This is a genomic window from Shinella sp. 20P9.1.1 (assembly GCF_057798995.1).
This window is the reverse complement of record NZ_JBYOLC010000004.1, coordinates 169,535-225,531: the sequence shown is the minus strand read 5'-3', so window position 1 is coordinate 225,531 and position 55,997 is coordinate 169,535. Positions and strand designations below refer to the sequence as shown.

Genomic DNA, 55,997 nt, shown 5'->3' with positions numbered 1-55,997 from the left:
CGTCACGGTAATGCGCGCCGTCCAGCCGGTCCGCGAGATCGCTTTCCGTGTCCTGCAGGTCGGACAGCATCTCCTCGGGCGGAAGCGGCTGGTGTTTGGCGCGCTTGCGCACCTGATCGATGCCGCTGTTGCGGCCGACGAAGATAAGCCATGCTGCCGGATCGCGTGGCGGGCCCTTTTCGGGCCAGGTCTTCAGCGCGCGAAGACAGGCCTCCTGAAAGGCCTCCTCCGCCAGGTCGAGGTTACGGAAGTAGCGCAAAAGCGCCCCCATGGCCTGCGGCCGTGCCGATGTCAGCGCCAGATCGATCCAGGCAAGCTCCGTCATGTTATGGGCACTCCCGGATTGAAGAACTGCAACGGCCGGATTTCATAGGTGCCGTTGGCAGGATTGGCGGCGGAAAGCTCGCGCGCGAAGGTGATCGCCTCGTCCAGCGTGGCCGCCTCCAACACGAAGAAGCCGAGGAACTGCTCCTTCGTTTCCGCAAAGGGTCCATCCATGATGATGTCGTCCGTCGCACCCTTGCGCACCGTGACGGCCGCCGTCGTCGGCATCAGCCGCGCTACGGGACCGAGCTTGCCGGCCTCGGCATAACGCTGATTGACGGCGCCAAGATCGGCCATGACCTTGTCGTCCAGCTCCTTCGACCAGGCGCTGACTTCGCTTTCGGAATCGTAACAAAGAACGGCATACAGCATGGTGAACTCCCGTTGACTGAAAGACGTAGGAGTAGCGTCTCGGCCGACAGGGCGCACCGGATTATTTTTGATTTTTTTTGACAGAAGATCGCGGGGCTCAGATCTTGAACACGTCGTCCTGCCAGAACACGATGACATAGCCACCCTCGGGCTCGGCCTCATCCGCCCAGGCCCGCAATTGCGCATGATACGGCTCGCGCCGCCAGATGTCGGGATGGCCGGGATCGACAAGAACCGTGATCTGCGGCCCCTGCCGATAGATCATCATATGGGAACGGCACGGTTCCCACGCTTCCCCGAGCGCCTCGTCGGTCATCCACAGACAGAGAAAATCCCGGCAGACCGAGGGCCGGTCCGCATAGATCGAACAGCCCTTGCCTTCGATGCAATGCCGGCACCAGGCATTGGCCGGCTTGTCGAACAGATCGATATCCGGCAGCCGGCAACAGAGCGTGCAGGTGCCGCAGGATCGGCCGGGAACGATGGTCGGGGATGGGTGCATGGGCGACGCATAGCATCCGCCTGCAACGCCTTGAAGGGGGAGCGGAACGTTACCCCGCGCTCAGTGTCCGCCGCACCGCATCCTTCCAGCCCTTGATCTTCACCGCGCGGGTCTTCTCGTCCATCTTCGGCTCAAAGCGCGTGTCGCGGGCCCAGGATTTCGCAAAGCCCTTGCGGTCCGGCCAGACACCGGCGCGCTGGCCGGCGAGCCAGGCGGCGCCGAGCGCCGTCGTCTCCAGAATGGTCGGGCGGTCGACGGGGGCGTCAAGGATGTCGGAGAGGCGCTGCATGGTCCAGTCGGAGGCGACCATGCCGCCATCGACGCGCAGCACGGTTTCCTTGCCGTTGGCCTTCCAGTCCTTGTGCATGGCGTCGAGCAGGTCGCGCGTCTGGTAGCAGACGGCCTCCAGCGCAGCGCGGGCGAATTCCGCCGGCCCCGTATTGCGCGTCATGCCGTAGATCGCGGCGCGGGCTTCCGGATCCCAATGCGGCGCGCCGAGGCCGGTGAAGGCCGGCACGAGATAGACGTTCTGCGTCGGATCGGCCTTGGCAGCGAGATCGCCCGCATCGGGTGCTGCCTTGATGACTTTCAGCCCGTCGCGCAGCCATTGCACGGCGGCCCCGGCGATGAAGATGGAGCCTTCGAGCGCATAGGTCGTTTCGCCGTCGAGCCGGTAGGCGATGGTGGTGAGCAGGCGATTCTTCGAGCGCACCATGTCGGCGCCGGTATTGAGCAGTGCGAAGCAACCGGTGCCGTAGGTGGATTTCATCATGCCCGGCTCGAAGCAGGCCTGGCCGATGGTCGCCGCCTGCTGGTCGCCGGCAACGCCGAGGATCGGAATTTCCGCGCCGAACAGGCTGTTTTCCGTGATGCCGAAATCGGCGGCGCAGTCCAAAACCTCGGGCAGCATGGCCTTCGGCACGCGCAGGATGTCCAGGAGTTCGTTGTCCCAGTCATTCGCCGCGATGTTGTACATCAGTGTGCGGCTGGCATTGGTGGCATCCGTCACATGCGACTTGCCGCCCGTCAGCCGCCAGATCAGGAATGTATCGATCGTGCCGAAGCACAGATCGCCCTTGGCGCCCCGCGCCCGCGCGCCCTTCACATTGGAGAGCATCCAGGAGAGTTTCGTGCCGGAAAAATAGGGGTCGAGCAGCAGGCCGGTCTTCTTGGTGAAGGTCTTTTCGAGGTCCTGCTTCTTCAGCTTGTCGCAATAGGAGGCGGTGCGGCGGTCCTGCCAGACGATGGCATTGTGGATAGGCTTGCCGCTCTCGCGTTCCCAGACGACGACCGTCTCGCGCTGGTTGGTGATGCCGATGGCGGAAATATCGGAGGCCTTGACGTCGGCTTTCTTCAGGGCCGCCTTGACCGACCAGACGACGCTCTCCCAGATCTCTTCGGGATCGTGTTCGACCCAGCCGGACTGCGGGAAAATCTGCGTGAATTCCTTCTGGCCGGAACCGACGACTTTCTGATTGCCGTCGAAAACGATCGCCCGGCTCGATGTCGTGCCCTGATCGATCGCGAGAACATATCCGCTCATGCAGCCCTCCCCTTGAAGGATCTCTCCCAGACCCTTCGGAATCTTCAATACGAGACTAAAACGAATGTCAAAGGAAAATAAAACGCAAGCCCCGCTTCGCTCTCAGCGGGACTGTACCGCGCGGAAAACGCAATTGTCATCGCTTGAGTTTTAGGCGTAGGCTACCGCGACGCAGCATGAACTGGAGAGTACAAGCATGAAAAGTGTCGTCGTCACCGGCTCCACCAGCGGCATTGGCCTCGCCATCGCCAGCGCGTTTGCGGAAAACGACGCAAACGTCGTCATCAACGGCTTCGGCAACGCCGATGAAATCGAGGCTATAAGGGCAAAACTCGACGGCCTCGGCAAGGGCCGCGTGCTCTACCATCCCGCCGACATGACGAAGCCGCATGAAATCTCGGACCTCATCCAGACGGCCGTGGAAGAATTCGACGGGGTCGATATCCTCGTCAACAATGCCGGCATCCAGCATGTCGAGAAGATCGAGGACTTTCCGGTTGAGAAATGGGACCAGATCATCGCGATCAATCTCTCCAGCTCCTTCCACACCATCCGCAATGCCGTTCCGCATATGAAGCGCAAGGGCTGGGGCCGCATCATCAATATCGCCTCCGCGCACGGCCTCGTCGCCTCGCCCTTCAAGGCGGCCTATGTGGCGGCAAAACACGGCGTCCTGGGCCTGACGAAAACAGTTGCGCTTGAGGTCGCGGAAAATCGTATCACCGCCAACAGCATCTGCCCCGGCTATGTGCTGACACCGCTAGTCGAAAAACAGATCCCCGACACGGCCAAGGCCCGCGGCATCAGCGAGGCGCAGGTGAAGTCCGATGTCATGCTGAAGTTCCAGCCGACCAAGGAGTTCGTCGGTACCGACGAAGTGGCGGCGATCGCGCTTTTCCTCGCTTCCGATGCTGCAAAATCGATCAACGGCACCCATATCTCCGTCGATGGCGGCTGGACCGCCCAATAAAATATGCGCCCTATAAAATAGGCACGTGGTCGCGGCGGGTTTCCGGCCGCGTCCCAAGCCAAGCGGGCTTCAGGCGCGAAGAAGGACGAAATGAATTTTCTGCAAGATAGTCTCGCGGGCTTTCTCGCCCGCGAACACCGCATCGTCATCGTCGATATCACCGCCACCAAAGGCTCGGCACCGCGCGATGAAGGCACCTTCATGCTGGTCGCGCCGACGGACATCTACGGCACGATCGGCGGCGGACAGCTGGAATATGCTGCCATCGAGAATGCGCGCAAGCTGCTGGCGGATGCCGGCGGCGCGGCGACGCTCCAAATCCCGCTCGGGCCGGAAAACGGCGAATGTTGCGGCGGCCGCGTGGACCTGCGCTTCACCTTCGCCGACGAAGAGGCCCGCCGGGCGCTCGACCGTCGCCTTGCGGAAGAGGAGAGGCAGAAACCGCAGGTCTGGATTTTCGGCGCGGGCCATGTCGGCCGAGCGCTCGCCGACGCGCTGACCCTGCTGCCCCTCAACGTCTTCGTGGTGGAGGCGCGCGAGACCGCGCTCGACCAACTGACGTCGGAAGTGCACCACCGCTTCGCCGCCTTGCCGGAGGTGCTGGTCGCGGATATTCCCGCCGGCTCTGCCGTCGTCATCGTGACGCATGATCATGCGCTCGATTTCCGCATCGGCAGACAGGCACTTGAGCGCAAAGACCTTGCCTATATCGGCATGGTCGGCTCGCAGTCGAAGCGCGGCACGTTCCTGCACCATCTCGACGAACAGGACATAGCGCGCAGCGAGGCCGACCGGCTGGTTCTGCCGATCGGCGACAGTGCGGTGGATGACAAGCGCCCCGAGGTCATCGCCGCGATGACGGCGTCCGAGGTGCTGCTCGCCTTCGCCGCATGGCGACGCAACGCCGCCTAACCGCGGCCATCCAGAAAACCGAGGTCACGTTTCAGGTGATCAGACAGCTCGTCCGGCCGCAGGCGCGGCATGTTGTTACGCTTACGGAAGGCAAAGGCGAGAGAGAGCTTATGCCAGAAGCCGGCAAGCGGCCCCCGCTTATGCCTTACAGGCATTGTTTCGACGATGCATGTCATGGTAAAACCTCGCAAATTCCATTCATTGCGTGCAGGATGCGCTCGTAAGGGATGGAACTCCAATCGAACCTTCGTCTACATGCATGAAGAAAACTTGGCCATGAAGATGTCGCGCAACTTTCCGCTGAACGCGCTTCGCGTCTTCGAAGCGGCGGCGCGGCATGCGAGTTTCACCCGCGCCGGCGATGAACTCGGCATGACGCAGACGGCTGTCAGCTATCAGATCAAGCTTCTGGAGGAGACGCTCGGCGAAACCCTGTTCCTGCGCCAGCCGCGCCAGGTGCTGCTGAGCGAGGCCGGCGAACGCCTGGCGCCGAAGGTGGGCGAAGGCTTGGCAAAACTCGCCGAGGCCGTGGCCGACCTGAAGGGCGCGACGGAGCACAAGCTGCACATCCACTCGACGCCGACCTTCGCCACGCAATGGCTGAGCCGCACGCTCGGCGATTTCCAGCTGAAGCACCCGAACATCGCCGTCCGGCTATCCACCTCACAGGATCTGATCGATTTTTCCCGAGAGGAAGCCGATGTCTCGATCCGCTGGGGCAAGGGCGACTGGCCGGGTCTCGAGTGCCACCGCATCATGCGCATGGATTTCGCGCCCCTCTTGAACCCGGCGCTGGCGGAAACGATCGGCGGCGTGCATGAGCCAGCCGACCTGCTAAAGCTGCCGATCATCAGCGCCCCCCCGGATATCTGGTGGCGCACCTGGTTTTCCGCCGCTGGCATCGACAATCCGGGGCTTGAGCGCTATCCGCCGAACGAACTCGGCATCCAGACCATCGACGCGCAGGTCGCGATGGCCGGCCAGGGTGTCGCGATCCTCAATCCCGGCCATTTCCGCATGGAGATTGCCGCCGGCCTGCTCTACCAGCCCTTCGATCTCACCTGTAATGACGGACGCGACTATTGGCTCGCCTATCCGGAAAACCGGCGCAACATTTTGAAAATCCGCGCGTTTCGCGATTGGATTCTGGCGACGATGCCGCAGGAAGCGTAAAGTGCCTGGAAACAACAGGGAGTCTTGATCTTGAGCGTCGCCTTCATGAAGGAAGAAAGTGCCGAAACCGCAGCGGAAACCCTGCTGCCCGAACGGCCAATTTCTCCTCACCCCAACCTCGTCACCGAGACGGGCCTGAAGGCGCTCGAGATGCAGCTTTCAGACGCGCGCGCGGCCTTCGAGGCGGCCAATGCGATCGAGGACATCAACGAAAAGCGCCGACAGCTCGCTGGCCCCGCGCGCGATATCCGCTACCTCGTCGAGCGGCTGCGCACCGCGCAGGTCATGGCCGATCCGACATCATCCGAGACCGTCGCCTTCGGCAACACGGTAAAATTCAGCCGCGATGACGGGCGGGTTCAGACCTACCGGATCGTCGGCGAGGACGAGGCAGATCCCAAGGCCGGCACGATCTCCTATGTCTCGCCGGTCGCACGCCTGCTGATGGGCAAGGGCGTCGGCGATCTCGTGACCCTGAACGGCCAGGAGTTGGAAATCGTCACGATTTCCTGAGACGGATCGCGCCAGGGGACTACGGCCTGCCGTCCAGCTCGGGATAGTGGCGGAACAGATCGCTCTCGTTGCCGGGAAGGCGGCGCTTGCTCGCAAGATAGGCGCTGATCTTCGGATGCTCCGCGACGGAGACGCACAACGCCCTTATCTTGGGATACCGCGCATCGAGGCCGCTCATCAGCTTCGGAAAGGCATAAGTCAGGCCGTCCATGACCTGAAACAGCGACAGGTCCGCATAGCTCAGCCGGTCGCCCACGAGATGGGCCGGGCCTTCAGGATTGCGCGTAAGAATGCCTTCAAACCAGTCGAGGAATTTTGGAACGCGCTCCTCGCGGAATTCGCGGGCGCGGCGTAGCGATTCGGGTTTCTGGTTTTCGTAATATTCACCGGCGCCGATCGGGTGGTGCACATCATGGCCTTCAAGAACGAAGTCGGCGATGGTGAGCTGGATCTGATGGGTCCAGAGCCGCAGGTGCTGCTCCTTCGGCGCGAGATCGAGCTTGTCGCCGAGATAGAGCAGGATGGCGGCGACCTGACCGACCACCACGTCGCCGTCCCTGAGAAAAGGCGGCGCGAAGGACGGTGTCGCCACCTCTTTGCTGACCCGGGCGATGACACCATCGCCCTCCTCGCGCGCGACATCGCGGTAGGGCACGCCGGCCGCTTCGAGAACGAGACGGACATATTCGCCGCGACCTTGAATGCCGGTCCAGTAATAGAGTTCGTAAGCCATGTCCCAGAATACACCCGGCGGGACTTCGGTTCCACCGGGCAATTGCCCTGCCCGCGCATGCGCTCTATCTGGAAGGACGAACCGCAGCAGAAGGACACGTGACCGCCATGACAAAAACCCTCATCCGCGGACGCCTGCTCTCCTTCCTGCGCCGCCCCGAAGCGATCGACGATGCGGCAAGCTATCGCTACGAGGAGGATGGTGGCCTGCTGGTCGAGGATGGCAGGATCGCCGCCGTCGGCGCCTATGCCACGGTGCGCGCGGAGGCACCCGAGGACGTAGAGGAGATCGACCACCGGCCGCACCTCATCCTGCCGGGCTTGATCGACACGCACCTGCATTTCCCGCAGATGCAGGTGATCGGCTCCTACGCCGCAAACCTGCTCGAATGGCTGAACACCTATACCTTCCCGGAGGAATGCCGCTTCGTCGAAAGCGAGCATGCCGCCCGCATCGCCCGGCATTTCTACGACGAGATGATCCGCCAGGGCACGACGACCGCCGTCGCCTATTGCTCGGTGCACAAGGCTTCGGCCGACGCCTATTTCGCCGAGGCGCTGAAGCGCGGCATGCGCATGATCGGCGGCAAGGTGATGATGGACCGCAATGCCCCGCAGGGCCTGCTCGACACGCCCGAGATGGGCTATGACGAGACCCGCGCGGTGATCGCGCAATGGCACGGCAAGGGCCGCAACCATGTCGCCATCACCCCGCGCTTCGCCATCACCTCGACGCCCGCGCAGATGGAGATGACGGCGGCGCTGGCCCGCGAGTTTCCCGACCTGCACATCCAGACGCATCTTTCGGAAAACCACGACGAGATCCGCTTCACCAGCGAACTCTATCCCGAGGCGATCGACTATACGGATGTCTATGCGAAATACGGCCTTCTCGGCCGCAAGAGCCTGTTCGGCCACTGCATCCATCTCTCGGAGCGCGAGGCGGACGCGATGAGCGAGGCGGGTGCGGTCGCGGTGCACTGCCCCACCTCCAACCTCTTCCTCGGCTCGGGCCTCTTCCCGCTGAAGGCACTGTCACGGCGAAGCAAACCCGTGCGCATCGGCGTCGCCACCGATATCGGCGGCGGCACCAGCTATTCCATGCTCAAGACGATGGATGAGGCCTACAAGATCCAGCAACTGCTCGGCGAGCGGCTGAACCCGTTCGAGAGTTTCTATCACATGACGCTCGGCAATGCCGAGGCGCTGTCGCTGCAAGACCACATTGGCACGCTGGAAGCCGGCACGGATGCCGACTTCGTGGTACTCGACGCGGCCGCAACGCCCGCTATGGCGCTGAAGATGGAAGTGGTGCGCTCGCTGACGGACGAACTCTTCCTGCTCCAGACGCTGGGCGACGACCGCGCGGTGCGCGAGACCTATGTGGCGGGCAAGCCGATGAAGGCCACACTTTAGCTCCCGCGATAGGTCGAGTAGCTGTAGGCCGAGAGCAGCAGCGGCACGTGGTAATGGCTCGCCGGATCGGCGACGCCGAAGCGCAGCGGGATGCGGTCGAGGAAGGCGGGTTCGGTGACGGCGGCACCGGAGGCGCGCAGATAATCGCCGGCGTGGAACAGCAGTTCGTAGGTGCCGGCGGTAAAGCCGGCACCGTCCAGAAGGGGAGCATCGACGCGGCCGTCGTCATTCGTGACAGCGCTCGTCACGGGCTGGCGCTCCTCGTTCACGATCCGGAAGAGATCGATCTTCAGGCCCGCGGCGGGCTTGCCGAGCGCGGTATCGAGAACGTGGGTGGTCAGGCGGCCGGTCTTGCTCATAAGTCCTCTCAGGGGGCTTCTATGACGAAGGGTTCCTCAAGGAAGAACTCCTCCAGATTGACGCCGCCGCCCAGACGGTCGACGACGAGGAAATCGCTGACGGCGCCGACCGCGATCAGCGGGTGGTGCCAGACATTGCGACGGTAGTTCACCCCCTGCCGTCCGCCGGCGCGAAACACCTTCGGCTTGCCGGGCTTGCCGCCCTCGTCTTCCGCTACCACCACCAGCCAGGGCCGGTCGTCGAGCGGCGAAAAGCTCTGGCTGCCGAACGGATGGCGCTCCATCATGTCGATAGCGTAGGGAAACGCGCGCGGTGTTCCGCGGAAGAGGTTGATGATGACCCTGGCATCCTCGCCCACCGCCTCGGCCTCGGCGAGCGCGTGGTAGCGCTCGGTCGTGCCGCCGTTGATGTGGCGCATCGAAGCGGGATCGGCTTCGATGACGGTGCCGAAGGGCGCAAAGGCCTCTTGCGTCAGGGGTTGTATCTTAAGCTTTTCAGCCATCGGACAGCCCTCCCGGGGAGAGGAAGGGCAGTCTTCGGTCATCGGGCATCGTCAATCTCCGGGGAGCAGAGCATTCAACCGGAGGAGCGCGATGCGCTCCACCTGGCTTTTCGCGGTTTCGAATTCTTCATCGGCCGTATTGCCGATCCGCTTTTCGAAGGCGGCTAGGATGTCGTCCTTGTCAAGGCCTTTGACGGCGATGATGAAGGGGAAGCCGAATTTTTCGACATAGCCGGTGTTGAGTTCGGTGAAGCGGGCGTGTTCGGTAGCGCTCAACCGGTCGAGACCGGCGCCGGCCTGTTCCTTGCGGCTGTCCTCCGTCAGCCCGCCGGCAATCGCCAGCTTGCCGGCAAGATCCGGGTGGGCGACGAGCACGCCGAGCTGTTCGGCATGGCTCGCCTTGCGGAAGGCATCGGTAAGGGCGTCATGCACGCCGCCGGCCGTCAGCGGCTCGGCAACGGCATTCGCGTTGAGCGCCCGCTCGGCGATGAACGGCGAGTGCTCGAAGACGCCGCCGAAGCGGGCGAGGAAATCGGCCCGGTCGATCATGCGCCCTTCACCTTCGACGGATGGTGGTTCTCGATCCAGTGGCGTGCGATATCGATGCGGCGCGGGATCCAGACCTTTTCGTGGCCGAGCACGTAATCGACGAAGCGGGCAAGTGCTGCCGCACGGCCCGGACGGCCGACGAGGCGGCAATGCAGGCCGATGTTCAACATCTTCGGGCTGCCTTCCGCACCTTCCTGATAGAGCACGTCGAAGGCGTCCTTCAAATAGGTGAAGAACTGATCGCCCGTGTTGAAGCCCTGCGGCGTGGCAAAGCGCATGTCGTTGGTTTCAAGGGTATAGGGAATGATCAGGAAGGGCTCGCCATCGAGGCCCGGCACCCAGAACGGCAGGTCGTCGGCGTAGGAATCGGAGGAATAGACGAAGCCGCCCTCTTCCATGACGAGACGCAGCGTGTTGTCCGAGGGCTTGCCTTGGTACATGCCGAGCGGGTGCGACCCGGTCAGCTCCTTGTGCAGGCGCACGGCCTCGCGGATGTGCTCGCGTTCCTTCTCCTCGGAAAAATCCTTGTATTCCAGCCAGCGGTAGCCGTGGCTGGCGATTTCCCAGCCGGCTTCCTTCATGGCGGCGACGGCTTCCGGGTTGCGCGCCATGGCGAGCGTCACGCCATAGACGGTGGTGGTGACGTTGCGGCTGGTGAACAGGCGGTGCAGGCGCCAGAAACCGGCGCGCGAACCGTATTCGTAGATCGATTCCATGTTGAGGTTGCGCTGGCCCGGCCAGGCCGCGGCACCGACGATTTCCGACAGAAGGTTTTCCGAATTCGGATCGCCGTCGAGAATGCAGCTCTCGCCGCCCTCCTCATAGTTCACGACGAACTGGACGGCGATGTTGGCATCGCCGGGCCAGCGCACTTGCGGCGGGTTGCGGCCGTAGCCGATCAGGTCGCGCGAATAGGTTTTCTCTGTCATTGGGTCACCTTCGGAAGGGAGACGGTCGCATTTGAATCGGGGCGATCGCCCTTGAAGAGGAACCAATACCGCTTTGCGCCGTTTTCTGTCCATTCCATGCAAGGAGAAACACTTATGGTCATGCAGGATGCAAACATTCGCGAAACCCAGGATCTCATCGCCAGCGACAAGGTCGAGGGGACGAGCGTCTACGGTGCCGATGGCAAGCATATCGGCTCGGTCGAGCGCCTGATTCTCGACAAGCGCAGCGGCCACGTCTCCTATGCCGTGCTCAGCTTCGGCGGTTTCCTCGGCATCGGCCACGATCACTACCCGCTGCCGTGGGGCAAGCTCGCCTATGACGAAGGCCTCGGCGGCTACCGCGTCGATCTGACGAAGGAGCAGGTGGAAGCCGCGCCGCATTATGAAAGCGACGCGGAATACGACTGGAACCGCCGCAACGGCAAGGTGATCCACGACTACTACGGTGTTCCGCCCTACTGGATGTAAGGCGGCGTCAGATCCGCCCGGCTTCCTCGAAGTGTGCCGGGACGGTAAACGAGGGCGGTACGTCGAGCGTGCCGCCCTCGATCTCGTCCAGCACCGCGCGGGCGAGCGCATGCGCCAGGCCGAAACTCACCTTGAAGCCGCCCGTCATCAGGCTGAGATTGGCGTGATCCGGGTGCCGCCCGACTATCGGCTCGCGGCCGATCGCTTTGGGGCGCAGACCCGCCCAACGTTCCACGATCGGGGCATCGGCAAGGACAGGTGTCATCTGTCGTGCCTTTTCGATCAAGGCGTCGAGCAGGCCATCCGTACTATTTGCATCATCAAAACTGTTTTCACTCGTGCTGCCGATGGCGACGACCCCGTTTTCATGCGGCACGATATAGAGACCGTCAGCGAAGATCACCGGCAAGCCGGGATCGACGGACGCCCGGAGCAATGCCGCCTGTCCCTTGACCCCGGCGCCCACCGGTTTGGCGAGCGAGGTCAGGGATTGCAAAAGCGGAAAGGTTTCGACACCTGCGGCAAGCACGCAATGCCCGAAGGGCAGAAGCGTGCCGTCGTCGAGACGGGCAAGGCCGGCGGCGGGATCGATTGCCGAGAGCCCGACGCCTTCCGTGATCGTCACCTTCGCCTGCCGTTCAAGCGCCGCCTTCAAGACGGCAAGCAGCCCGCGCGGGGAAAGACGGGCGGCCAGATGGTCGTGAACCAGTCCATGCGGCATGGCTTCGGCCCTTGGCCAGCCGGCAATGGGGGCGGCATCCAGCACATCGAAAGCAAAGCTGCGGTCGGGTGTCGACCAGACGGATTGCGCATCCCGCGCGTGGCCCATCACCGTGTCGCGGTTTTGCGGTTTCGTGACCGGAATGAGGCGGCCGGAGCGCCGGTAGCCGGCGGAAAGGCCGGTCTCGGCCTCCAGCGCGGCGATCTCAGCTTCGATCGACACCAGCGCCGCAAACTGAAACGCCTTCTTGGCATTCCAACGGTCCGGCAAATGCGGCATCAGCGCGCCGAGCACACCGCCGCTGGCGCCGGCTCCGATATGCCGGCGATCCACCAGATGGACGGAAAGGCCCTGTTGGGCAGCAAAAAGTGCGGTCCAGAGGCCCATCACCCCGCCGCCGGCCACGAGCAGGTCCACGGCCGGTTGACCGGCGGGCTTCACGCGACTATCGGCATTCGGCATGGCTGACCACGATCCCTACATTGCGCCCGAAACCCTCGGTGTTCTCGACTGGCACGAGGGCGATATGCCCTATTCCAGTGCCTTTGACGATCACTTTTATTGCCGCAACGACGGCCGGCTGGAATGCGGCCATGTCTTCCTCTCCGGCAATGGCCTGCCTGAGCGCTGGCAACGGCAAGAGCCCTTCCGCATCGCCGAACTCGGCTTCGGCACCGGCCTCAATCTCTGCGAAACCTGGCGGCAATGGCGGGAGACGGCGCCGGAAGGGGCGAGCCTCCAATTCACCTCCTTCGAGCGCTTCCCGATGGCCCGCGCCGATATCGGCCGGGCGCTCGCCCACTGGCCGGAACTCGACACGCAGCGCGCGCTCCTCACCGAAAAATGGCCTGATGAACCGGCGGGACGCGTCGAGATCGAACTGGAACCGGGCGTCCGCCTCACCGTCGTCTGCGGTGCGGCGCTGGAAAGCCTCCGCCAGGAACAGACGCCCTTCGACGCCTGGTTTCTCGACGGTTTTGCGCCGTCGCGCAATCCGGACATGTGGTCGGCGGAGCTGATGGCCGAGGTTTTCCGATTGACGGTTCCCGGCGGGCGGTTTGGCACCTATGCGGCGGCCGGATTCGTGCGGCGCAATCTTGTCGCGGCCGGGTTCGTCGTGGAACGGCGGCCGGGCTTTGCCGGCAAGCGCGAAATGCTCTGCGGGGAAAAGCCGGCGATTTGAGCGCTCAGTGCAGCGTGCCGTTGGCCGCCTGCATCTTGCCGCGTTTCAGCCAGCGGTCGAGCTGCTCTTCCAGCTTCTCGATGCTGATGGGCTTGGCCAGATAATCATCCATGCCGGCGGCGAGGCACTCCTCCCGGTCGCCGTCGAGCACATGGGCGGTGACGGCGACGATCGGCACGCGGTGGCCCGTGCCACTTTCGATCTCGCGGATCACCCGGCTCGCCTGCAACCCGTTCATCACGGGCATGGAAACATCCATTAGGATCATGCCCGGCCGGCTGGCGCGGAACAGTTCCACCGCCTCCTCCCCATTGCCGACGATGCGGAAGCGCAGACCCGCCGCCATCAGCATCTGGGTGAAGAGGATCTGGTTGACCTCGTTGTCCTCGGCCACCAGCACATCCAGGACTTCGCCATCCGGCTCAATTGTACCGGCCGCATGTGGGCGGAGCGCCAGAACTTTGCCTTCGACCACGGGTGCGGCGACCGGCTGGGGCTTGCCGCCACGCATCGCGCGCAGGACCTCGCTCACAGTCTCGCGCAGCAGATCGGCCCGCACGGGCTTCATGAGATGCGCCTGAACATGTTGCGAGGACAAAAGCTTGTCATCCGCCGGAAGGTTCATCGAGGTGAGCACGACAAGCGCGCTTCCGGCCGTTTCCGCGTTCTCCCGCAGGGTACGCACGAAGCCTGGCGAATGATCCGGCTGATAGTCGAGAAGGATCGCATCGACGCGCACGCCCATATCGGCCGCCGCCGTGAGCACAGCCAGCGCTTCGGCTTCCGAAGCGACCGCCGTCGCATCGAACCCCCAGCCGAGCAGCATGTCGTGTGAGGCCTTGCGTGAGAGATCATGCGCATCCACGACGAGAATGCGGGCGCTCGACGCCTTGGCCGGCATGATGCGGGCCGGCAGCGCCGCGACGGCGAGCGTCATCGGCAGGCGCACGGTGAAGACGGAGCCGGCGCCGACGGCACTTTCGGCGACAAGCGTCCCGCCGAAAAGCCGCGTCAGCCCGTCGGTGATGGCGAGACCGAGGCCGGTGCCCTCGTGACGGCGCGTCGAGGAGGCATCGACCTGCGAGAACTTTTCGAAGATCGACGCCATCTTCTCGGTCGGGATGCCGGCGCCCGTATCTTCGACGCGGATCTCGATGTCCACCGCACCGTCAGGCCCCGGCGTTGAGGCAAGATCGATCAGCACATGGCCGCGATCGGTGAATTTCACGGCATTGCCGACGAGATTGGTGACGATCTGCCGGAAACGCCCGGCATCGCCCATCACGGCGGCCGGCATCTGCGCGGCACCGCGCACGACAAGCTCAATGTCCTTCTCGGCAGCTTTGGCCGAAAGCAGGGTCGCGACGTCCTCGATGGCTTCCACCGGGTTGAAGGCGACGTCGCGCAGCGTCATCTGGCCGGCATCGATCTTCGAGAAATCGAGGATGTCATTGATGATCGTCAAGAGCGCATTGCCCGACTTCACCATGATGTCGATGAACGTCTTCTGGCGGGTGTCGAGATTGGATTTGGCGAGCAGTTCCGCCATGCCGAGCACGCCGTTCATCGGCGTGCGGATCTCGTGGCTCATATTGGCGAGGAATTCCGACTTCGCCTTGTCGGCCGTCTCGGCGCGCGACACGAGCCGGCGCAACTCGTCTTCGCGGCTCTTGAGGTCGGTGATGTCGGAGAAGACGATGACGTTGCGGCCGCGGCTCGTCGGCGTCACGTCAAGCCGCAGCCAGCGCTCGTAGCCGCTGAAAACGGTCAAGGACGCCGGCTTGCCGGTGAAAAGGATGGCGCCGAATTCCCGCGCATCCACCGGCTCCTCGCCGACGAAACCGGGGATCTTGCGGTCGATGCAGCTTTGCAGCACGTCCTTCATCGAGGCCCCCGGTTGCAACAGGTGCGATGGCATGGCGATCATGGTGGACAGCGCCTCGTTGGACAGCACCACCCTGTCGCCTTCGATGATGAGCAGGCCCTGGGCCATCGAGGAGACGGCATCCTCCATGAGGGTGCCGACCTCTTCGAGCGCGCTGCGCGTCTCCAACACCTCGCGCTCGCGCTCGCGCCGTTCGGTGATGTCGATATAGGTGAGCAGGCACCGGCCGCCGGAAATGGTGCAACCAGCCTCGATCAGCGTGCGGCCGTTCGCATAGCTGACTTCGCGCACCGGCATTTCGCCGGCGCGGATGCCATAGAGGCGATGTCCGTATCCCTCGGCGCAAGGCGTGCCATCCTCGCATGTCGCCCCTTGCGCATGCTGGAAATGCAGGAGTTCGCCGAGCGGCCGGTCCTTCATTGGCGGAAGCGCGCCGTTCCAAAGCCCGGAGAAAGCACCGTTGATCAGCTCGATCGTGCCGGTCTCATCGACCACCACGATGCCGACGGGCAGCGATTCCACGACGCTTGCAAGGTCCGCGCGCGCCGCCTCGGCCTCGCGCTGCGCCTCGATCAGCTGTTCCTCGCGCTTCTTCAGCACCATCGTGTCGGTGATCGAGCCGATGAGGTAGCTCTTCTCGTCCAGCGTCGTGACGCGATGGAGCCGGGTAATCGTCGGCAGGACGAAACCGTCCGCACGGACGTATTCGATTTCGGTCTCAAGCAGTTCGCCAGTGTCGAGCACCTGCTGGTTCTGCGCGTGGAACTCCTCCCCCTGCTCGGGATACATGTCGAGCGTGGTGAGGCCGAGCAGCTCATCCGGCTGCCGGCCCGTGAGCTCGACATAGGCCCGGTTGGCGAAGATCATGCGCTGGTCTTCATCGCGCATGAAGCTCGCGACGGGCAATTCGTCGAGCAGCGCGCGATAGAGGCTGATTTCCTGGGAATGCTGGACGAGCCGCGCCTCGCCGTCCTTCAGCGCCGTCACGTCCAGCCGGAAGGCGACGAGCCGGCCATCCGGGCGGCGCTGGGTGACGAGGCGCATCCAGCCGCCGGCCAGCCGGGCGACCGTTTCGTAAAGCGGCAGATCGTAGCTTGCGAGGCGCGCGGCGACCCAGCGTTCGCGCTCGGCCGGCGTGGTGCGCCCGACTTCTATATCGTGCAAAGCCTCCGTCAGGCTCGCAAGCGTGATCGCCCCGTCCGCAAGATCGCCGACCAGCGTGCGATAAAATTCCCGCATGCAGGCGTTGGCATAGCTCAGCCGGTTGTCCGCGCCGAAGATCGCAATACCAGCGCCGAAGGCGTCAAGTGCGCTTTCGACCGGATCGGCATCCCCCTCAGGGCGTCCCGTGCAAGTTGCCTCGACCGGCTTGCCATTCGTATTGGCAACCGCGCGGACCGCCGAGGCCAGGACCTCGGCGGACGGCGTAAAGAGAGCGACGAGGATGGACAAGGTTGCCGACAGCCGCTCGCGTTTTAACGCGATATCGAAACTTCCGCCGCCGAAGGGATGCACGAAGCGGGCGCGCTCGGGATTGCCGAAGATCAGGCAGCGGCGTTCCGGATCGTCTCGCTCGCCATGACCAGGCAGTTCGCCGATCTCGTCGCTGCGCAGACCGATCATGTCGGCCGGGTTGTGGTCGAACAGGCGCGCATAGGCGTCGTTGACGGCGAGGTAACGCAGTTCGCTGCTCTTGACGTAAGCCGGATGCGGGTGCGCGCGCACGCGCGCCATGGCCGCCACCAGCAATTCGTCATGAGATTCAGTCACGTCATGCGCTCCCCGAAGCGGGACGGAAGAGAGATTTGTACCCCTTGCGGAGTATCACCAATCCTTGAACGGATGGTTAACCGATCGTTGCCGAAGGCGACCCTTATCCACGGCGGCATTTCCCTGTCGCAAATGACGGGCCATCGCGTCGCAGGATATGCGACAACAAAAAGAGGCAAACCAGACCGGGGCTGTGCTGCATGGGTGACGTGATCAAACTCGAAAATCACCTCGAACAACCGGAGGCCGACGACGCGCCCGTCGAGCGTCGCCGACGCGGCGGCGGGCGGGGTGCAGAGCGCACGCGGCGCGCACCGGCCACCTCGAAATACCTCAATCTCGTCAACACCACGGCCAAGTCCACCGTACTTTCGGAAGACGCGCTGGAGGCGATCCATCATGCCTCGCTGACGATCCTCGAAGAGATCGGCATGGACGTCATCCTGCCGGAAGCGCGCGAGCGCATGAAGGCGGCCGGCGCCGACGTGACGCCGGGTACGGACCGCGTGCGCTTCGACCGTGGCCTCATCATGGACATGATGGCTTCGGTGCCATCGGCCTTCACACTCCATGCCCGCAATCCGATGCGTAATGTCGAGATCGGCGGCAACAACCTCGTCTTCGCGCAGATCGCCTCCGCGCCCTTCGTGGCCGACCGCGACGGCGGCCGGCGCGCCGGCAACCAGGAGGATTTCCGCAAGCTGGTGAAGCTGGCGCAGTCCTACGACATCATCCACACGACGGGCGGCTATCCGGTCGAGCCGATCGATATCCACGCGTCCATCCGCCATCTCGATTGCCTGTCGGATATGGTGAAACTGACGGACAAGGCGTTCCACGTCTACTCGCTGGGCAAGCAGCGCAACCTCGACGGCATCGAGATCGCCCGCATCGGCCGCGGCATTCCCATGGAACAGATGGAGCGCGAGCCCTCACTCTTCACCATCATCAACACGTCTTCGCCGCTGCGTCTCGACGGGCCGATGCTGCAAGGCATCATCGAGATGTCCTCGCGCAATCAGGTCGTCGTCGTGACCCCCTTCACCCTGGCCGGCGCCATGGCGCCGGTGACGATCGCAGGCGCCGTCGTGCAACAGAATGCGGAAGCACTGGCCGGCATCGCCTTCACGCAGATGGTGCGGCGCGGCGCGCCGGTCATGTATGGCGGCTTCACTTCCAACGTCGATATGAAGACGGGCGCACCGGCCTTTGGCACACCGGAATATATGAAGGCGGTGATTGCCGGCGGCCAGCTCGCCCGCAAATACAACATCCCCTACCGCACCTCCAACACCAACGCCTCCAACACGCTGGATGCGCAGGCCGCCTATGAATCGGCCTTCTCGCTCTGGGCGCTGACGCAGGGCGGCGGCAATTTCATCATGCATTCGGCCGGCTGGAGCGAGGGCGGCCTGACGGCATCCTTCGAGAAGTTCATCCTCGACGTCGACATGCTGCAGATGGTGGCGGAATACCTGACGCCGCTCGATGTCAGCCCTGATGCGCTTGGCCTCGACGCCGTGCGCGACGTCGGCCCCGGCGGCCATTTCTTCGGCACGCCGCACACGCTGGCGCGCTACGAGACGGCCTTCTATTCGCCGATCCTGTCGGACTGGCGCAATTTCGAGACCTGGACGGAAGCCGGCCGGCCGACGACCTACGACCACGCCAACCGGGTCTTCAAAGAAAAGCTCAACACCTACGAAAAGCCGCCGCTCGACCCTGCGATCGAGGACGAACTGGATGCGTTCGTCGCAAAGCGCAAGGAAGAGGGCGGCGTTCCAACCGACTTCTGAAAAGGGTCAGGCGTCGAACATGATTGAGCGGACGGACGAGATCAGCTTGTCCGTCGGCAAGTTCGAAAAGTTCTTGTCGATCTCGGCCATGGTCAGTGTGCGGGATTTGTCGGAGAGCTTGTTGCGCAGGTCGCCGAGCGTCTGGGGAGCGGCGCAGACGACCAGCCTGTCGAAGGCGCCTTCGGCGGCGTAACCGTCGATCAGGCCGGCGACTTCGGCGGTGAATTTTTGCTGCTCCTCCCGCACCGGATCGCTCGAATATTCCATGGCGGAACGGCCATGGCCGACGGAGGAATGGCTGCGGCCGGGCTTGTCGGCCATGATGTCCTGCGCCCTCTTCGGCTCCCAGCGAAAGACTTCCTGCTCCGGGCTCTGCTGTTCGTCCTTCAGCAGGTTCACCCCCTTCAAGAGACGGGCCTGGTTGCCGTCGGCGGCGAGAATCCAAGTCGTAGCGGTCATGTTTCACTCCCGTAGCGAGTTTGTGGACTGGCAGCTGTTCTGCCGTTGAGAGCATCCAACAGGATTGTGGCCGGATGCGCAGTGAACCAACGCAACGCCTTCCGGCATGTTCCGGGTGGCGATGATCACGAAGCTGTTGGAAAGCATCTTGCGCCCCTATGCGCCGGCCGACGCGGCCCGCTAGGGTACCGCCGACGACAGGGGATCCTCATGGCCGAACCGTTGAAAAACCTGCTGCATCCCGGACTGGTGACGGACATGGCCGACCATATCTTCTGCGTCGCACCCGATTTCGACGCGGATCGCTTCACGGCGCTGGCGACCAACGGCATGGACACGCTGGAACTGATGCAGCGCGCCGAGCGGATCAAGGATGCGCTGACGCAGACGCTCCCCGCCGATTATGCCGCTGCCGCGGATATCCTGCGCAAGGCCTTGCCCGAGCGCGACAAACCGGGCCTTTCCGGCTGGGCGCTGCTGCCGATCAACCAGTTCGTCTCCGAACACGGCCTTGGCCATTTCGACGTGTCACTCGCCCTCCTCAAGGCACTGACACCGCATTTCACCGCAGAATTCGGCATTCGCCGCTTCATCAATGCGGAGCAGGACCGGGCGCTCGACGAAATCTCCGGCTGGGTGGCGGACGCCAACCACCATGTCCGCCGCCTCGCCTCCGAAGGCACCCGCCCGCGTCTACCCTGGGCAATGCGCCTGCCGGCCTTGGTGAAAGCGCCCGCACCCATCCTGCCGATCCTCGTCGCGCTTCTCGACGACCCCGAGGACTATGTCCGTCGTTCCGTCGCCAACAGCCTCAACGATATCGCCAAGGACCACCCTGCCCTCGTCGCCGATTTCGTCGAGCGTCATATCGACGGCGCCTCAAACGAGCGGCGCCAGTTGCTGCGCCATGCTTCGCGCACGCTGCTCAAGAAGGGTGACGCCAAGGCGCTCGCCAATTTCGGCTTTGCCGCAGCGCGCGGCATTGCTGCCAGCCTGACGGTCGCAACACCCGTCGTCACCTTCGGCGACAAGCTGAGCTTTTCCATCACCGTCAGCAACGGAGATGCCGAACCGCAGCGACTGATGATCGACTACGCGATCCATCATGTGAAGGCGAACGGCACGCTGGCGCCGAAAGTGTTCAAGTGGAAGACGCTGGACCTGCCGGCGGGCGGGCGCCAGTCGATCGACAAGGACCATGCCATCCGGGCGATCACTACGCGCGTCTATTATCCCGGCCGGCACCGCATCGACATCCTCATCAACGGTACGGTTTCGGCCTCCGCCGACTTCGATCTGCGCATGGATTGAGGGATCCCCTTTTTGCACCTGCGAAAGTAGCACTTGACTTTTTGGCGCAAAACAACGACATGAGCCGCAGCGTCGCCCTTCGGCCGCCGCGTGAGCGAGCCAGCGATTTCCCTGTACGGGATGCCAAGAAGGACAAGCGCAAGAGACGATCCGCCTCCCATTTTGCGGATGACTGCGCAGACGACTGCCAACCAACCCACAAGTTCCCAATTCACGCGGGGTTCTTGACGCCAGACGAAACCGGAAGCGCATGGTGCGTTCCGGCGATACCTGTTTGGCGCCCCGAAAGGTATTTGACTTGACCACTTTTCACGACCTCGGCCTCTCGCAGACCATTGTCGCTACCCTCTCCACGCTCGGCTTTGAAAAAGCGACCCCGATCCAGGAAAAGGCCATTCCGCTCGTCATGGAAGGCTCCGACCTGATCGGCCTTGCCCAGACCGGCACCGGCAAGACGGCCGCTTTCGGCCTGCCGATGATCGAAAAGCTGCTCGCCGACGCGCGCCGTCCCGACCCACGCAACATCCGCGCTCTCATCCTCGCACCCACCCGCGAACTGGTGAACCAGATCGCCGACAACCTGCGCGACTTCGTCAAGAAGACCCCGCTGCGCGTCGTCACCGTCGTTGGCGGTGCCTCCATCAACAAGCAGTCCGAAATGCTGTCGCGCGGCACCGACATCCTCGTCGCGACCCCCGGCCGCCTGCTCGATCTCGTTGCCCGCAAAGCCGTGACGCTGACGCAGGCCCGCTACCTCGTGCTCGACGAAGCCGACCAGATGCTCGACCTCGGCTTCATTCACGATCTGCGCAAGATTTCTAAGATGGTGCCGAAGAACCGCCAGACGCTGCTCTTCTCGGCCACCATGCCGAAGCTGATCGGCGAACTGGCCGGCGAATATCTCGTCAACCCGAAGAAGGTCGAAGTGACGCCTCCGGGCAAAGCTGCCGACAAGGTGGAGCAGTATGTCCACCACGTTCCCGGCAAGGACCAGAAGGCGCAGATCCTGCGCAAGACGCTGTCAGACAATCCGGACGGACTGTCGCTCGTCTTCTCGCGCACCAAGCATGGCGCCGAGAAGCTGATGAAGCATCTCGAGCATATCGGCTTCAAGGCTGCCTCGATCCACGGCAACAAGAGCCAGGGCCAGCGCGAACGCGCGCTGAAGGCCTTCCGTGACGGCGAAATCCGCGTGCTCGTCGCCACCGACGTCGCTGCCCGTGGCATCGACATTCCCGGCGTCACCCACGTTTACAATTACGACCTGCCGGAAGTGGCGGACGCCTATGTCCACCGTATCGGCCGCACGGCCCGCAACGGCCGGGACGGCATCGCGATCGCCTTCTGCACGCCGGACGAAGCGCACCTGCTGCGCGACATCGAGAAGCTGATGGGCATCCAGATCACCGTCGCCAGCGGCGAAGCGCCTGCGGTCATCACGGCCGGCCCCGGCGGCAAGTCGCGCAAGCCGCGCAGCGGCAGCGGCCATCGCGCCAGCCAGGGCCGCGCCGGTCAGCGCCCGCCGCGCAAGCCGTTCGGCGAAGGTTCGCAGGCAGCCTCCGAAGGTGGCGCACCCGCAGCCGGCAAGCGCGCCCATGGCGGCCGTCCCGCCCAGAAGCAGGGCGAGCGCCAGAACCGCAACCACGGCGGCGGCAACGGCCAGGGCCGCCCGCAGAGCCACGGCAAGCCGCGCCGGCCGGAAGGCCAGCGTCGCGAACAGGCGTAAGCGGATCGACATAGAATGAGAAACGGCGGGCTTCGGCCCGCCGTTTTTGTTTGTTCAGGCCGCTTTGCGATTGGTGAGATAGACCCCGACCACCGAAATCGTGGTGCCCAGGATCATCGGGATCGTCAGTTCCTCGCCGAAGATGACGGCCGCCTGCACGGCCGCGATCGGCGGCACCAGATAGATCAGCGACGCCGCGCGAGAGACCTGGCCCCGGCGCAGCAGATAGAGCAGCAGCAGGATCGCGCCCATCGAAATGCCGAGCACGGCCCAGGCGAGCAGCGCCACGAAGGTCAGACCGAAATCGACATGCAGGCTCTCCAGCCCAACGGCGAAGGGGAAGGTGACGATCAGCGCGCCGACATATTGCAGGGTCGCGATGGCGCGGATGTCGCCGGTCGGCAGATATTGTTTCTGGTAGATCGTGCCATAGGTAACGGCGGCCATGCCGAGCATGTTGATGACGATAGCGAAGGCTGGAATTTCCGCAGCACCGTGGCCGAAGAATTTCGGCAAGACGGCAAGCAGCACGCCGAGGAAGCCGAGGCCGAGACCCATCTTCTGCGTGCCGCTGAGCCGCTCGCCAATGAAGAAGGGGGCGGCAAGCGCCGTCATCAGCGGCTGGAGCGCGGCGATGATTGAGGAGAGTGCCGCCGGCACGCCCTGCCCGATCGCCCACCAGACCGCGCCGAGATAGATGCCATGCAGGAAAGCGCCGGAGACGACGGCGTGCACGATGGTGCGCCGGTCGCGCGGCCAGGCGGTACCGGAGACAAGGCAGAAGCCGGCAAACAGGATTGCGGCGGTCAGGTAGCGGATGCTCAGGAATGTCAGCGGCTCGGAAACGAAGGTGGCATATTTGGCCACGACCCAACCGGTCGACCAGAGCAGGACGAAGATGGCCGGGGCCAGGCGATCGAGGGACATGGGATTTCCGGCATCAGGACAAACGTGCGCGAGCGATAGGCGCTACCCCCGTGATGGTCAAAGGAATTTCCTTGATGATTAGGTTCAGCGAGAGGCGTGTGCGACGATGCTTTCGGCATCTGCCCATCATTTCGGCACGAACCTCTTCAACCGTCATGCAGCCACCAGGAAAAACCGTCGCCATGGCCGGTTTAAACGCGCCCAAAGCGGTATGAGAATTCTTTTCCTCTCATTGAGCATGGTTCTTGCATTGCCTCTTATGTTGTACTCAAATGGCGAAAAATGGGGAACACGCCTTTGGCATTTGATGAAATGATGAACGCGGACTCAAACCCGCGGCAACCCTATGACAAGTATCACGACTGGTACGAAGGACAGGATCGGGCTCGCCTGATCGCCAAATCAAGAGACGCCGAGAACCTCTTTCGAAAAACCGGCATCACCTTCGCGGTCTACGGACACGAAGACAGCTCCGAAAAGCTCATCCCCTTCGACATCATCCCACGCATCATTTCCGGCAGAGAGTGGCGCAAGCTCGCCCAGGGCATCGAACAGCGGGTCATCGCCCTCAACGCCTTTCTCGATGACATCTACCACAAGCAGGAAATCATCAAGGCCGGCCGCGTGCCGCGCGAACTGATCGAGCGCAATGTCGCCTTCCTGCCGCAGATGATCGGCTTCAAGCCGCCGGGCGGCGTCTATACCCACATCGTCGGCACCGATATCGTGCGCACGGGCGAAGACCAGTTCTACGTGCTGGAAGACAATGCCCGCACGCCTTCCGGCGTCAGCTACATGCTGGAAAACCGCGAAACCATGATGCAGATGTTCCCGGAGCTGTTCCACCTCAACAAGGTGCGCCCGGTCGAAGACTATCCGAAGACCCTGCGGCAGAGCCTTGCGTCGCTTGCACCCCCCGGCTGTTCCGGCAAGCCGCGCATTGCCGTGCTGACCCCGGGCATCTTCAATTCCGCCTATTACGAACATTCCTTCCTCGCCGACATGATGGGCGTGGAACTGGTCGAGGGCTCGGATCTGCGCGTCGTCGACGGCAAGGTGAAGATGCGCACGACCCGCGGTTATGAAGCGATCGACGTGCTCTACCGCCGCGTCGACGACGATTTCCTCGATCCCCTCACCTTCCGGCCGGATTCGGCGCTCGGCATCCCCGGCATCATGGATGTCTACAAGGCCGGCAACATCACGATTGCCAATGCGCCGGGCACCGGCATCTGCGACGACAAGGCGATCTATTCCTACATGCCCGAGATCGTCGAGTTCTATACCGGCCGCAAGGCGATCCTTGAAAACGTACCGACCTGGCGCTGCTCGGAGGAGGACAGCCTCAAATACGTGCTCGACCATCTCGAGGAACTGGTGGTGAAGGAAGTGCACGGCTCGGGCGGCTACGGCATGCTCGTCGGCCCGACCGCCTCGAAGAAGGAATGCGCGGCCTTCGCCGAAAAGCTGAAGGCCCGGCCGTCGAACTACATCGCGCAGCCGACGCTGTCGCTTTCCACGGTGCCGATCCTCGTCAACAAGGGCATTGCGCCCCGGCACGTGGATTTGCGGCCCTATGTGCTCGTTTCCGACAAGGTGCAGATCATTCCCGGCGGGCTGACCCGCGTGGCGCTGAAGGAAGGCTCGCTGGTGGTCAACTCCAGCCAGGGCGGCGGCACGAAGGACACCTGGGTACTGGAGGACTGATGCCTATGCTGGGAAGAACTGCAAACGGCCTCTACTGGATGTTCCGCTATATCGAGCGCGCTGAAAACATCGCCCGTCTCATCGATGCGGGCCTGCGCATGGCGCTGACACGCTCCGGCTCGTCGGACGAGGACTGGGACGGCGTACTGCAAAGTGCCGGCGTGCGCGAGGATTTCGACAACGTGCACGGCAAGCTGACGAGTGCGGACGCCATCGACTACCTGCTGCGCGATCCTGCCAACCCGTCAAGCGTGATGTCCTGCATCGAATCCGCCCGCAACAATGCGCGCATGGTGCGTACCGCATTGACGCGCGAGACCTGGGAGGCGACCAACGAGTGCTGGATCGAGCTTAAGATTGCGCTCTCCAAACGCGTGAAGCCCGCCGACATGCCGGAGGTGATCGGTACGATCAAGCGCTGCACCGCCCTCATCCGCGGCGCCTTCCACGGCACCATGCTGCGCGACGACATCTACAACTTCTCGCGCATCGGCACCTTCATCGAGCGGGCGGACAACACCGCCCGTATCCTCGACGTGAAGTATTACGTGCTGCTGCCGGCCATCGCCAAGGTCGGCTCGTCGCTCGACAACATGCAATGGGAATCGATCCTGCGCTCGGTCTCGGCGCATCGCTCCTACAGCTGGGTCTATGACGGCGATTATTCCTCGACCAACATTTCGGACTTCCTGATCCTCAACGACCGCATGCCGCGCTCGCTGGCCTATAGCTACGACAAGCTCGTCAGCAATCTCGGTTACCTCGCCAAACTCTACGGCGACAACCATGCGGCACACGAGACGGCTTCCGCGACGTTGATGCTGCTGCGCAGCCGCAACATCGACGACATCATGGAACAGGGGCTCCACGAATTCATCGAGGAGTTCATCGTGCACAACAACCGCCTCGGGGAAGAGATCTCCGACGGCTACCGCTTCTATCGTTGAGAGCGGGGGGCAAACGATGCGACTGAAGATCAGCCATACGACGGAATATACCTATGACGACCCGGTGCAGTATTCGCTGCAGCGCCTGCGGCTGACGCCGAAGACGCAGCCGGGCCAGATCGTGCGCGCGTGGGCGACCACCGTGCACGGCGCGCGCGTCGAGGCCGGCTACATCGATCACTTCGGCAACCATGTCGATCTCGTCAGCACCAATGCCGAGCAGGTGACGATCCGCATCGTCGCCGAGGGCGAGGTGGACACGGAGGACCGGGCCGGCGTCTTCGGCCCACATCAGGGCTTCGTGCCGCTGTGGCTCTATCTGCGCGAGACGCCGCTGACCAAGCCCGGTAAGCTCATCCGCGCGCTCGCTACGGCCGCGACGGGCGACAACGAACTGGCGCGCATGCACGCCATCATGGCCGCCATCCATACGGGCGTCGAATACAAGCCGGGCGAAACGGCCGCCGATACGACGGCCGAACAGGCGTTGGAGCAGAAGCAGGGCGTCTGTCAGGACCACGCCCATATCTTCCTCGCCGCCGCCCGTCATCTCGGCATTCCCGCGCGCTACGTCTCGGGCTACCTGCTGATGGAGGAGCCGGAGCAGACGGCAAGCCATGCCTGGGCGGAGGTGCACCTGCAGGGTCTCGGCTGGGTTGGCTTCGACGCCGCCAACAAGATTTGCCCAGACGCACGCTATGTCCGCCTCTCGAGCGGTCTGGACTACACGGATGCCGCACCAATCTCGGGCATGGTTGTGGGCAGCGCCTCGGAGACGATGAGCGTCGCCATCACGGTGGAAGCGGCGGGCCAGAGCCAGTCGCAAAGTCAGAGCTGACGGCGGCCGCGAACGGCCACCGTCGTTGCAAGTCCTAGCGCGATGCCGTTTCCAGCAGGCGGCAGAGTTTGACCAGCGCCGCATCATAACCGCCGCTGTTGACGCCGCGGCAGCGCTTGAGCATCTGCTGCTTATCGCTTGGCGACAGCTGGGCAAAGTCAGCAACGATCGCGCGATCCCGATCCTTGCCGGGAGTGGGACGGCCATCACCGGGTTTGCCGCGGTCGACGGGCGTGGTGGGTGTCACGCTTTCGTCGTCTCCCCCAAGACTGATATCGACATCTGCATCGAGCAATCCGCGGCCGCCGACATTGGCGCCGACACCGACGCCGAGGCCGCTCGAACCGCCGACTGTCGCCCGTGCGTTGGCGTCTAGAAGGCCACTGGAACCTCCAACATTGGCGTTGACGCCGGCATTCACGCCGTTGCGGCCGCCGACCGAGGCCCCGACATTGGCATTCGCCAGACCTTTCGAGCCGCCAACCGTGGCGCCTACGCCCGCATTTACGCCATTGCGTCCACCCACCGATGCGCCGACACCGGCATTGGCCACACCCTTCGAGCCGCCGACATTCGCGCCGACGCCGGCATTCACGCCATTCTTGCCGCCGACGCTTGTGCGGGCGCCAATATTGGCAAGACCTCGTGAACCGCCGACATTGGCGCCCACGCCGGCCTTGGCGCCGCCGATGCTGACACCGACGCCGACACCAAGTCCGCCGCCCTTTTTGCCGCGATCAGCCGCATGGACCGGCACAGCGAGAACCACCGCGGCGAGCACGGCCATGGAAAGCGTGGGGATCGACACTCCGTTTGATGTTCCGAACATGGAAACCTCCCATTTCAGCGACCGATCCGGGAGTGGACCGGTATCGAAGGAGGAAGGGGAGCGACCCATCGCCGGTTCCTCGCCTAACGCGACTGGTGGAGACCAGGGAAAAGGAAAGGTTGCATTCGGCGTGCGGCAGGCCGCAATTCGTATCGAAACGATACAAAACGGGCGCGGCCTTGAAGCCGCGCCCGTAGAACTCAGTGGCTGTCCTTGCCGACCGCGTTGCCGCGGCAGCCCTTGAGGAAGTCGAGGTCGGCGCCGGTATCGGCACCCTGGACGTGCTGCTGGTGCAGCCAGGCATATCCCGACGTCGGCAGCTCGTGGTGCGGCTTCCATTCCGCAAGACGGCTTGCCAGCTCTTCATCGGAAATATCGAGATGCAGGCGGCGGTTCGGCACGTCGAGCTCGATCATGTCGCCGTTCTTCACCACCGCAAGCGGACCGCCGACGGCGGCTTCCGGCGAGGTGTGCAGCACGACGGTGCCATAGGCGGTGCCGGACATGCGGGCATCCGAGATACGCACCATGTCGGTGATGCCCTTCTTCAGCACCTTCGGAGGAAGCCCCATATTGCCGACCTCGGCCATGCCGGGATAGCCCTTCGGACCACAGTTCTTCATGACCATGACGCAGGTCTCGTCAATGTCGAGAGCGTCGTCGTTGATCTTGGCCTTGTAGTCGTCGATATCCTCGAACACAACGGCGCGGCCGCGATGCGTCAGGAGATGCGGCGAAGCGGCGGACGGCTTCAACACCGCACCTTTCGGCGCGAGGTTGCCACGCACGACGACGATGCCGCCCGACTGCGTCAGCGCTTTTTCGGCCGGCAGGATGACGTCCTCGTTCCAGTTGACGACGTCCTTCACCTCGTTCCAGACAGTCTCACCCGAGACGGTGATGGCATCCTTGTGCAGGAGGCCCGCTTCGCCGAGGCGCTTCAGCACGACAGGCAGACCGCCTGCATAGAAGAACTCTTCCATCAGGTATTTGCCCGACGGCATGAGGTTGACGATGGTCGGCACGTCGCGGCCACAGCGGTCCCAATCGTCCAGCGTCAGGTCGATGCCGACGCGGCCGGCCATGGCCAGCAGATGGATGACGGCATTGGTCGAACCGCCGATGGCCGCATTGGTGCGGATGGCGTTCTCGAAGGCCTGCTTCGTCATGATGTCGGAGGGCTTCAGGTCGTCCTTGACCATCTGCACGATGCGGCGGCCGGTCAGCTGCGCCATCACCTTGCGGCGGCTGTCGACGCCGGGAATGGCGGCGTTGCCCGAGAGCGCCATGCCCAGCGCTTCGGCCATGGAGGCCATGGTGGAGGCCGTGCCCATCGTGTTGCAGGTGCCGGAGGAGCGGCTCATTGACGCCTCGGCCTCGAGGAACTCTTCCTGCGTCATCTCGCCGGCCTTCACCATCTCGGAGAACTTCCACAGATGCGTGCCGGAACCGACGCGCTCGCCGCGGAAATAACCGTTCAGCATCGGGCCGCCGGTGACGACGATCGACGGCAGATCGACGGAGGCGGCCGCCATGATCAGCGACGGCGTGGTCTTGTCGCAGCCGACCATCAGCACGCAGCCATCCATCGGCTGGCCGCGAATGGTTTCCTCGATCGCGAGCGCCGCAAGGTTCCGGTACATCATCGCGGTCGGGCGGAAGGTGTTTTCCGAGGCCGAGAAGACGGGCACTTCCATCGGGAAGCCGCCGGCCTCCCAGATGCCGGCCTTCACCTTTTCGGCCAGCTCGCGCAGATGGCCGTTGCACGGCGTCATGTCCGACCAGGTATTGAGGATGCCGATAACAGGGCGCCCGTCGAACAGGTCGTGCGGGTAGCCCTGGTTCTTCATCCAGCCACGGTGATAGATCACGTCACGGCTGGTGCCGCCGTACCATTCCTGTGATCTGAGCCTGCGCGGCCATTCCGCTTTCTTCGTCATCTTTCCAGTCCTCGAAGGGACCACCCGCAAGACCGGGCGGCCTTTGTCTCACGCCAGGGTGTAGGCGGTCTTGACGGTTGTGTAGAATTCGTTGGCGTATTTGCCCTGCTCGCGCGAGCCGTGCGAGGAGCCCTTGCGCCCGCCGAAGGGCACGTGGAAATCGACGCCCGCCGTCGGCAGGTTGACCATCACCATGCCGGCCTCCGCATTGCGCTTGAAATGCGTCGCGTGCTTGAGGCTCGTGGTGGCGATACCGGAGGAGAGGCCGAAGGGTGTGTCGTTGGCGACGGCAAGCGCCTCTTCGTAATCCTTGACACGGATGACCGCGGCAACGGGACCGAAGATTTCCTCGCGCGAGATGCGCATGTCGTTCGTCGCCTCGGTGAAGAGCGCCGGCGCCAGATAGAAGCCGGGTGTGTCGCGCTTCAGAAGCTCGCCGCCGAAGGCGAGCTTGGCGCCTTCCTTTTGGCCGATCTCGATATAGTCCGTATCCTGCTTCAGCTGGCTCTGATCGACGACTGGGCCGATATGCGTGCCAGCCTTCAGCGCGTCGTCGACGACGACACTCTTCAGGCGCTCGCCGACGGCTGCAACGAACCGGTCATGAATGCCTTCCGTCACGATGACACGCGAGGAGGCCGTGCAGCGCTGGCCGGTCGAGAAGAAGGCCGAGTTGACGGCGGCTTCGACGGCGACGGTGAGGTCCGCATCATCGAGCACGACGAAGGGGTTCTTGCCGCCCATTTCGAGCTGATACTTGCGATTATGCTCGACGGAGGCGAGCGCCACGCGCCTGCCGGTGCCGGTCGAGCCGGTGAAAGTGACCGCGTTGACATCGGGACTGTCGAGCATGGTCTGGCCGACGACGGAGCCCTTGCCCATGACGAGGTTCAGCACGCCCTTCGGCAGGCCGGCGCGCACCAGGATATCGACGATGGCCCAGGAACAGCCGGGCACCAGTTCCGCCGGCTTGAAGACGACCGTGTTGCCGTAGCAAAGCGCCGGCGCGATCTTCCAGGCGGGAATGGCGATCGGGAAATTCCACGGCGTGATGATGCCGACGACGCCGACCGGCTCGCGGGTTATCTCGACGCCGATATTCGGGCGCACCGAGGGCAGCACTTCGCCGGCAAGGCGCAGGCACTCGCCTGCGAAGAAGTCAAAGATCTGGCCGGCACGCACGGTCTCGCCGATGCCCTCCGCCAGCGTCTTGCCCTCTTCACGCGACAGCAGCCGGCCGAGTTCGTCCTTGCGGGCAAGAATCTCGTCGGCGGTCTTGCGCAGGATGGCGTGGCGCTCGAGGATGCCGGAGCGCGACCAGGCCGGGAAGGCCGCCTTGGCCGCGGCAATCGCCGTTTTGGTGTCTTCGACGGAGGCTCGGGCATAGCGGCCGACCACATCGCCTGTGTTCGACGGGTTGATGTTCTCGATGGCATCGGAGCCGACCCATTCGCCGGCAATCAGGTTCTGGTGGATGGTCATGGCCTCAGCCTCCTGTCCGTCGTTTACAACTGGCGGATTTCGATTTCTTCTTCCTTGGCGATTGCCAGGGGATTGCGCAGCGGTAAGCCGAAACCATCCGCGCCGATCTCGAACACATCGCCCTCTTCCGTGCGGATGCCGTCACCGAAGGACAGCGTTGCCGTGCCGAACATGTGGACGTGGATATCGCCCGGCGTGCGGAACAGGCCGTATTTGAAATGGTGGTACTCGAGATTGGCGAAGGTATGCGACATGTTCGCCTCGCCGGAGACGAAAGGCTTTTCCCAGAGCACCGTGCCACCGCGCACGATGCGCGAGAAGCCGCGGATATCATCGGGTGCCGCACCCACCCGGATTTCCGGGCCGAAGCTCGCCTGCCGCAGCTTGGAATGGGCGAGATAGAGATAATTGATGCGCTCGGTCACATGATCGGAGAACTCGTTCGACACGGCAAAGCCGATGCGGAAGGGCGAACCATCGGCCGCGATGACATAGATGCCCGCCATTTCCGGTTCTTCACCGCCATCGAGCGCGAAGGAGGGCGAGGTCAGCGCAGCACCCGGCGCGACGGCCTGCGAGCCGTTCCCCTTATAGAACCATTCCGGCTGTACGCCCTTTTCACCGGGCTTCGGCTTGCCGTTCTCAAGACCCATGCGGAACATCTTCATGGAGTCCGTCAGTGTCTCCTCAGCCGCTTCCGAAGTCTTCTTGTGCATGGAATCGCGCGTTGCCGCCGAGCCGAGATGGGTCAGGCCCGTACCTGTCAGATGCAAGTGCGCGGCATCCGGATGGGTGATCGGCGATAGCAGCCGGCCGTCTGCATAGGCCGCTTCCAGATCGACCTCGTCACCGAGGCCCTTAGCATCGATGACAGCCTTCAGAGACTGTCCGCTGTTCGCGGCTTCCAGCGCCAGCGCATAGACGCTTGTCGCACCGTTGACGACGCGGCCCTTGCCGCCCTCTTCCCGCACGACGACGGCGATCGAGCCGTCGGCGTTTGCTACCTGCGAAATCAGCATTTCCGTTTCCTTCCTGAGGCCGATTTCCGGCCAAGCTCCGCTCCTGCGGCGGACAGACGTCACCACACTGGCCGCACCGGCGACCGGTCAAACTCTTCTGCAATCGGGTGGGTGACCGGTTTCCCGGTCAGCCCTTGTTCTTGTTGTAGACGTCGAAGAACACGGCCGCGAGCAGCACCAGGCCCTTGATGAGCTGCTGGTAGTCGATGCCGATGCCCATGATCGACATGCCGTTGTTCATGACGCCCATGATAAAGGCGCCGATCACCGCGCCGGTGATCTTGCCGACGCCGCCGGATGCCGAGGCGCCGCCGATGAAGCAGGCCGCGATGACGTCGAGCTCGAAGCCCACGCCGGCCTTCGGCGTCGCCGAGTTGAGGCGGGCGGCGATGATCATGCCGGCGAGCGCGGCGAGCGCACCCATGTTGACGAAGGTGTAGAAGGTCAGGCGTTCGGTGTTGATACCCGAAAGCTTCGCGGCCTTCTCATTGCCGCCCATGGCGTAGATACGCCGGCCGATCGTCGTGCGGGTCGTGACGAAGGCATAGAGCGCGATCAGCAGACCCATGATGACGAGAACGTTCGGCAGGCCACGATAGGTCGAGAGCTGGAAGCCGATGAAGATCGCAACCACGCCGATGATTGCCATCTGCACGGCGAAGAAGCCGAAGGGCTCGTTCTCGGTCTCGTTGACAGCATTGAGGCGGCGTTCACGCAGGCCGGCATAGACGGCATAGCCGACGAGCAGCAGCACGGCGACGAGCGCGACATAGTTCTTGATGAGGCTGGTCGAGGGATCGGTGATGGACAGGAAATCCGGCACGAAGCCCGTGGAAAGAACCTGGAATTCCTTCGGGAAGGGACCGACCGGGCGGCCAGACAGCACGACATAGGTCATGCCGCGGAAGACCAGCATGCCGGCGAGCGTCACGATGAAGGACGGGATCTTCTGGTAGGCGACCCAGTAGCCTTGCGCTGCACCCATGATGGCGCCCATGAGAATCGCGAGCGGCACCACGACGATGGCCGGCAGACCCCATTTCACCAGCATGATCGCCGACATGGCGCCGGTAAACGCGACGATGGAGCCGACCGAAAGGTCGATATGCCCCGCCACGATGATCAGCAGCATGCCCAACGCCATGATGACGATGAACGAGTTCTGCAGCACCAAGTTGGTGATGTTGACGGGGCGGAAGAGAACGCCGTTGGTGAGGATCTGGAAGAAGATCATGATCACGACGAGTGCGACCAGGAGGCCGTATTCGCGGATGTTCTTCTTGAGGTATTCCCCCACCGAAGGCTGGGTTCTCTGGGTCGCGGTATCGGTGGACATCAGTGTTTCTCCCCGGAGCGCATGATGGCGCGCATGATGGATTCCTGGCTTGCTTCCGCCTTTGAAAGCTCGGCCACGATGCGCCCTTCGTTCATGACATAGATGCGATCGCAGGTCCCGAGCAGTTCCGGCATCTCCGATGAGATCATGAGGATGCCCTTGCCCTCGGCGGCAAGCTGGTTGATGATCGAGTAGATTTCGAACTTGGCACCGACGTCGATGCCGCGCGTGGGTTCATCGAGGATCAGCACCTCGGGATTGGTGAAAAGCCACTTCGACAGTACGACCTTCTGCTGGTTGCCGCCCGAAAGATTGACCGTTTCCTGATAGATCGAATGCGAGCGGATGCGCAGCTTCGACCGGTAGTCCGAGGCGACCTTGGCTTCCTGCCGGTCGTTGATGACCATGTTCGACGACACGCCGCCCAGATTGGACAGCGTCGTGTTGTGCATGATGTTGTTAATCAGCACGAGGCCGAGATGCTTGCGGTCCTCGGTCACGTAGGCAAGGCCGGCATCGATCGCCTTGGGGATCGTGCTCACATCCACGGGCTTGCCGCGCATGGAAACGTCGCCGGTGATCTTGTGGCCCCAGCTCTTGCCGAAGATGCTCATTGCCGTCTCGGTGCGGCCGGCACCCATCAGGCCGGCAATGCCGACGACCTCGCCGGCGCGCACCGTGAAGCTCACGTCATGCAGGAACTGTCGGTCGCGGTGGTGCTGGTGGAAGACGTTCCAGTTCTTCACCTCCAGCAGCGTCTCGCCGATCTTGGGCTCGCGCGCCGGATAGCGATCTTCCATTTCACGGCCGACCATGCCCTTGATGATGCGGTCTTCGGAAATATCCTCGTGATGACAGTCGAGCGTTTCCACCGTGCCGCCATCGCGCAGGATCGTAATCTGGTCGGCGACCTTTTTGATCTCGTTCAGCTTGTGCGAGATGATGATCGAGGTCATGCCCTGCGTGCGGAACTCCATGAGCAGCTTCAGGAGCGCGTCGGAGTCCTTTTCGTTGAGGGAAGCGGTCGGCTCGTCGAGGATCAGCAGGCGCACTTTCTTTGACAGCGCCTTGGCGATTTCCACCAGCTGCTGCTTGCCCACGCCGATATCGGTGATCAGCGTGCCCGGCGAATCCTTCAGACCCACCTTGTCGAGCAATTCCTGCGTGCGGCGGAAGGTCTGCTTCCAGTCGATGACGCCCTTGGTGGCGACCTCGTTGCCGAGGAAGATGTTCTCGGCAATCGACAGGAGCGGCACAAGCGCCAGCTCCTGGTGGATGATGATGATACCCAGATGCTCGCTGTCGGAGATCGTGGAGAAGTGACGGACCTGGCCGTCGAAATGGATTTCGCCCTCATAGGAGCCGGCCGGATAGACGCCGCTCAACACTTTCATGAGGGTGGATTTGCCGGCGCCGTTTTCGCCGACAAGGGCGTGAATCTCGCCTTCGCGGACCTTCAGGTTGACGTTGTCGAGCGCCTTTACGCCCGGGAACGTCTTCGTGATGCCACGCATTTCGAGAAGGGTCTTGCTCATGTACCAGTTTCCAGCGGCCAGTGATCGCCCTTCGACAGGGAGACTGAGCCTATTCGCTCTGCGATCCGGAGAAAAGAGGGTTCGCGCCGATAGCGCGAACCCCGGAGAAATTTGAGAACGATTAGTTCTTCAGCTGGTCAGCCGTGTAGTAGGCCGAGTCCGTGACGAGGATCTTCTCGGCATTGGACTTGTCGACGGCAACCGGCTTCAGGAGGTAGGACGGAACGACCTTGACGCCGTTGTCGTAGGTCTTCGTGTCGTTTACTTCCGGTTCCTTGCCTTCGAGGATCGAGTTGACCATGCCAACGGTGACCTTGGCGAGTTCACGCGTGTCCTTGAAAACAGTCGAATACTGTTCGTCGGCGAGGATCGACTTGACGGACGGCAGTTCGGCGTCCTGGCCGGTGACGATGGCCATCGGCTGGTCGCCCGAGCCGTAGCCGACGCCCTTCAGAGCCGACAGGATACCGATGGAGAGACCATCGTAGGGCGACAGAACGCCATCGACGCGGCCGTCGGTGTAGGTCGAGGACAGCAGGTTTTCCATGCGGGCCTGGGCAACGGCACCGTCCCAACGCAGCGTGCCGACGGTTTCCATGCCGGTCTGGCCCGACTTGATGACGATGTCACCCTTGTCGATCAGTGGCTGGATGACCGACATCGCGCCGTCGTAGAAGAAGAAGGCGTTGTTATCATCAGGCGAACCGCCGAAGAGTTCGACGTTCCACGGCTTGGTGTTCGGGAACTTCGCCTTCAGGCCGTCGACGAGGCTGGTGGCCTGGAGAACGCCGACCTGGAAGTTGTCGAAGGTGGCGTAGTAGCTGACATTGCCCGAATCGCGGATGAGGCGGTCGTAGGCGATGACCTTCACGCCGGCGTCGGCAGCCTTCTGCAGGATGTCGGAGAGCGTCGTGCCGTCGATGGCGCCGATGACGAGAACCTTGGCACCCTTGGTGACCATGTTTTCGATCTGGGCCAGCTGGTTCGGGATATCGTCGTCAGCAAACTGCAGGTCCGGCGTGTAGCCGGCTTCCTTAAACAGCTTTTCCATCGTCTCGCCGTCGGAAATCCAGCGGGTCGAGGTCTTGGTGGGCATGGAGATGCCGACCATGCCCTTGTCCTGGGCGAAAACCGGGGCGACGAAGGACGCGACGCTGATGGCAGCGGCCGCGAGAAGCGAGGTGATCATTTTCATAGAAAGGTCTCTCCCTTGTGCGCACTGGCCAATCGAGCCAGGCATTGTTCTGTGCACGGGCGGGGTCGCTTTCAGGCGACGGCCTAGACTGGTGAGCATAAGCCCGCCGGTCCCCACTCCCAAGGACCCCAGCGCACATTGGCGAAACCTCGTACGAATTGCCATAACTGTCAAATGCAATGAGCTTCTAATTCGATACCAAAATTGGTATAGAGAGGCAGATATATAATATTTTTACGACCGAGGGTACGATGCGTTTGGACAATGACATCGACGAACCGCTTTTTCCCAACGAGGGCGGCGATAATCTGCAGGGCGTCGGACTGCTGCGCAGCGGCCTGAAACTCAATCATCTGCGCATGATCGTCGCGATCGAGGAGCACAGCCAGGTGAGTGCGGCAGCCGACGTGCTCAACATCTCGCAGCCCGCCGCATCCCGCATGCTGACGGAAATGGAGACGATCCTCAAGGCACAACTCTGCGAGCGTGTCTCGCGCGGTGTGGCGCTGACGGCCTTCGGCCGCGCCTTTGCGCGGCGGGCGCGCACCATCCTGCTCGAACTACGCGAGGTCGACCGCGAGCTTTCCGCGCTGAAATCCGGCACTGGCGGTTCGGTCTATCTGGGATCCGTGACCGCACCGGCGATCAGCCTCGCCGTGCCGGCGATCCAGCAGGTCAGTGCCGCCTATCCCGGCATCGAGGTGAATGTGCGCGTGGAGACGAGCAATGTGCTCGCCCGCGAACTGCTCGCCGCGCGGCAGGACTTCATCATCGCTCGCGTGCCCGACGACCTCAATCCGCGCCTGTTCAACGTCACAGAGATCGGTGTGGAAAGGGCCTGCCTCATCGTGCGAAAAGGCCATCCGCTGACGGAAAAGTCGGTCGTCGGCCTTTCGGATCTGCCGCATTTCGACTGGGTGTTCCAGCCGGCCGGTACGCTGCTGCGCCGGCGCATTGAGGAACTGTTCATCGCCGCCGGGGTCGCGCTGCCCTCCACCGTCGTCAACACGTCGTCGATCCTGCTGACCACCGCCATCGTCTGCGGCTCGAATGCGATCGCACCCGTCGCCCGCGACATGGCAGTCTTCATCGCCGATGTCGGCGCGCAGGCTGGCGAGATCAGCATCCTCAACACGGATTTCGAGATCGACATCAAACCCTACAGCCTGATTTCCGTGAAAGGCCGGGCGCTCCCCCCGAGCGCCAAACTGCTCTATGATCTCATCCTGCAACGCAGCCGGATGCTTTCGCCGGACTGAACGGAGAAAGACCCCATGTTCGGCATGACCGTTTTCGAATCCGTGCTGGAAAGGCTGAAGGCCGAGGCGCGCCAAGCCGAGGAAGACGCGGCCGAAGAGGCCGTGGAAGACGACGGCCCCGGCGAGATTCGCGGGCTGAACTCCGGTTTTGCCGGCATCGGCACCGGTAGCACCTTCGTCTCCGGTTCGCAGGCAGCGGCGGCCTATCTCGATCTCTACGAGGAGCCGCGACCGACGCCTCCCGAGCCGCAACCGGCACCCGAACCGGCTCCGGCCCCGCCACCACATTTGCTCCGCATCGCGCCGGACGAGATTGCTGAGGATCTGGCGCTGACCGGCAAGGAAAGCATGAACGACCTCCTCACAAGGCGGCGCAGCTTTGCCCGCGAAAATCATCCCGATCGCGCGCCGGAAGAGCTGCGCGCCAACGCGACATTGCGCATGAAGATCGCCAACATGCTGATCGACGAGACGATCCGCAGGCTTAAGGTGGAAGAGAGCCTTGGGCTTTCGCGCTAGCTCTTGGTTTCCTCGGGCGGCTTGGCGGCCGGGTCGGACGGCTTGAAGAACAGGATGAGGTTGGCGAAGACATAGGCGGTCACGACGAGGAAGATCGTGCCCCAGGTCTGTTCGCCATTGTAGAATTCCACGCCCGTCCACGCCGCGCAGGACCCGACCAGCAGCACCCGCCGCCAGAGCGGACGATAGAACGGATGGTCGGGATCGATGAACTTCATGAATGTCTCCTCACATGCCTCGCCTACATAGGCGGTTTTTCCGTGTGAGGAAACTGCGTTTGCGAACCGAGGCGTTCGAGGAAGGCCGCAAGTTCGGAGGTCTCGATTCCAACGAGATGGCCTTTTTCCGGATAGGCACCGGAGCGCACGTCCTCGGCATACTCGCGGAAGGCGGCGATGCGCTCCAGCTGGAGACGATCATATTCCGCCGCGAAATTGCGGTAGACTTTTGCATGGCGCGGACAATGGCCGCGGTTCTGGCCAAGCACATCGTCGGCGAAGAGATATTGCGCATCGCAGCCCGTGCCGGCCCCCATGGAGAGCATGACGAGCGAGGTCTTGGCGCTGATCGCCGCAGCGACCTCACACGGCACGACCTCGATTTCGGCAGCGAAGGCCCCGGCCTCTTCCAGCGCCTTCACCTGCCGGTAGATTTCCAGCGCGCTCTCCACCGTCTTGCCGACGGCGCGAAAACCGCCCGTCCAGGTGGCCTTGGAGGGGATGAGGCCGACATGGCCGCAGACCGGGATGCCCTCCTCCCGCAGACGCCGCACGGTGGAAAGGCCGGCCGCACAATAGACGGCATCGCCCCCTGCCCGCATCGCCTGGAAGGCGCCGCGCAGATAGTCGTCGGCGGTGATGAAATCGCCGTATTCCAGGCCGGGAAAGGCGAAGACGGTCGGGGCCGCCTCGCGGAAGGCCGGGCCGAGCAATGCCGGCGGCACGGAGACGAGGTCGATGCCCGCCTGTTCGGCGGCGGCGGCCTCTTCTAGCGTGACGACGCGCAGCATGGTGAGCTGGCGCTTGCCCTTCATCGCCTGAATATCGGCAACGGTCGGTCTCTTGGTTTTCACGGGCAGCCTCCCTCAGGCGGCGAGCAGTTTCTTGAGCTTGGTCTCCGGCGCGGCGAGCGCGGCCGGATCGGGATGGATGCAGGCGGCGATCAGCATTTCGGCGAGACGGATGTCGCGCGCCACCGCATTGCCCGGCCCGATGCCGCTTGCCGCAATCAGCCGGCCATCGGCATCGAGATGGAAGAGAATGAAGGCGCGCTCGCCCATATCGCGGCGGACCGTGCTGACGGCGCCATCGGCAAGGCCGGCGATCTGCAACGTCAGGTCGTACTGATCCGACCAGAACCATGGTACGGCGGCATGGACATCCGTGCCGCCGAGCATGTTGGCGGCGGCAAGCTGGCCCTGCTCCTGCGCATTGCGCCAGGATTCGAGCCGGATGCGGCGGTCGCCATAGAGCGGCAGCGGATAGGAGGCGCAGTCGCCCGCGGCGAAGATATCGGGATCGGAGGTGGACAGCAGGCCATCGACGGCGATGCCGTTTTCCACCCTCAAACCGGCCGCCTCCGCCAGTTCCGTGTTGGGCACGGCGCCGATGCCGACGACAAGCAGATTGGCGCTGACGACACGACCATCACCCAGCGAAATCAGTACCTCGCCCGCCCGTTCCTCCACACCGGTGACCTTGGCACCGCAGAGAATGTCCACACCCTCGGCGACGTGGCGGCTGGCGACGATTTCGGCGATCTCGGCCGGCACGCCACGGGTGAGCACCCGCGGCAGGCCCTCCACAAGCGTGACGCTCGCCCCCAGCTTGCGGGCGCTGGCGGCAAGCTCCAGGCCGATGAAGCCACCGCCGAGAATGGCGATATGGCTCCCCTCGACCAGATGGTCGCGGATACGCGCCGCGTCGTCATGGCTGCGCAGCGCAAGGATGCGCCCGCCATGGGTCGCGCCCGGCAGGGTGCGAGGACGCGCGCCGGTGGCCAGCAGCAGCCTGTCATAGGGAATGACCGTACCATCGCCCAGCACGACACGCTTCGCTACGCGGTCGATCTCGGACACCGTGCGGTCGAGCAGCAGATCGATGCCGGCCTCGACGTAACGCTCCGGTTCGGCGACGAATTTCGGACCGGCGCCGGCCACCAGCGCGTCCTTGGAGAGCGGCGGACGCTCATAGGGCAGATGCGTTTCGCTGCCGATCAGGGTCAGCGTGCCGTCAAAACCCTTTTCACGCAGGGCAAAGGCTGCGCGCGCGCCGCATTCGCCGGCGCCGACGATCACGAAATTCGCCATGACGGTTTCCTAAATCCCGATGAAGACCGTGCCGCCCTCGACCTTGACCGGATAGGTCCTGAGGTCGATGCAGACGGGCGCGCCCTTGGCCTCGCCGGTCTTGTAGTTGAAGCGACCGTTGTGCTTGGGACATTCGATGATGTGATCCATCACCAGGCCATCGGCCAGATGGATCTTCTCATGCGTGCAGAGCCCGTCCGTCGCGTGATATGTGTCCTCGGGGCTGCGGTAGATCGCGAAGGTGCGGCCTGCATGGTCGAAGCGGATGACATCCTCCTCGTCGATTTCGTCGGCTGCGCAGACTTCGATCCAGGTATCGCTCATGGGTCTCTCCTCCAAGATATCAGATGTTATTCGGCGGCGGCGAAGGCCGGTTCGGCGTGGAACTCATGCCTGTAGGGTCGTGCCGTCTCGGGCAGGTCGCGCTTGAGGAAATAATCCTCGTTGCGCAGCTGGCGCAGGAAGGCAGGCAGCATTTCCCGGTAGCCGTGCCAGATGGACGGGTTCGGCGTCGGCAGGTCGTGCTTGATCATGGCGTGCAGCCGCGGCAGCGCATGATAGGGCACCATCGGGAACATGTGATGCTCCACATGGTAATTCATGTTCCAGTAGATGAAGCGGCTCACCGGGTTCATGTAGACGGTGCGGCTGTTCAGGCGGTGGTCGATGACATTGTCTGCAAGGCCGCCATGCTGCAAAAGGCCGGTCATGACATGGTGCCAGGCGCCATAGAGCCTGGGCAGGCCGATGAACATGGCCGGCAGGATCGAGTGAAAGGCGAAGCAGGCGGCGATCGTCGCGAGATAGATGGCCAGCCAGATACGGGCGATGCGGACCGCCTTGCCCTGCTCCATTTCGGGAACGAAGGTCTTTTCGGCTTCGCTCATGATGCCGGCCGCATTGCGCACCATGTCGATGACGGCATGCCAGGCATCGAGAATGCCGAAGAAATTCAGCACGAGGCGCAGCAGGCCCGGCGGGCGCATGACGGCGATCTCGGGGTCGCGGCCAACGATGACCGTATCCGTGTGGTGGCGCGTATGGCTCCAACGCCAGGTCACCGGATTGCGCATGATCATGAAACAGGCGATCTGATAGACGGCGTCGTTCATCCACATCGTCTTGAAGGCCGTGCCGTGGCCGCATTCGTGCCAGCGACTGTCCGAGGCCGAGCCGTAGAGCACGCCATAGACCAGGAAGAACGGCGCGGCGGCCCAGCTGCCCCAGAACCAAGCGCCGAGCGCGCCGGAGACGACCATCGCGCCGAGCCAGATCGCGGTGTCGCGAAGGGCCGGCGCATCGCTGCGCTGCATCAGCGCCTTCATCTCCTTGCGCGCGACATCGGTGTGATACCACTCGGCCGCGGCCAGACCATTGGCTACGGCCGCCTCCGCATCGCGGCCCAGAAGGCTGTAGTCCCGCTTCGTCGGCTTCATCGCTTGATCCTCCATCGGTGCTTCCGGCAGCCCGCCGCATATGATGGACAAACGATAGCGCTGCCGCTTGCATCTCTCAATCCTGCCATGATAGAATGCATCAAATTCCATCATTCACTATCATTCAGCCTTGATGGAAAGATTTCACGGAGAGAGCCATGGCATCGAGACCGACAATTTCGGATCTGGCGCACGCGGCCGGCGTCAGCGTCGCGACGGTCGACCGCGTTCTGAACGGCCGCCACAAGGTGCGCGAGGAGACGGCGCGCCGAGTCTATGAAGCTGCCAATGCCATCGGCTATCACGCGCTCGGCCTCATCCGGCAGCGGGTCTTCGAGGACCTGCCGCAATACCGCCTCGGCTTCAGCTTCCAGCGCCCTAACCAGGCCTTCTACCAGAATTTCGCCCGCGAGATCGAAATCGCATGCAATGCCTGCACCGTTGCCCGCATCGTGCCGCAGATCGAATTCATCAATGCGCAGACGCCGGCGGCGATGACCGAGATGCTGCGCCAGCTTTCGACGCGCAACCAGGCGCTCGCCGTCGTCGCACCCGATTATCCCGCGACCACGACCATGGCGGAAGACCTGAAAAACCGCGGCATTCCGCTGTTCTGCCTGCTGTCCGATTTCGCCATCGACGTGCGCCTGGGCTATATCGGCCTCAACAATATGAAGGTCGGCCGCACCGCTGCCTGGATGATCGCGCGCGGCGCCAAGCGCCCCGGCAAGGTGGCGATCTTCGTCGGCAGCCACCGCTTCCATGGCCATGAACTGCGCGAGATCGGCTTCCGCTCCTTCTTCCGCGAGAAGGGCCAGGGGTTCGAGGTGCTGGACACACTGGTCAATCTCGACACCAGCGAGATCACCCACGAGGCGACCGCCAACCTGCTTGCGCAACATCCAGATCTTGTCGGCCTCTATGTGGCGGGCGGCGGCATGGAGGGCGCGATCTCGGCTGTGCGCGAGGAAGGTTTTGCCGGCCGAATCCAGCTCATCGTCAACGAACTGACGCCGGAATCGAAGGCCGGCCTCGCCGACGATATCGTGACCATGGCGATCAGCACGCCCCTGCCCACCCTCTGCCGCGAGCTCGTCTCGCTGATGGTGACGGCAATCGAAAAGGGCGAAAATGCCGTGCCCGGCCAGACCTTCCTGCCCTTCGACCTATTCACGCCGGAAAATATCTGACGCGCCTTTGAGAGAATTCCATCACCGCGAATTGCTAATCTTTCAGCAATGAAGGCGCCGCCGCCGCCTTGGCCTTTGACGACCGTCAAGCGCATCCCGATCCTCATGCGTGCATGCGAGGCCGCCCTGTCGGTGGCCCCGAGACCGGAGGACACCCATTCCATGCCGACTTTCGCCATCAACCACATGACGGCGCCCGCCCTCACGCTCGACGCCTTCTTCGCGCTCGCCGTCTCCCTTGGCACCAGCGCCGTCGAAATCCGCAACGACCTTGACGGCAATGCCATTCTCGACGGCACGACGCCCGCCGAGGTGAAGGCGCTTGCCGAGCGCCACGGCATCACGATCATCTCGATCAACGCCCTGCAGCGCTTCAACGAGTGGACGCCCGCCCGCGCCGCCGAGGCCAGGGAGCTGATTGACTATGCCGCTGCCTGCGGCGCCAAGGCGCTCGTGCTCGTGCCTAAAAACGACGGCACCGGCCAGGCCGACGGCGAGCGGCAGGCCAACCTTCGCCAGTCCCTGACGGAGCTCAAGCCGTTGCTCGACGCCGTCGGCATCATCGGTCTCGTCGAACCGCTTGGCTTCGAGATCTGCTCGTTGCGCTCCAAGCGGGAAGCCGTCGAGGCCATCAAAGCGGTGGGCGGAGAACAGACATTCCGTCTGGTGCACGACACGTTCCACCATCACCTTGCCGGCGAGCCGGAACTCTTTGCCGACCTTACCGGCCTCGTCCACATTTCCGGCGTCGAGGACCCGGCTGTGTCGGTTTCCGACATGCGCGACAGCCACCGCGTGCTCGTCGGCCCGGCGGACCGGCTGGCAAATACCAGCCAGATCAAGGCCTTGATTGCCGCCGGTTATGCCGGCCCGCTCTCCTTCGAGCCCTTCTCGCCCGCCGTGCACGGCGTCGCCGATCCCGAGGCCGCCGTTGCCGAGAGCATCGCCTTCATCCGCGCAAACATCTGAAAACCCAGGCGGCGGTACGTATCGCCGCCCCTTTTCCCCAGCTTCGGCCGAAATCCCGACCACCAAAATGGAACGGGCTTGACGCCATAAGCAGAAAATGGAATAAACATTCCGCAATACGGAATTCGCGGTTTGTTTATTCTGTTTTGGTCTTTTGCGTCCCGGGAGGAGCGGAGGGCCGGCTGCCCGCAAGGGCCAGCGATCCGGATCATTGAGTGGTGCGACCGGACACCACGTTGAGGAGGAGAACGACATGAAAAAATTCATTCTTGGTTCGGCGCTTGCCGTGATGATGTCCACCGCCGCCCATGCCGAGACGATCGGCGTTTCCATGGCGCTGTTCGACGACAACTTCCTGACCGTTCTGCGCAACGGCATGACCGATTACGCCAAGACGCTCGACGGCGTCGAGCTGCAGATCGAAGACGCCCAGAACGACGTCGCCAAGCAGCAGAGCCAGATTCAGAACTTCATCGCCTCCGGCGTCAGCGCCATCATCGTCAACCCCGTCGATACCGATGCGACGGCCGCCCTTTCGAAGGCTGCCGCAGACGCCGGCATTCCGCTCGTCTATGTCAACCGCGAACCGGCAAACATCAACGAGCTGCCGGAAAAGCAGGCTTTCGTCGCCTCCAACGAACAGGAATCCGGCACGCTGGAAACCAAGGAAGTCTGCCGCCTGCTGAACGGCAAGGGCAAGGTCGTCGTCATGATGGGCGAACTGTCCAACCAAGCCGCCCGCATGCGCACGCAGGACATCAAGGACGTCATCGCGACCGACGAGTGCAAAGGCCTGACGATCGTCGAAGAGCAGACCGCCAACTGGTCGCGCACGCAGGGTGCCGACCTCATGACCAACTGGCTCTCCGCCGGCCTGGAATTCGACGCCGTCATCGCCAACAATGACGAAATGGCGATCGGCGCCATCCAGGCGCTGAAGGCCGCCGGCCGCTCGATGGACAGCGTCGTCGTCGCCGGTGTCGATGCCACGCAGGACGCCCTTGCCGCCATGGCAGCCGGCGACCTCGACGCGACGGTGTTCCAGGATGCCGCCGGTCAGGGCAAGGGCTCGGTCGATGCCGCGCTGAAGCTCGCCAAGGGCGAGAAGGTGGAAACCAAGGTTTACATCCCCTTCCAGCTCGTAACGCCGGCCAACATTGCCGACTTCCAGGCGAAGAACTGATCGGCCCAAAGGCCGAACCAGCGAGACTAGGTTATGAAGGACGCGCGCACGCAAGCGTGCGCGCGTCCGATCCGTTTCAGATTGCTCCGGGAGGGAGGGGACGATGGTCAGTCCGACCACCATGGCCGCGGTTCGCGCAAGCGGCGCCATTCCGAATGCTGAATATCTCCTGTCCGCGGAAGGTGTCCGCAAGGAGTTTCCGGGCGTCGTGGCGCTCGATGACGTCCAGTTCAAGCTGAAGCGCGGCACCGTGCACGCCCTGATGGGCGAAAACGGCGCCGGAAAATCCACGCTGATGAAGATTCTTGCCGGCATCTACACGCCCGACCAGGGCGAAGTGCTGCTGAAGGGCCAGAAGATCCGGCTGCAATCGCCGCTCGACGCGCTGGAAAACGGCATCGCCATGATCCATCAGGAACTGAACCTGATGCCGTTCATGACAGTGGCGGAAAACATCTGGATCCGACGCGAACCGAAGACCCGCTTCGGCTTCGTCGATCACGGCGAGATGCGCCGCAAGACGGCGGAGCTCTTCAAGCGCCTCAACATCGCGATGGACCCGGAAACGCAGGTGCGCGACCTCTCGGTCGCCAACCGCCAGATGGTCGAGATCGCCAAGGCTGTGTCCTATGAGAGCGACGTGCTCATCATGGACGAGCCGACCTCGGCGCTGACCGAGCGCGAGGTGGAGCACCTCTTCACCATCATCCGCGACCTGCGCTCGCAGGGCATCGGCATCGTCTATATCACCCACAAGATGAACGAACTGTTCGAGATCGCCGACGAATTCTCGGTGTTCCGCGACGGCAAGTACATCGGCACCCACGCCTCCACCGACGTGACGCGTGACGACATCATCCGCATGATGGTCGGCCGCGAGATCACCCAGATGTTCCCGAAGGAAGAGGTGCCGATCGGCGACGTCGTGCTCTCGGTGAAGAACCTGACGCTGAAGGGCGTGTTCCACGACGTCTCCTTCGACGTGCGCGCCGGCGAAATCCTCGGCCTTGCCGGCCTCGTCGGCTCCGGCCGCTCGAATGTCGCCGAGACGATCTTCGGCGTAACGCCGGCGACCTCGGGCACGATCGCGATCAACGGCAAGCCGGTGAACATCGACAGCCCGAACACGGCGATCAAGCACCGCATGGCCTTCCTCACGGAAGACCGCAAGGATACCGGCTGTCTGCTGATCCTCGATATTCTCGAGAACATGCAGATCGCCGTCCTCCAGGACAAGTTCGTCAAGAACGGTTTCGTCCAGGAGGGTGCGCTGACCAAGGTCTGCGAGGAGATGAGCAAAAAGCTGCGCGTCAAGACGCCGAACCTGTCGGAGCGCATCGAGAACCTGTCGGGCGGCAACCAGCAGAAGGTGTTGATCGGCCGCTGGCTGCTCACCCATCCGCGCATCCTCATCCTCGACGAACCGACCCGCGGCATCGATGTCGGCGCCAAGGCGGAAATCCATCGCTTCGTGACGGAACTCGCCCGCGATGGCGTCGCCGTCATTATGATCTCGTCCGAAATGCCGGAGGTGCTCGGCATGAGCGACCGCGTCATGGTCATGCACGAGGGCCGCGTTACCGGCATCCTCGATCGCGCCGAGGCAACGCAGGTCAAGGTGATGGAACTGGCGGCCCAGTGAGATTGGGCCTGTAAAGATCAGCGCCGCCAAGCGGCCGCAAGGGAGGTAATCATGAGCACGAATTCCGCCGCGCAGGCTCAAGGCGCCGCGCAGAAATCTGCCCGCCGGCTCCCGCCGGAACTCAACATCTTTCTCGTGCTCATCGGCATCGCGCTGGTTTACGAAGTCCTCGGCTGGATTTTCGTCGGCCAGAGCTTCCTGATGAACCCGCAGCGCCTGACGATCATCATCCTGCAGGTCTCGGTCATCGGCATCATCGCCGTGGGCGTCACGCAGGTCATCATTACCGGCGGCATCGATCTGTCGTCCGGCTCGGTCGTCGGCATGACGGCGATGTTCACCGCCTCCCTGGCGCAAGCCTCCACCTGGCCCCGCGCGCTTTATCCCTCACTGACGGACATGCCGGTCATCGTGCCGGTCCTGCTCGGCATCGGCGTCGGCCTGCTCGCCGGCTTCATCAACGGCCAGCTCATCGCCAAGACGAAGATCCCGCCCTTCATCGCCACCCTCGGCATGATGGTCTCGGCCCGCGGTATTTCCAAGTGGTACACGAAGGGCCAGCCGGTCTCCGGCCTCACCGAACAGTTCAATTTCATCGGCACCGGCATCTGGCCCGTCGTGATCTTTCTTGTCGTCGCGGTCATCTTCCACATCGCGCTGCGCTACACCCGCTACGGCAAGTTCACCTATGCCATCGGCGCCAATGTGCAGGCCGCCCGCGTCTCCGGCATCAATGTCGAATCGCACCTCGTGAAGGTCTATGCCATTGCCGGTGCACTCGCCGGCCTTGCAGGCGTCGTCACCGCCGCCCGCGCCCAGACCGCCCAGGCCGGCATGGGCGTGATGTACGAACTCGATGCGATCGCCGCGACCGTCATCGGCGGCACCTCGCTTGCCGGCGGCGTCGGCCGCGTCACCGGCACGGTCATCGGCACCGTCATCCTCGGCGTCATGACCTCGGGCTTTACCTTCCTGCGCGTCGATGCTTTCTACCAGGAGATCGTCAAGGGCGTGATCATCGTGGCCGCCGTCGTCGTCGACGTCTACCGCCAGAAGAAGCGCAAGACGTAACCAAACCCTCGCGGTTCGCCGCGGCGCTTTTGCGGGGCGAGCGTATCGCCCCGCCCCTCCTCCCGCATGGTCCCCAAGCGTGCGGCTTATTTGAGAGAATGAAGATGACTGTGAGATTTGGTCTTCTCGGCGCCGGCCGCATCGGCAAGGTCCACGCCAAGGCCGTGACCGGCAATCCCGACGCCGTGCTCGTCGCCGTCGCCGACGCCTTCCCGGCGGCTGCCGATGCCATCGCCAAGCAGTATGGCTGCGACGTGCGCACCATCGAAGCGATCGAAGCCGCCAAGGATATCGACGCCGTCGTGATCTGCACGCCGACCGACACCCATGCCGACCTCATCGAGCGTTTCTCCCGTGCCGGCAAGGCGATCTTCTGCGAGAAGCCGATCGACCTCGACGTTGACCGCGTGCGCGCCTGCATGAAGGTGGTGGAGGAAACCAAGGGCAAATTGATGGTCGGCTTCAACCGCCGTTTCGACCCCCACTTCATGGCCGTACGCAAGGCCATCGACGACGGTAAGATCGGCGACGTCGAGATGGTCACCATCACCTCCCGCGACCCCGGCGCGCCCCCGGTCGATTACATCAAGCGCTCGGGCGGCATCTTCCGCGACATGACGATCCACGACTTCGACATGGCCCGCTTCCTGCTCGGCGAAGAGGTCGTCTCGGTCTCGGCCACCGCCGCCGTTCTGGTCGATCCTGATATCGGCAAGGCCGGCGACTATGACAGCGTCTCGGTCATCCTGCAGACCAAGTCCGGCAAGCAGGCCGTCATCTCCAATTCGCGCCGCGCCACCTATGGCTACGACCAGCGTATCGAAGTGCACGGCTCCAAGGGCGTCGTCTCGGCCGAAAACCAGCGCCCCGTCTCCATCGAAATCGCCAATGGCGACGGCTACACCCGCCCGCCGCTGCACGACTTCTTCATGACCCGCTACACGGAAGCCTACGGCAACGAGATCGCCGCCTTCATCGCCGCAATCGAAAAGGGCGCCACCATCACCCCCTCCGGCGCCGACGGCCTCGCCGCCCTGGCGCTAGCCGACGCCGCCGTGAAATCCGTCGAAGAAAAACGCCAGATCTCCGTCGCCTGACGGATCAGAGCTCCCAAGGCAACTGGCCGGGCGATGATATCGCCCGGTCTTTTTTGTGAGCAGTTGGCGGGATGCAAGGTCCTCGCAACCGCCGCCTGGTTCTGCCCGCAAGATGCCCGTTCAAGACGATGAGAAAAGCCGTTTAGTACCGGCCTGTCGCTTTGGTATCACTGGATAATGCACGTACCCGGCCAATCACGGCAGGAGTGTCGCGCACATCCTGTCGTGGAAAGACCGACAGCAATAAGGCCGATAATGACAGCGATCTTTCGAAGCATGGTATTATCCTCACGGATGGCGTGGTCAAAGGCCCGCAAATCGTTGAGAGAAAATGGCGCACCCGACAGGATTCGAACCTGTGACCTTTGGAATCGGAATCCAACACTCTATCCAGCTGAGCTACGGGTGCATCCCAAGGCGATGACTCGCCTGTCCGATGGAAGGGTCTTAGCCCAGGTGCGGGCGGGCTTCAATCGGGAAATTGTTGAAAGAGGCGCTGTTTTTGTTTTGCGAGGGCAGCTCCCTGGAAACAAGAGAGCCGCCGGGGATGCCGGCGGCTCGTTTTGGGTCTGGCCGTGTGATCAGGCCGTCTGCATGGCGCCGGGGCCGGGAATGGCCTTGGGCGGCACCTTGCCGAGGATGATCATGCCGAGCACCTCGTCCTTGGTAACATCCTCCGTGCGAGCGTGGCCGACGACCTGGCCGTTCTTCATCACCGAGACGCGGTCCGCAAGGTCGAAGACATCGTGGATGTCATGGCTGATCAGAAAGATGCCTATGCCTTCCTTCTTCAGCTGCTTGATCAGTTCGCCGACCTGCGCCGTTTCCTGGGGACCGAGCGCCGCCGTCGGCTCGTCCATGATCAGGATACGGGCATTGAAGAGGATCGCTCTTGCGATCGCCACCGACTGGCGCTGGCCGCCGGAGAGGGCCTTCACCGGCTCCTTGAAGCGCTGGAAGTTCGGGTTGAGGCGGCCCATCACTTCGCGGGTCTTGGCCTCCATCGCGACGTCGTCGAGCGTGCCCCAGGGGGTGCGCAGCTCGCGGCCGAGATAGAGGTTGGCGGCGGCGTCGACATTGTCGGCGACGGCGAGCGTCTGGTAGATCGTCTCGATGCCGTATTTCTTGGCGTCGCGCGGATTGTTTATGTCCGCGGCCTCGCCATTGATCAGGATCTCACCGCCATCGCGCTTGTAGGCGCCGGAGAGAATCTTGATCAGCGTCGACTTGCCGGCGCCGTTGTGGCCGAGCAGGGCGACGACCTCGCCGGGATAGAGATCGACCGAGGCATTGTCCACGGCATGGATGCCGCCGAAGGAGATGGAGATGTTCTTCAGCTCCACGAGGGGCGTACGGTTGTCCGTCATTGGATGGGCTCCTCTTACTTGGCGCGGGCGCGGTAGACCGTGTCGAGCCAGACGGCAACGACGAGGACCATACCGACCACGATGCGCTGGAACGGGGTGTCGATGCCAACAAGCACCATGCCCGATTGCAGCGATTGCATGACGAGGGCGCCAAGCATGGCGCCAGCGATTGTGCCCATGCCGCCCGCCAGCGACGTGCCGCCGATCACGGCGGCCGCGATCGTGTAGAGCTCGTCGAGCTCGCCCTGAGCATTGGTCGCGGCATTGAGGCGGGCGGTGGAGATGGCGGCGGCGATGGCGCAGAGAATGCCCATCAGCGCGAAGATCTTGACGGTGACCCAGCGGGTCTTGATGCCGGCAAGTTCCGCTGCCTCGGGGTTACCGCCGAGCGCGAAGACGTAACGGCCGAAGCGCAGGCGCGTCGAGATGAAGGTCATGACGATGCCGACGACGATGGCGATCAGCACCGGCACGGCGATGCCGTGCGGAATGAACAGCCCGCCGTCCGGCCAGGCGATGCCGTTGGCGTCCGCGAACTTGCGGGCGATGGCGACGGGCCAGGGATAGGAGTTGACGATCAGGACGGCGCCGAGCACCAGCGCGCAGCCGATGGCGACGAGGAAATATTCCGCCCACATCGGGCGCAGCGGAAAGCCGAAGCGCTTGCGTTGCTTGCGGGAGTTGGCAATCGTCGCGACGATGGCCGCGCAGGCGAGCGCGCCGACGATCCAGCTCGCGGTCGCGCCGATCGAGCCCTCGGTGCCGCCGCCCATCAGGCGGAAGGTGGCATCCATCGGGGCGACGGTACGGCCGCTGGTGACGAACCAGGTCGCGCCGCGCCAGACGAGCAGGCCGCCGAGCGTGACGATGAAGGAGGGCACGTTGAGGAAGGCGATGATCGAGCCGTGCAGCGCGCCGATCGCGGCACCGAGCAGCAGGCCGCAGGCGAGCGTGACGATCCAGATCGCCGGATGATTGAAGCCGAGCAGCTGCGGCAGGAGTTCTGCCTGCAGCACGCCCATGCTCATGCCGACGAAGCCGAGGATGGAACCGACCGAGAGGTCGATGTTGCGCGTGACGATGACCAGCACCATGCCGGTCGCCATGACGGCGACGGAGGCGGTCTGGACGGAGAGGTTCCAGAGGTTGCGGGGCGTGAGGAACAGGCCGCCGGACAGGATGTTGAAGCCGATCCAGATGATCAGCAGCGCGCCGACCATGCCGAGCAGGCGCGTATCGATTTCGGTGGCGCGGAAGAAGCGCTTTACCGGGTTCTCGCTTGCCGATCGCGCGCGATTGGCAGATGCGGTCGTCGTGATGTCGGCCATGGTTTGCCGTTCCCCCACTTTTGTTGAACGTGTCGTCCGGGCGTCCAGATATCTCCGGTCCGAGGATGTGTCGTCGCATCATCCTCCGCCCGCTGCCCATCTTGCGCAAGCGCCGCAACGGAAGCCGTTGCGGCGCTTGTCGATGGTCAGGTCAGTACCGGATGTCGTTCCTCAGTTGCAGGCTGCAACGGAGCCGGCGGCAACGCCTTGGCAAGCCGTTTCCTTGGAGATCCAGCCGGCGTCGATGACGACGTTCAGGTTGTCCTTGGTGATCGGCAGCGGTGCGAGGAAGACCGACTTCATTTCGACGCCCTTCGGGCCGCCGTTGAAAGTGGTGACGCCTTCGATGTCGTCCATGGTCTTGCCGCTGGCGAGCGTGGCTGCGATTTCCGCAGCGCGCTTGCCGAGTTCACGCGAGTCCTTCCAGACCGAGACGGTCTGGGTGCCGAGAGCGACGCGGTTCAGCGCGGCGTGGTCGGCGTCCTGGCCCGAGACCGGGACGGAGCCGGCAAGGCCCTGTGCCGTGAGGGCTGCGATCGCGCCGCCGGCCGTGCCGTCGTTGGACGCGACGACAGCGTCGACCTTGTTGTCGTTCGCCGTCAGGAACTGTTCCATGTTCTTCTGGGCGTTTTCCGGCTTCCAGCCGTCGGTATAGGCTTCACCGACGTTCTTGATCTTGCCGGCGTCGATCGCTTCCTTCAGCACTTCCTGCTGACCAGCGAAGAGGAAGTCGGCGTTCGGGTCGGACGACGAGCCCTTGATGAAGACATAGTTGCCTTCCGGCTTCACCTTGAACACTTCGCGGGCCTGCATGCGGCCGACTTCCTTGTTGTCGAAGGTGATGTAGAAGGCGGCCGGGTTTTCGATCAGGCGATCGTAGCCGACGACCGGAATGCCTTCAGCGGCGGCCTTCTCGATGGCCGGGCCGATGGCTTCCGAATCCTGGGCGAGAACGATGATGGCGTTGGCGCCCTGGGCGATCAGCGACTCGACGTCGGTCAGCTGCTTGGCGGCAGAAGACTGGGCGTCAGCAGAAATGTACTTGTCGCCGGAGGCTTCGAGAGCGGCCTTGATGGCAGCTTCGTCGGTTTTCCAGCGCTCTTCCTGGAAGTTCGACCAGGAAACGCCGACCGTGAGATCCTTGGCGTGCGCAATACCGGAATGCAGGGAAACGATGATGGCAGCCCCTGCCATCAGCTTGAAAACGGACTTCATATTATCCTCCCAAGTGAACACCGGCCGCCTGGACGAACCTCCCGCCCAATCAACGGCCAGCCACGATAACACTGTCTTGATGCTCCTCCCGGTGTGCCGGGACTTTTTTCTCGACAGTCGAGAAAATAAATGTCAGAACTTTTCCAGGCTGTCAACATGGCTTTAAAGGCCTTGAATGACGGCGTGACTGATGCTTTGGGAGGGGCATGGGTTGCAGCCTGTGAAAGCGAGCGGAAACAACAGATGCTGGTGAAATCGAGCACGGAGCTTGTGCGTCAGCAGAACAGCGCGCTCGTGCTTGCCTCGCTGCGCCGGCACGGCCCCCTTGCCCACACGGATATGTCCCAGCACACCGGCCTCGCCTCGGCGACGATCTCGGCGATCACAGCGGAACTGGAAAAGGCAGAGGTGCTGGAACGGCGCGAGCAGCAGGCGTCGGTCGCGCGCGGCCGGCCACGCGTCATCTTCGGCCAACGGCGCGATGCCGGTTATCTCGTCACCGTGCGCATCTCCTCCGACGTCGTGCAATATTCGCTGGCCGATTATGGCGGCACGCTGCTCGACCGGTTCGAGGAACCGCGCAACCATGCGGATACCGCTACCCAGCCCTTCGCGGACGCCTTCGTGGCGGCGCTGGAAAAACTGGTGGCGCGCTCGCGCATCACGCGGGAACGAGTTCTCGTCGTCTCGATCAGCAGCAAGGGACTGGTGGATCCGGCAGCGGCAAAACTCGTCTGGTCGCCGGTTTTTGGCGCTCAGCAGGTGGATTTCGCCGCCCTGCTCGCACCGCACTGGCAGGCGAAGATCCTCATCAGCAACGAGACGCTGCTCGTCGCCCATGCCATGGCGCTGCGCATGGAAAAGGCTGGCGTGAAGAACCTTCAGGCCGTCGCGGCCTTGTCGCTCGGCCACAGCATCGGGCTCGGCATCGCCCGTTTCGAGCGAACAGGCGAGCTGACCGTCACCGCCCCCAATTTCGGGCACATGCTGAATTCGTCGGATGGCAAGCTGTGTCGCTGCGGCGCGCAGGGCTGCATCGAGGCCTCCGCCGGTTTTTACGGCATCCTGCGGACCGCCTTCGAAGTGCCGCCGGATACGATCCCGGCGAAATTCGTGCCGCTTGCCGAAATGGACAAGATCGCGCTGCGCGCCCGCCAGGGCCACCGCATGTCGGAATATGCCTTCCGCCAGGCCGGGCTTGCGCTCGGCCAGGGCCTGTCGCGCATGGTGAGCCTGTACGAGAACATGCCGATCGCCATCACCGGTCCCGGCACGCGCTATTTCGATCTCCTTCAGCGCGGCCTCGAAGAGGGGCTTGCCCAGTCGCAGCAGGTGCGCCTCTTCGGTGCGCCGCCGATAACAGTCGTTCCCGAGGAGGCGACGCTGGTGCTGGAAGGCCATCTCGACCGGGCGCTGGCCGAGATGGACCACGATATCATCGCGGCGCGGACGGCCGGCGACTGACCGGCATCACACGCGCAGCGCGCCCTGTTTGGCATAGCGCCCTGGCGGCTGGCCGACATGGCGGGTGAAGGCGGTGCTGAAGGTGCTGGCCGAGCCATAGCCGACGCGCTCGGCAACCTCGGCAATATCGGCCTCCCGGCGGCGCAGAAGGTCCTTGGCAAGCGCCATGCGCCAGCCCATGAGATACTCCATCGGCGCCACGCCGACATGGCGCGAGAAGCGCTCGAAGAACGACGAGCGGGAGAGTGCCGAGGCCTTGGCAAGCTCGGCCATCGTCCAGGCGCGGGCGGGGTCGCCATGCATCTGACGCAGGGATTCGGCCAACCGCGCATCGCCGAGGCCGCGCAGCAGGCCGGCGGGCGCATCTGACGACGGGACCAGCCGCAACGCCTCGACCAGCACGATTTCCACCAGCCGCGTGAGCACGAGATCGCGGCCGGGCCGATCCGAAGCCGCCTCCTCGATCAGCAGCCCGACCAAAGTCGATAGCCGCTCGACGCCACGGACATGCACCTGCCCCGGCAGGAGCGAGACCAAAAGCCCGGAATCCTCGCCTTCGAAGACAAAATAGCCGCCGAGAATACGAACGTCCGGCGGCCCATCCTGCCGGCCGTGACGGACTTCGCCGGCTGCACGTGCGGCGGCATGCGGATCGATGACCTGCGGCCGGACGGGTTCGAACCCCGCCATCGTAAAACCCGGCGTCTTCGGAAGGAGGACAAAATCTCCGGCCTGAAGCATCAGTTCGGGCTGCCCATCCACAGCGAGGCGGCATGCGCCCTCGATCACGATGGCAAAACTCGGATGGCCAAAATCCGTATAACGCACACCCCAGTGCCCTGCCCCGCTGATGCCCTTGGTGAACACCGCCTGGGGACGCAGCAGCCCGATGATTTCGGAGAGTGGATCGATCATTTCCGGACTTTAGCAAACAAAATATGGATCATCAATCGTATTGAGTCCGGATACGACGCGCTAGATTGGGATCATCAACACAACAGGAGATAACCCCATGAAAACCATCCTGATCACCGGCACCTCGTCCGGCTACGGCCTCGAAACCGCCCGCCATTTCCTCGCACGCAACTGGACCGTCATCGCGACCATGCGCACGCCGCGTGCGGACATCCTGCCGCCCTCGCCCAACCTGCGCATCCTGCCGCTCGACGTGACGGACGCGGCAAGCATCGCGACGGCCATCGACGCGGCCGGCCCCATCGATGCGCTCGTCAACAATGCCGGCATCGGCGTCGTCGGCGCCTTCGAGGCGACGCCGATAGCGCATATCCGCAAGGTCTTCGAGGCCAACACCTTCGGCACCATGGCTATGGTGCAGGCGGTCATCCCGCAGATGCGGGCGCGCCGGTCGGGCGTCATCGTCAATGTAACCTCGAGCGTGGCGCTGGCGCCGATGCCGCTGGCCGCCGCCTATACGGCGAGCAAGCAGGCGGTCGAAGGCTTTACCGGCTCGCTTGCCCATGAACTCGCGCATTTCGGCATCCGCGCCAAGCTCGTCGAACCCGGCTACGCGCCGACCACGCGGTTCGCCCAGAACAGCTCCGTCAAGGTCGAGGACTTGCTCCCGGAGGCCTATGCCGATTTCGCCGCGCCCATCTTCGCGCAGTTTGCCAAGCCCGCACTGACCACGAAGGAGACTGATGTCGCCGAAGCAGTCTGGGCTGCGGTAAACGAAATCACCGACACGCTTCGGTTTCCGGCCGGGCAAGACGCGGTAGCGCTCTTCCACGCGGCCTGACAGTCACCCGGTCCACAAACAGAAAGGGCGACCCGAGGGCCACCCTTTTCATTCGGAAGTGGAAGCGAACCCGTCACGCCTCGCGCGTCATCTTCGACAGATTGGCGCGCAGGCGGGGATTGCGGATCATCGTGCGGCCAAGCGCGATGAGGAGACCGATACCGAAGCCGGCGATGGCGCCGGCGACGAGGCCGGCGACCAGCAGCATACTGCGGCCGGGGCCATCGGCCTTCTGCGGCATGGAGGCTTCCGAGAGAACACGGATATTGCTGCGGGCGAGGTTCTTTTCCTCGCTCGTCTC

The 55,997-nt window shown here is 63.4% G+C and carries 53 protein-coding genes and 1 tRNA gene (2 of these 54 running past the window's edge); 23 read left to right on the top strand and 31 right to left on the bottom strand.

Going from position 1 to position 55,997, the window contains the following annotated elements:
- The 4 genes from AC27VQ_RS09095 to glpK all read right to left on the bottom strand — a co-directional run.
- Nucleotides 1-325, bottom strand: partial view of an RNA polymerase sigma factor gene (locus AC27VQ_RS09095; protein WP_488716027.1) — the beginning only. It extends 932 nt beyond the left edge of the window; only the first 325 of its 1,257 coding nucleotides appear in the window; its start codon is at nt 323-325; the stop codon falls past the left edge of the window.
- Nucleotides 322-696, bottom strand: coding sequence for a YciI family protein (locus tag AC27VQ_RS09090; protein ID WP_488716026.1), 375 nt, complete (start codon nt 694-696; stop codon nt 322-324). Before AC27VQ_RS09090 ends, AC27VQ_RS09095 begins: the two co-directional genes overlap by 4 nt.
- Before the next feature lie 97 nt (nt 697-793).
- Complete coding sequence (locus tag AC27VQ_RS09085; RefSeq protein WP_488716025.1) at nt 794-1,198, bottom strand: YkgJ family cysteine cluster protein; 405 nt, start codon at nt 1,196-1,198, stop codon at nt 794-796.
- A gap of 49 nt (nt 1,199-1,247) precedes the next feature.
- Entirely contained in the window at nt 1,248-2,741 is a 1,494-nt protein-coding gene (gene glpK, locus AC27VQ_RS09080) for a glycerol kinase GlpK (RefSeq protein WP_488716024.1), read from the bottom strand.
- Nucleotides 2,742-2,937: 196 nt separating this feature from the next.
- On the opposite strand from glpK, the gene AC27VQ_RS09075 reads away from it, so the two are divergent.
- The 4 genes from AC27VQ_RS09075 (at nt 2,938) to greA (ending at nt 6,309) form a co-directional block, all read left to right on the top strand.
- On the top strand, nt 2,938-3,711 hold the full coding sequence (locus AC27VQ_RS09075) for a 3-hydroxybutyrate dehydrogenase (RefSeq protein ID WP_488716023.1): 774 nt from the start codon (nt 2,938-2,940) through the stop codon (nt 3,709-3,711).
- A 90-nt stretch (nt 3,712-3,801) separates the two neighbouring features.
- Nucleotides 3,802-4,623: a xanthine dehydrogenase accessory protein XdhC gene (xdhC, locus tag AC27VQ_RS09070; RefSeq protein ID WP_488716022.1), complete on the top strand. Its 822-nt coding sequence runs from the start codon at nt 3,802-3,804 to the stop codon at nt 4,621-4,623.
- Nucleotides 4,624-4,899: 276 nt separating this feature from the next.
- Nucleotides 4,900-5,796, top strand: a complete 897-nt coding sequence (locus AC27VQ_RS09065; protein WP_488716021.1) for a LysR substrate-binding domain-containing protein — start codon at nt 4,900-4,902, stop codon at nt 5,794-5,796.
- A gap of 30 nt (nt 5,797-5,826) precedes the next feature.
- Nucleotides 5,827-6,309, top strand: coding sequence for a transcription elongation factor GreA (gene greA, locus AC27VQ_RS09060; RefSeq protein WP_488716020.1), 483 nt, complete (start codon nt 5,827-5,829; stop codon nt 6,307-6,309).
- A gap of 19 nt (nt 6,310-6,328) precedes the next feature.
- Here greA and AC27VQ_RS09055 read toward each other — a convergent pair whose 3' ends face one another.
- Entirely contained in the window at nt 6,329-7,042 is a 714-nt protein-coding gene (locus AC27VQ_RS09055) for a glutathione S-transferase (RefSeq protein ID WP_488716019.1), read from the bottom strand.
- A gap of 107 nt (nt 7,043-7,149) precedes the next feature.
- Between AC27VQ_RS09055 and guaD the strand changes: the two genes are divergently transcribed.
- A complete protein-coding gene (gene guaD / locus AC27VQ_RS09050; RefSeq protein WP_488716018.1) occupies nt 7,150-8,457 on the top strand; it encodes a guanine deaminase in 1,308 nt (435 codons plus the stop codon).
- Here the strand turns inward: guaD and uraH are convergent.
- The 4 genes from uraH to puuE are packed head-to-tail and all read right to left on the bottom strand — an operon-like array spanning nt 8,454 to nt 10,797.
- The gene (gene uraH / locus AC27VQ_RS09045) at nt 8,454-8,816 is read right to left on the bottom strand and encodes a hydroxyisourate hydrolase (RefSeq protein WP_488716017.1); all 363 of its coding nucleotides are present in this window, start codon (nt 8,814-8,816) and stop codon (nt 8,454-8,456) included. The two genes, guaD and uraH, sit on opposite strands and share 4 nt — an antisense overlap.
- Before the next feature lie 8 nt (nt 8,817-8,824).
- The gene (locus AC27VQ_RS09040) at nt 8,825-9,319 is read right to left on the bottom strand and encodes an ureidoglycolate lyase (RefSeq protein WP_488716016.1); all 495 of its coding nucleotides are present in this window, start codon (nt 9,317-9,319) and stop codon (nt 8,825-8,827) included.
- Nucleotides 9,320-9,370: 51 nt separating this feature from the next.
- The gene (gene uraD / locus AC27VQ_RS09035; RefSeq protein WP_488716015.1) at nt 9,371-9,868 is read right to left on the bottom strand and encodes a 2-oxo-4-hydroxy-4-carboxy-5-ureidoimidazoline decarboxylase; all 498 of its coding nucleotides are present in this window, start codon (nt 9,866-9,868) and stop codon (nt 9,371-9,373) included.
- Complete coding sequence (puuE, locus tag AC27VQ_RS09030; protein ID WP_488716014.1) at nt 9,865-10,797, bottom strand: allantoinase PuuE; 933 nt, start codon at nt 10,795-10,797, stop codon at nt 9,865-9,867. Before puuE ends, uraD begins: the two co-directional genes overlap by 4 nt.
- Nucleotides 10,798-10,893: 96 nt before the next feature.
- Here puuE and AC27VQ_RS09025 point away from each other — a divergent pair, with 96 nt between their 5' ends.
- Entirely contained in the window at nt 10,894-11,286 is a 393-nt protein-coding gene (locus AC27VQ_RS09025) for a PRC-barrel domain-containing protein (protein WP_488716013.1), read from the top strand.
- A gap of 7 nt (nt 11,287-11,293) precedes the next feature.
- Here AC27VQ_RS09025 and AC27VQ_RS09020 read toward each other — a convergent pair whose 3' ends face one another.
- A complete protein-coding gene (locus AC27VQ_RS09020; protein WP_488716012.1) occupies nt 11,294-12,469 on the bottom strand; it encodes an NAD(P)/FAD-dependent oxidoreductase in 1,176 nt (391 codons plus the stop codon).
- On the opposite strand from AC27VQ_RS09020, the gene mnmC2 reads away from it, so the two are divergent.
- Nucleotides 12,468-13,190, top strand: coding sequence for a tRNA (5-methylaminomethyl-2-thiouridine)(34)-methyltransferase MnmC2 (gene mnmC2 / locus AC27VQ_RS09015; protein WP_488716011.1), 723 nt, complete (start codon nt 12,468-12,470; stop codon nt 13,188-13,190). The genes AC27VQ_RS09020 and mnmC2 overlap by 2 nt on opposite strands.
- Nucleotides 13,191-13,194: 4 nt before the next feature.
- Here mnmC2 and AC27VQ_RS09010 read toward each other — a convergent pair whose 3' ends face one another.
- Nucleotides 13,195-16,845 (bottom strand): PAS domain-containing hybrid sensor histidine kinase/response regulator, encoded by a 3,651-nt coding sequence (locus AC27VQ_RS09010; protein WP_488716010.1) that lies wholly within the window; start codon nt 16,843-16,845, stop codon nt 13,195-13,197.
- Between the two features lie 200 nt (nt 16,846-17,045).
- Here AC27VQ_RS09010 and AC27VQ_RS09005 point away from each other — a divergent pair, with 200 nt between their 5' ends.
- Nucleotides 17,046-18,641, top strand: a complete 1,596-nt coding sequence (locus AC27VQ_RS09005) for a trimethylamine methyltransferase family protein (protein WP_488716009.1) — start codon at nt 17,046-17,048, stop codon at nt 18,639-18,641.
- Between the two features lie 6 nt (nt 18,642-18,647).
- Here the strand turns inward: AC27VQ_RS09005 and AC27VQ_RS09000 are convergent, their stop codons facing one another.
- Entirely contained in the window at nt 18,648-19,100 is a 453-nt protein-coding gene (locus AC27VQ_RS09000) for a host attachment protein (RefSeq protein ID WP_313528001.1), read from the bottom strand.
- Between the two features lie 210 nt (nt 19,101-19,310).
- Between AC27VQ_RS09000 and AC27VQ_RS08995 the strand changes: the two genes are divergently transcribed.
- Entirely contained in the window at nt 19,311-20,411 is a 1,101-nt protein-coding gene (locus AC27VQ_RS08995) for a DNA alkylation repair protein (protein WP_488716008.1), read from the top strand.
- Between the two features lie 298 nt (nt 20,412-20,709).
- Entirely contained in the window at nt 20,710-22,137 is a 1,428-nt protein-coding gene (locus tag AC27VQ_RS08990) for a DEAD/DEAH box helicase (protein WP_488716007.1), read from the top strand.
- 54 nt (nt 22,138-22,191) lie between these two features.
- Here AC27VQ_RS08990 and AC27VQ_RS08985 read toward each other — a convergent pair whose 3' ends face one another.
- The gene (locus AC27VQ_RS08985) at nt 22,192-23,064 is read right to left on the bottom strand and encodes a DMT family transporter (RefSeq protein ID WP_313524542.1); all 873 of its coding nucleotides are present in this window, start codon (nt 23,062-23,064) and stop codon (nt 22,192-22,194) included.
- Nucleotides 23,065-23,361: 297 nt separating this feature from the next.
- Here AC27VQ_RS08985 and AC27VQ_RS08980 point away from each other — a divergent pair, with 297 nt between their 5' ends.
- Genes AC27VQ_RS08980 through AC27VQ_RS08970 form a run of 3 tightly spaced genes read left to right on the top strand, consistent with a single transcriptional unit; the run spans nt 23,362 to nt 26,556 of the window.
- Entirely contained in the window at nt 23,362-24,771 is a 1,410-nt protein-coding gene (locus tag AC27VQ_RS08980; RefSeq protein ID WP_313524539.1) for a circularly permuted type 2 ATP-grasp protein, read from the top strand.
- A 5-nt stretch (nt 24,772-24,776) separates the two neighbouring features.
- On the top strand, nt 24,777-25,718 hold the full coding sequence (locus tag AC27VQ_RS08975) for an alpha-E domain-containing protein (RefSeq protein WP_488716006.1): 942 nt from the start codon (nt 24,777-24,779) through the stop codon (nt 25,716-25,718).
- 16 nt (nt 25,719-25,734) lie between these two features.
- Complete coding sequence (locus AC27VQ_RS08970; RefSeq protein ID WP_488716005.1) at nt 25,735-26,556, top strand: transglutaminase family protein; 822 nt, start codon at nt 25,735-25,737, stop codon at nt 26,554-26,556.
- A 34-nt stretch (nt 26,557-26,590) separates the two neighbouring features.
- Here AC27VQ_RS08970 and AC27VQ_RS08965 read toward each other — a convergent pair whose 3' ends face one another.
- The 7 genes from AC27VQ_RS08965 to chvE form a co-directional block, all read right to left on the bottom strand.
- A complete protein-coding gene (locus AC27VQ_RS08965; RefSeq protein WP_488716004.1) occupies nt 26,591-27,385 on the bottom strand; it encodes a hypothetical protein in 795 nt (264 codons plus the stop codon).
- Nucleotides 27,386-27,585: 200 nt separating this feature from the next.
- A complete protein-coding gene (araD, locus tag AC27VQ_RS08960; RefSeq protein WP_488716003.1) occupies nt 27,586-29,325 on the bottom strand; it encodes an L-arabinonate dehydratase in 1,740 nt (579 codons plus the stop codon).
- A gap of 48 nt (nt 29,326-29,373) precedes the next feature.
- On the bottom strand, nt 29,374-30,807 hold the full coding sequence (locus AC27VQ_RS08955; RefSeq protein WP_488716002.1) for an aldehyde dehydrogenase family protein: 1,434 nt from the start codon (nt 30,805-30,807) through the stop codon (nt 29,374-29,376).
- Nucleotides 30,808-30,830: 23 nt separating this feature from the next.
- Nucleotides 30,831-31,826 carry an AraD1 family protein gene (gene araD1 / locus AC27VQ_RS08950; RefSeq protein WP_488716001.1) on the bottom strand — a complete coding sequence of 332 codons (996 nt, stop codon included), beginning with the start codon at nt 31,824-31,826 and terminating at the stop codon, nt 30,831-30,833.
- A 127-nt stretch (nt 31,827-31,953) separates the two neighbouring features.
- Complete coding sequence (mmsB, locus tag AC27VQ_RS08945; RefSeq protein ID WP_488716000.1) at nt 31,954-33,162, bottom strand: multiple monosaccharide ABC transporter permease; 1,209 nt, start codon at nt 33,160-33,162, stop codon at nt 31,954-31,956.
- The gene (gene mmsA / locus AC27VQ_RS08940; protein WP_313524515.1) at nt 33,162-34,697 is read right to left on the bottom strand and encodes a multiple monosaccharide ABC transporter ATP-binding protein; all 1,536 of its coding nucleotides are present in this window, start codon (nt 34,695-34,697) and stop codon (nt 33,162-33,164) included. The genes mmsB and mmsA overlap by 1 nt, the downstream gene beginning before the upstream one ends.
- A 121-nt stretch (nt 34,698-34,818) precedes the next feature.
- Nucleotides 34,819-35,892, bottom strand: coding sequence for a multiple monosaccharide ABC transporter substrate-binding protein (chvE, locus tag AC27VQ_RS08935; protein WP_313524512.1), 1,074 nt, complete (start codon nt 35,890-35,892; stop codon nt 34,819-34,821).
- Nucleotides 35,893-36,143: 251 nt separating this feature from the next.
- Between chvE and AC27VQ_RS08930 the strand changes: the two genes are divergently transcribed.
- Entirely contained in the window at nt 36,144-37,151 is a 1,008-nt protein-coding gene (locus tag AC27VQ_RS08930) for a LysR family transcriptional regulator (RefSeq protein ID WP_488715999.1), read from the top strand.
- A gap of 15 nt (nt 37,152-37,166) precedes the next feature.
- Nucleotides 37,167-37,670 (top strand): hypothetical protein, encoded by a 504-nt coding sequence (locus AC27VQ_RS08925; protein WP_488715998.1) that lies wholly within the window; start codon nt 37,167-37,169, stop codon nt 37,668-37,670.
- Here the strand turns inward: AC27VQ_RS08925 and AC27VQ_RS08920 are convergent.
- The 5 genes from AC27VQ_RS08920 to AC27VQ_RS08900 are packed head-to-tail and all read right to left on the bottom strand — an operon-like array spanning nt 37,667 to nt 41,429.
- Complete coding sequence (locus tag AC27VQ_RS08920) at nt 37,667-37,888, bottom strand: hypothetical protein (RefSeq protein ID WP_257949146.1); 222 nt, start codon at nt 37,886-37,888, stop codon at nt 37,667-37,669. The two genes, AC27VQ_RS08925 and AC27VQ_RS08920, sit on opposite strands and share 4 nt — an antisense overlap.
- Before the next feature lie 23 nt (nt 37,889-37,911).
- Complete coding sequence (locus AC27VQ_RS08915) at nt 37,912-38,742, bottom strand: 3-methyl-2-oxobutanoate hydroxymethyltransferase (protein ID WP_488715997.1); 831 nt, start codon at nt 38,740-38,742, stop codon at nt 37,912-37,914.
- A gap of 12 nt (nt 38,743-38,754) precedes the next feature.
- Entirely contained in the window at nt 38,755-39,978 is a 1,224-nt protein-coding gene (locus AC27VQ_RS08910; RefSeq protein WP_488715996.1) for an NAD(P)/FAD-dependent oxidoreductase, read from the bottom strand.
- A gap of 9 nt (nt 39,979-39,987) precedes the next feature.
- Nucleotides 39,988-40,302, bottom strand: coding sequence for a MocE family 2Fe-2S type ferredoxin (locus tag AC27VQ_RS08905; protein ID WP_488715995.1), 315 nt, complete (start codon nt 40,300-40,302; stop codon nt 39,988-39,990).
- Between the two features lie 26 nt (nt 40,303-40,328).
- Nucleotides 40,329-41,429, bottom strand: a complete 1,101-nt coding sequence (locus tag AC27VQ_RS08900) for a fatty acid desaturase family protein (RefSeq protein ID WP_488715994.1) — start codon at nt 41,427-41,429, stop codon at nt 40,329-40,331.
- A 143-nt stretch (nt 41,430-41,572) separates the two neighbouring features.
- Between AC27VQ_RS08900 and AC27VQ_RS08895 the strand changes: the two genes are divergently transcribed.
- The 6 genes from AC27VQ_RS08895 to iolG all read left to right on the top strand — a co-directional run bounded on the left by AC27VQ_RS08895 (nt 41,573) and on the right by iolG (nt 48,566).
- On the top strand, nt 41,573-42,604 hold the full coding sequence (locus tag AC27VQ_RS08895) for a LacI family DNA-binding transcriptional regulator (RefSeq protein WP_488715993.1): 1,032 nt from the start codon (nt 41,573-41,575) through the stop codon (nt 42,602-42,604).
- Between the two features lie 162 nt (nt 42,605-42,766).
- Complete coding sequence (locus tag AC27VQ_RS08890) at nt 42,767-43,573, top strand: TIM barrel protein (RefSeq protein ID WP_488715992.1); 807 nt, start codon at nt 42,767-42,769, stop codon at nt 43,571-43,573.
- 253 nt (nt 43,574-43,826) lie between these two features.
- Complete coding sequence (locus tag AC27VQ_RS08885; protein WP_313524484.1) at nt 43,827-44,756, top strand: sugar ABC transporter substrate-binding protein; 930 nt, start codon at nt 43,827-43,829, stop codon at nt 44,754-44,756.
- A 103-nt stretch (nt 44,757-44,859) separates the two neighbouring features.
- Nucleotides 44,860-46,398 (top strand): sugar ABC transporter ATP-binding protein, encoded by a 1,539-nt coding sequence (locus AC27VQ_RS08880; protein WP_488715991.1) that lies wholly within the window; start codon nt 44,860-44,862, stop codon nt 46,396-46,398.
- Nucleotides 46,399-46,449: 51 nt separating this feature from the next.
- Complete coding sequence (locus tag AC27VQ_RS08875; protein ID WP_488715990.1) at nt 46,450-47,469, top strand: ABC transporter permease; 1,020 nt, start codon at nt 46,450-46,452, stop codon at nt 47,467-47,469.
- A gap of 104 nt (nt 47,470-47,573) precedes the next feature.
- Nucleotides 47,574-48,566: an inositol 2-dehydrogenase gene (gene iolG / locus AC27VQ_RS08870; protein ID WP_488715989.1), complete on the top strand. Its 993-nt coding sequence runs from the start codon at nt 47,574-47,576 to the stop codon at nt 48,564-48,566.
- A 332-nt stretch (nt 48,567-48,898) separates the two neighbouring features.
- Here iolG and AC27VQ_RS08865 read toward each other — a convergent pair.
- From AC27VQ_RS08865 to xylF, 4 genes are all read right to left on the bottom strand, one after another.
- Nucleotides 48,899-48,975, bottom strand: a tRNA-Arg gene (locus AC27VQ_RS08865).
- 172 nt (nt 48,976-49,147) lie between these two features.
- The gene (locus AC27VQ_RS08860; RefSeq protein WP_313524473.1) at nt 49,148-49,933 is read right to left on the bottom strand and encodes an ATP-binding cassette domain-containing protein; all 786 of its coding nucleotides are present in this window, start codon (nt 49,931-49,933) and stop codon (nt 49,148-49,150) included.
- Nucleotides 49,934-49,947: 14 nt separating this feature from the next.
- Nucleotides 49,948-51,261 carry an ABC transporter permease subunit gene (locus AC27VQ_RS08855; RefSeq protein WP_314085730.1) on the bottom strand — a complete coding sequence of 438 codons (1,314 nt, stop codon included), beginning with the start codon at nt 51,259-51,261 and terminating at the stop codon, nt 49,948-49,950.
- Between the two features lie 171 nt (nt 51,262-51,432).
- Nucleotides 51,433-52,476: a D-xylose ABC transporter substrate-binding protein gene (gene xylF, locus AC27VQ_RS08850; RefSeq protein ID WP_313524468.1), complete on the bottom strand. Its 1,044-nt coding sequence runs from the start codon at nt 52,474-52,476 to the stop codon at nt 51,433-51,435.
- Between the two features lie 243 nt (nt 52,477-52,719).
- Here xylF and AC27VQ_RS08845 point away from each other — a divergent pair, with 243 nt between their 5' ends.
- Nucleotides 52,720-53,940, top strand: coding sequence for an ROK family transcriptional regulator (locus AC27VQ_RS08845; RefSeq protein ID WP_488715988.1), 1,221 nt, complete (start codon nt 52,720-52,722; stop codon nt 53,938-53,940).
- A 6-nt stretch (nt 53,941-53,946) separates the two neighbouring features.
- Here AC27VQ_RS08845 and AC27VQ_RS08840 read toward each other — a convergent pair whose 3' ends face one another.
- A complete protein-coding gene (locus AC27VQ_RS08840) occupies nt 53,947-54,855 on the bottom strand; it encodes an AraC family transcriptional regulator (protein WP_488715987.1) in 909 nt (302 codons plus the stop codon).
- Nucleotides 54,856-54,952: 97 nt separating this feature from the next.
- Here AC27VQ_RS08840 and AC27VQ_RS08835 point away from each other — a divergent pair, with 97 nt between their 5' ends.
- On the top strand, nt 54,953-55,696 hold the full coding sequence (locus AC27VQ_RS08835; protein WP_488715986.1) for an SDR family oxidoreductase: 744 nt from the start codon (nt 54,953-54,955) through the stop codon (nt 55,694-55,696).
- Nucleotides 55,697-55,769: 73 nt separating this feature from the next.
- On the opposite strand, the gene AC27VQ_RS08830 is transcribed toward AC27VQ_RS08835, so the two are convergent.
- Nucleotides 55,770-55,997 carry the end of a GumC family protein gene (locus AC27VQ_RS08830; RefSeq protein WP_488715985.1) on the bottom strand. The gene runs 1,293 nt beyond the window's last position, so only the last 228 of its 1,521 coding nucleotides appear in the window; its start codon lies beyond the right edge, outside the window; the stop codon is at nt 55,770-55,772.

What these genes read in the sequence shown, in the direction of transcription:
- AC27VQ_RS09090 (WP_488716026.1), bottom strand. Translation starts at nt 696, where the DNA reads ATGCTGTATGCCGTTCTTTGTTACGATTCCGAAAGCGAAGTCAGCGCC.
- AC27VQ_RS09085 (WP_488716025.1), bottom strand. Translation starts at nt 1,198, where the DNA reads ATGCACCCATCCCCGACCATCGTTCCCGGCCGATCCTGCGGCACCTGC.
- glpK (WP_488716024.1), bottom strand. Translation starts at nt 2,741, where the DNA reads ATGAGCGGATATGTTCTCGCGATCGATCAGGGCACGACATCGAGCCGG.
- AC27VQ_RS09075 (WP_488716023.1), top strand. Translation starts at nt 2,938, where the DNA reads ATGAAAAGTGTCGTCGTCACCGGCTCCACCAGCGGCATTGGCCTCGCC.
- xdhC (WP_488716022.1), top strand. Translation starts at nt 3,802, where the DNA reads ATGAATTTTCTGCAAGATAGTCTCGCGGGCTTTCTCGCCCGCGAACAC.
- AC27VQ_RS09065 (WP_488716021.1), top strand. Translation starts at nt 4,900, where the DNA reads ATGAAGATGTCGCGCAACTTTCCGCTGAACGCGCTTCGCGTCTTCGAA.
- AC27VQ_RS09055 (WP_488716019.1), bottom strand. Translation starts at nt 7,042, where the DNA reads ATGGCTTACGAACTCTATTACTGGACCGGCATTCAAGGTCGCGGCGAA.
- guaD (WP_488716018.1), top strand. Translation starts at nt 7,150, where the DNA reads ATGACAAAAACCCTCATCCGCGGACGCCTGCTCTCCTTCCTGCGCCGC.
- uraH (WP_488716017.1), bottom strand. Translation starts at nt 8,816, where the DNA reads ATGAGCAAGACCGGCCGCCTGACCACCCACGTTCTCGATACCGCGCTC.
- AC27VQ_RS09040 (WP_488716016.1), bottom strand. Translation starts at nt 9,319, where the DNA reads ATGGCTGAAAAGCTTAAGATACAACCCCTGACGCAAGAGGCCTTTGCG.
- uraD (WP_488716015.1), bottom strand. Translation starts at nt 9,868, where the DNA reads ATGATCGACCGGGCCGATTTCCTCGCCCGCTTCGGCGGCGTCTTCGAG.
- puuE (WP_488716014.1), bottom strand. Translation starts at nt 10,797, where the DNA reads ATGACAGAGAAAACCTATTCGCGCGACCTGATCGGCTACGGCCGCAAC.
- AC27VQ_RS09025 (WP_488716013.1), top strand. Translation starts at nt 10,894, where the DNA reads ATGCAAGGAGAAACACTTATGGTCATGCAGGATGCAAACATTCGCGAA.
- mnmC2 (WP_488716011.1), top strand. Translation starts at nt 12,468, where the DNA reads ATGGCTGACCACGATCCCTACATTGCGCCCGAAACCCTCGGTGTTCTC.
- AC27VQ_RS09020 (WP_488716012.1), bottom strand. Translation starts at nt 12,469, where the DNA reads ATGCCGAATGCCGATAGTCGCGTGAAGCCCGCCGGTCAACCGGCCGTG.
- AC27VQ_RS09005 (WP_488716009.1), top strand. Translation starts at nt 17,046, where the DNA reads ATGGGTGACGTGATCAAACTCGAAAATCACCTCGAACAACCGGAGGCC.
- AC27VQ_RS09000 (WP_313528001.1), bottom strand. Translation starts at nt 19,100, where the DNA reads ATGACCGCTACGACTTGGATTCTCGCCGCCGACGGCAACCAGGCCCGT.
- AC27VQ_RS08995 (WP_488716008.1), top strand. Translation starts at nt 19,311, where the DNA reads ATGGCCGAACCGTTGAAAAACCTGCTGCATCCCGGACTGGTGACGGAC.
- AC27VQ_RS08985 (WP_313524542.1), bottom strand. Translation starts at nt 23,064, where the DNA reads ATGTCCCTCGATCGCCTGGCCCCGGCCATCTTCGTCCTGCTCTGGTCG.
- AC27VQ_RS08975 (WP_488716006.1), top strand. Translation starts at nt 24,777, where the DNA reads ATGCTGGGAAGAACTGCAAACGGCCTCTACTGGATGTTCCGCTATATC.
- AC27VQ_RS08970 (WP_488716005.1), top strand. Translation starts at nt 25,735, where the DNA reads ATGCGACTGAAGATCAGCCATACGACGGAATATACCTATGACGACCCG.
- AC27VQ_RS08965 (WP_488716004.1), bottom strand. Translation starts at nt 27,385, where the DNA reads ATGTTCGGAACATCAAACGGAGTGTCGATCCCCACGCTTTCCATGGCC.
- araD (WP_488716003.1), bottom strand. Translation starts at nt 29,325, where the DNA reads ATGACGAAGAAAGCGGAATGGCCGCGCAGGCTCAGATCACAGGAATGG.
- AC27VQ_RS08955 (WP_488716002.1), bottom strand. Translation starts at nt 30,807, where the DNA reads ATGACCATCCACCAGAACCTGATTGCCGGCGAATGGGTCGGCTCCGAT.
- araD1 (WP_488716001.1), bottom strand. Translation starts at nt 31,826, where the DNA reads ATGCTGATTTCGCAGGTAGCAAACGCCGACGGCTCGATCGCCGTCGTC.
- mmsB (WP_488716000.1), bottom strand. Translation starts at nt 33,162, where the DNA reads ATGTCCACCGATACCGCGACCCAGAGAACCCAGCCTTCGGTGGGGGAA.
- mmsA (WP_313524515.1), bottom strand. Translation starts at nt 34,697, where the DNA reads ATGAGCAAGACCCTTCTCGAAATGCGTGGCATCACGAAGACGTTCCCG.
- chvE (WP_313524512.1), bottom strand. Translation starts at nt 35,892, where the DNA reads ATGAAAATGATCACCTCGCTTCTCGCGGCCGCTGCCATCAGCGTCGCG.
- AC27VQ_RS08930 (WP_488715999.1), top strand. Translation starts at nt 36,144, where the DNA reads ATGCGTTTGGACAATGACATCGACGAACCGCTTTTTCCCAACGAGGGC.
- AC27VQ_RS08925 (WP_488715998.1), top strand. Translation starts at nt 37,167, where the DNA reads ATGTTCGGCATGACCGTTTTCGAATCCGTGCTGGAAAGGCTGAAGGCC.
- AC27VQ_RS08920 (WP_257949146.1), bottom strand. Translation starts at nt 37,888, where the DNA reads ATGAAGTTCATCGATCCCGACCATCCGTTCTATCGTCCGCTCTGGCGG.
- AC27VQ_RS08910 (WP_488715996.1), bottom strand. Translation starts at nt 39,978, where the DNA reads ATGGCGAATTTCGTGATCGTCGGCGCCGGCGAATGCGGCGCGCGCGCA.
- AC27VQ_RS08905 (WP_488715995.1), bottom strand. Translation starts at nt 40,302, where the DNA reads ATGAGCGATACCTGGATCGAAGTCTGCGCAGCCGACGAAATCGACGAG.
- AC27VQ_RS08900 (WP_488715994.1), bottom strand. Translation starts at nt 41,429, where the DNA reads ATGGAGGATCAAGCGATGAAGCCGACGAAGCGGGACTACAGCCTTCTG.
- AC27VQ_RS08895 (WP_488715993.1), top strand. Translation starts at nt 41,573, where the DNA reads ATGGCATCGAGACCGACAATTTCGGATCTGGCGCACGCGGCCGGCGTC.
- AC27VQ_RS08890 (WP_488715992.1), top strand. Translation starts at nt 42,767, where the DNA reads ATGCCGACTTTCGCCATCAACCACATGACGGCGCCCGCCCTCACGCTC.
- AC27VQ_RS08885 (WP_313524484.1), top strand. Translation starts at nt 43,827, where the DNA reads ATGAAAAAATTCATTCTTGGTTCGGCGCTTGCCGTGATGATGTCCACC.
- AC27VQ_RS08880 (WP_488715991.1), top strand. Translation starts at nt 44,860, where the DNA reads ATGGTCAGTCCGACCACCATGGCCGCGGTTCGCGCAAGCGGCGCCATT.
- AC27VQ_RS08875 (WP_488715990.1), top strand. Translation starts at nt 46,450, where the DNA reads ATGAGCACGAATTCCGCCGCGCAGGCTCAAGGCGCCGCGCAGAAATCT.
- iolG (WP_488715989.1), top strand. Translation starts at nt 47,574, where the DNA reads ATGACTGTGAGATTTGGTCTTCTCGGCGCCGGCCGCATCGGCAAGGTC.
- AC27VQ_RS08860 (WP_313524473.1), bottom strand. Translation starts at nt 49,933, where the DNA reads ATGACGGACAACCGTACGCCCCTCGTGGAGCTGAAGAACATCTCCATC.
- AC27VQ_RS08855 (WP_314085730.1), bottom strand. Translation starts at nt 51,261, where the DNA reads ATGGCCGACATCACGACGACCGCATCTGCCAATCGCGCGCGATCGGCA.
- xylF (WP_313524468.1), bottom strand. Translation starts at nt 52,476, where the DNA reads ATGAAGTCCGTTTTCAAGCTGATGGCAGGGGCTGCCATCATCGTTTCC.
- AC27VQ_RS08845 (WP_488715988.1), top strand. Translation starts at nt 52,720, where the DNA reads ATGCTGGTGAAATCGAGCACGGAGCTTGTGCGTCAGCAGAACAGCGCG.
- AC27VQ_RS08840 (WP_488715987.1), bottom strand. Translation starts at nt 54,855, where the DNA reads ATGATCGATCCACTCTCCGAAATCATCGGGCTGCTGCGTCCCCAGGCG.
- AC27VQ_RS08835 (WP_488715986.1), top strand. Translation starts at nt 54,953, where the DNA reads ATGAAAACCATCCTGATCACCGGCACCTCGTCCGGCTACGGCCTCGAA.